General features: G+C 56.7%; 48 protein-coding genes and 1 pseudogene (1 of these 49 running past the window's edge). 22 read left to right on the top strand and 27 right to left on the bottom strand.

Features of this window, described 5'->3' with window-relative positions; translation table 11 throughout:
- The 3 genes from O9X91_RS19240 to O9X91_RS19230 all read left to right on the top strand — a co-directional run.
- Window positions 1-3169 carry the 3' portion of a two-partner secretion domain-containing protein gene (locus O9X91_RS19240; protein WP_269833904.1) on the top strand. It extends 4847 nt beyond the left edge of the window, so the window shows 3169 of its 8016 coding nt (coding positions 4848-8016); its start codon lies beyond the left edge, outside the window; it ends in the stop codon at window positions 3167-3169.
- Between the two features lie 22 nt (window positions 3170-3191).
- Window positions 3192-3530, top strand: coding sequence for a hypothetical protein (locus O9X91_RS19235; protein WP_142913880.1), 339 nt, complete (start codon window positions 3192-3194; stop codon window positions 3528-3530).
- A gap of 102 nt (window positions 3531-3632) precedes the next feature.
- Complete coding sequence (locus O9X91_RS19230) at window positions 3633-4088, top strand: hypothetical protein (protein ID WP_161596386.1); 456 nt, start codon at window positions 3633-3635, stop codon at window positions 4086-4088.
- A 240-nt stretch (window positions 4089-4328) separates the two neighbouring features.
- Here the strand turns inward: O9X91_RS19230 and O9X91_RS19225 are convergent, their stop codons facing one another.
- Window positions 4329-4706, bottom strand: a complete 378-nt coding sequence (locus tag O9X91_RS19225; RefSeq protein ID WP_244614287.1) for a hypothetical protein — start codon at window positions 4704-4706, stop codon at window positions 4329-4331.
- 82 nt (window positions 4707-4788) lie between these two features.
- Window positions 4789-5331 carry an NUDIX hydrolase gene (locus O9X91_RS19220; RefSeq protein WP_142913882.1) on the bottom strand — a complete coding sequence of 181 codons (543 nt, stop codon included), beginning with the start codon at window positions 5329-5331 and terminating at the stop codon, window positions 4789-4791.
- Window positions 5332-5444: 113 nt separating this feature from the next.
- Here O9X91_RS19220 and O9X91_RS19215 point away from each other — a divergent pair, with 113 nt between their 5' ends.
- From O9X91_RS19215 to ku (O9X91_RS19205), 3 genes are all read left to right on the top strand, one after another.
- Window positions 5445-6089 carry a DUF47 domain-containing protein gene (locus O9X91_RS19215; protein ID WP_269826677.1) on the top strand — a complete coding sequence of 215 codons (645 nt, stop codon included), beginning with the start codon at window positions 5445-5447 and terminating at the stop codon, window positions 6087-6089.
- Window positions 6089-7090: an inorganic phosphate transporter gene (locus O9X91_RS19210; RefSeq protein ID WP_269826676.1), complete on the top strand. Its 1002-nt coding sequence runs from the start codon at window positions 6089-6091 to the stop codon at window positions 7088-7090. The genes O9X91_RS19215 and O9X91_RS19210 overlap by 1 nt, the downstream gene beginning before the upstream one ends.
- Window positions 7091-7179: 89 nt before the next feature.
- Window positions 7180-7971, top strand: coding sequence for a non-homologous end joining protein Ku (ku, locus tag O9X91_RS19205; RefSeq protein ID WP_142913884.1), 792 nt, complete (start codon window positions 7180-7182; stop codon window positions 7969-7971).
- A gap of 12 nt (window positions 7972-7983) precedes the next feature.
- Here ku (O9X91_RS19205) and ligD read toward each other — a convergent pair whose 3' ends face one another.
- The 6 genes from ligD to O9X91_RS19175 form a co-directional block, all read right to left on the bottom strand.
- Window positions 7984-10476, bottom strand: a complete 2493-nt coding sequence (gene ligD / locus O9X91_RS19200) for a DNA ligase D (protein WP_142913885.1) — start codon at window positions 10474-10476, stop codon at window positions 7984-7986.
- 3 nt (window positions 10477-10479) lie between these two features.
- Window positions 10480-11313 carry a non-homologous end joining protein Ku gene (ku, locus tag O9X91_RS19195; RefSeq protein WP_142913886.1) on the bottom strand — a complete coding sequence of 278 codons (834 nt, stop codon included), beginning with the start codon at window positions 11311-11313 and terminating at the stop codon, window positions 10480-10482.
- Window positions 11310-11597, bottom strand: coding sequence for a hypothetical protein (locus O9X91_RS19190; protein ID WP_142913887.1), 288 nt, complete (start codon window positions 11595-11597; stop codon window positions 11310-11312). The genes ku (O9X91_RS19195) and O9X91_RS19190 overlap by 4 nt, the downstream gene beginning before the upstream one ends.
- A gap of 42 nt (window positions 11598-11639) precedes the next feature.
- Window positions 11640-12533, bottom strand: coding sequence for an SDR family oxidoreductase (locus tag O9X91_RS19185; protein WP_142913888.1), 894 nt, complete (start codon window positions 12531-12533; stop codon window positions 11640-11642).
- Between the two features lie 185 nt (window positions 12534-12718).
- Window positions 12719-15058, bottom strand: a complete 2340-nt coding sequence (locus O9X91_RS19180) for a bifunctional diguanylate cyclase/phosphodiesterase (protein ID WP_142913889.1) — start codon at window positions 15056-15058, stop codon at window positions 12719-12721.
- A 187-nt stretch (window positions 15059-15245) separates the two neighbouring features.
- Window positions 15246-16349 (bottom strand): hypothetical protein, encoded by a 1104-nt coding sequence (locus O9X91_RS19175; protein WP_142913900.1) that lies wholly within the window; start codon window positions 16347-16349, stop codon window positions 15246-15248.
- 303 nt (window positions 16350-16652) lie between these two features.
- On the opposite strand from O9X91_RS19175, the gene O9X91_RS19170 reads away from it, so the two are divergent.
- Entirely contained in the window at window positions 16653-18023 is a 1371-nt protein-coding gene (locus O9X91_RS19170) for an IS1182 family transposase (RefSeq protein ID WP_269834264.1), read from the top strand.
- Window positions 18024-18185: 162 nt separating this feature from the next.
- Here O9X91_RS19170 and O9X91_RS19165 read toward each other — a convergent pair whose 3' ends face one another.
- From O9X91_RS19165 to O9X91_RS19155, 3 genes are all read right to left on the bottom strand, one after another.
- Window positions 18186-19724 carry an ABC transporter substrate-binding protein gene (locus tag O9X91_RS19165; protein WP_244614254.1) on the bottom strand — a complete coding sequence of 513 codons (1539 nt, stop codon included), beginning with the start codon at window positions 19722-19724 and terminating at the stop codon, window positions 18186-18188.
- A 124-nt stretch (window positions 19725-19848) separates the two neighbouring features.
- Entirely contained in the window at window positions 19849-20829 is a 981-nt protein-coding gene (locus O9X91_RS19160) for a mannonate dehydratase (protein WP_077983449.1), read from the bottom strand.
- A 67-nt stretch (window positions 20830-20896) separates the two neighbouring features.
- On the bottom strand, window positions 20897-21610 hold the full coding sequence (locus O9X91_RS19155; RefSeq protein WP_077983450.1) for a FadR/GntR family transcriptional regulator: 714 nt from the start codon (window positions 21608-21610) through the stop codon (window positions 20897-20899).
- Between the two features lie 206 nt (window positions 21611-21816).
- Between O9X91_RS19155 and O9X91_RS19150 the strand changes: the two genes are divergently transcribed.
- The 4 genes from O9X91_RS19150 to O9X91_RS19135 all read left to right on the top strand — a co-directional run bounded on the left by O9X91_RS19150 (window position 21817) and on the right by O9X91_RS19135 (window position 25307).
- On the top strand, window positions 21817-22845 hold the full coding sequence (locus O9X91_RS19150; RefSeq protein WP_077983451.1) for an ABC transporter permease: 1029 nt from the start codon (window positions 21817-21819) through the stop codon (window positions 22843-22845).
- A 65-nt stretch (window positions 22846-22910) separates the two neighbouring features.
- The gene (locus O9X91_RS19145; RefSeq protein WP_373692761.1) at window positions 22911-23741 is read left to right on the top strand and encodes an ABC transporter permease; all 831 of its coding nucleotides are present in this window, start codon (window positions 22911-22913) and stop codon (window positions 23739-23741) included.
- On the top strand, window positions 23728-24573 hold the full coding sequence (locus tag O9X91_RS19140; protein ID WP_142913034.1) for an ABC transporter ATP-binding protein: 846 nt from the start codon (window positions 23728-23730) through the stop codon (window positions 24571-24573). Before O9X91_RS19145 ends, O9X91_RS19140 begins: the two co-directional genes overlap by 14 nt.
- Window positions 24570-25307, top strand: a complete 738-nt coding sequence (locus O9X91_RS19135; protein ID WP_142913035.1) for an ABC transporter ATP-binding protein — start codon at window positions 24570-24572, stop codon at window positions 25305-25307. The genes O9X91_RS19140 and O9X91_RS19135 overlap by 4 nt, the downstream gene beginning before the upstream one ends.
- Window positions 25308-25403: 96 nt before the next feature.
- Here the strand turns inward: O9X91_RS19135 and O9X91_RS19130 are convergent, their stop codons facing one another.
- The 6 genes from O9X91_RS19130 to O9X91_RS19105 are packed head-to-tail and all read right to left on the bottom strand — an operon-like array spanning window position 25404 to window position 32247.
- Window positions 25404-26456: an ABC transporter ATP-binding protein gene (locus O9X91_RS19130; RefSeq protein ID WP_142913036.1), complete on the bottom strand. Its 1053-nt coding sequence runs from the start codon at window positions 26454-26456 to the stop codon at window positions 25404-25406.
- Window positions 26457-26473: 17 nt separating this feature from the next.
- Complete coding sequence (locus O9X91_RS19125; protein WP_142913037.1) at window positions 26474-27316, bottom strand: carbohydrate ABC transporter permease; 843 nt, start codon at window positions 27314-27316, stop codon at window positions 26474-26476.
- Window positions 27306-28238 carry a carbohydrate ABC transporter permease gene (locus tag O9X91_RS19120; RefSeq protein ID WP_142913038.1) on the bottom strand — a complete coding sequence of 311 codons (933 nt, stop codon included), beginning with the start codon at window positions 28236-28238 and terminating at the stop codon, window positions 27306-27308. Before O9X91_RS19120 ends, O9X91_RS19125 begins: the two co-directional genes overlap by 11 nt.
- Before the next feature lie 10 nt (window positions 28239-28248).
- Window positions 28249-29520, bottom strand: a complete 1272-nt coding sequence (locus O9X91_RS19115; RefSeq protein ID WP_142913039.1) for an ABC transporter substrate-binding protein — start codon at window positions 29518-29520, stop codon at window positions 28249-28251.
- Between the two features lie 49 nt (window positions 29521-29569).
- Window positions 29570-31171, bottom strand: coding sequence for an FAD-dependent oxidoreductase (locus tag O9X91_RS19110; protein ID WP_142913318.1), 1602 nt, complete (start codon window positions 31169-31171; stop codon window positions 29570-29572).
- A gap of 5 nt (window positions 31172-31176) precedes the next feature.
- The gene (locus O9X91_RS19105) at window positions 31177-32247 is read right to left on the bottom strand and encodes a LacI family DNA-binding transcriptional regulator (RefSeq protein WP_142913040.1); all 1071 of its coding nucleotides are present in this window, start codon (window positions 32245-32247) and stop codon (window positions 31177-31179) included.
- 276 nt (window positions 32248-32523) lie between these two features.
- On the opposite strand from O9X91_RS19105, the gene O9X91_RS19100 reads away from it, so the two are divergent.
- The 6 genes from O9X91_RS19100 to O9X91_RS19075 all read left to right on the top strand — a co-directional run bounded on the left by O9X91_RS19100 (window position 32524) and on the right by O9X91_RS19075 (window position 39241).
- Window positions 32524-34590: an ATP-dependent helicase gene (locus O9X91_RS19100; RefSeq protein ID WP_142913041.1), complete on the top strand. Its 2067-nt coding sequence runs from the start codon at window positions 32524-32526 to the stop codon at window positions 34588-34590.
- A 295-nt stretch (window positions 34591-34885) separates the two neighbouring features.
- Window positions 34886-35455 (top strand): dTDP-4-dehydrorhamnose 3,5-epimerase, encoded by a 570-nt coding sequence (gene rfbC, locus O9X91_RS19095; RefSeq protein ID WP_269834364.1) that lies wholly within the window; start codon window positions 34886-34888, stop codon window positions 35453-35455.
- 2 nt (window positions 35456-35457) lie between these two features.
- Window positions 35458-36513: a dTDP-glucose 4,6-dehydratase gene (gene rfbB, locus O9X91_RS19090; RefSeq protein WP_142913043.1), complete on the top strand. Its 1056-nt coding sequence runs from the start codon at window positions 35458-35460 to the stop codon at window positions 36511-36513.
- Between the two features lie 4 nt (window positions 36514-36517).
- On the top strand, window positions 36518-37411 hold the full coding sequence (gene rfbD / locus O9X91_RS19085) for a dTDP-4-dehydrorhamnose reductase (RefSeq protein ID WP_142913044.1): 894 nt from the start codon (window positions 36518-36520) through the stop codon (window positions 37409-37411).
- Window positions 37408-38274: a glucose-1-phosphate thymidylyltransferase RfbA gene (gene rfbA / locus O9X91_RS19080; RefSeq protein ID WP_077983464.1), complete on the top strand. Its 867-nt coding sequence runs from the start codon at window positions 37408-37410 to the stop codon at window positions 38272-38274. Before rfbD ends, rfbA begins: the two co-directional genes overlap by 4 nt.
- A 121-nt stretch (window positions 38275-38395) precedes the next feature.
- Window positions 38396-39241, top strand: a complete 846-nt coding sequence (locus tag O9X91_RS19075) for a glycosyltransferase family 2 protein (RefSeq protein WP_142913045.1) — start codon at window positions 38396-38398, stop codon at window positions 39239-39241.
- Between the two features lie 26 nt (window positions 39242-39267).
- On the opposite strand, the gene O9X91_RS19070 is transcribed toward O9X91_RS19075, so the two are convergent.
- The 6 genes from O9X91_RS19070 to O9X91_RS19045 all read right to left on the bottom strand — a co-directional run bounded on the left by O9X91_RS19070 (window position 39268) and on the right by O9X91_RS19045 (window position 46451).
- A complete protein-coding gene (locus O9X91_RS19070; RefSeq protein WP_142913046.1) occupies window positions 39268-40182 on the bottom strand; it encodes an NAD-dependent epimerase/dehydratase family protein in 915 nt (304 codons plus the stop codon).
- A gap of 30 nt (window positions 40183-40212) precedes the next feature.
- The gene (locus O9X91_RS19065) at window positions 40213-43263 is read right to left on the bottom strand and encodes a glycosyltransferase (protein WP_142913047.1); all 3051 of its coding nucleotides are present in this window, start codon (window positions 43261-43263) and stop codon (window positions 40213-40215) included.
- Between the two features lie 210 nt (window positions 43264-43473).
- Window positions 43474-44223 (bottom strand): methyltransferase domain-containing protein, encoded by a 750-nt coding sequence (locus O9X91_RS19060; protein WP_142913048.1) that lies wholly within the window; start codon window positions 44221-44223, stop codon window positions 43474-43476.
- Window positions 44224-44373: 150 nt separating this feature from the next.
- Window positions 44374-44730, bottom strand: coding sequence for a GtrA family protein (locus tag O9X91_RS19055; protein ID WP_204814842.1), 357 nt, complete (start codon window positions 44728-44730; stop codon window positions 44374-44376).
- A complete protein-coding gene (locus O9X91_RS19050; RefSeq protein WP_142913049.1) occupies window positions 44727-46010 on the bottom strand; it encodes an NAD(P)/FAD-dependent oxidoreductase in 1284 nt (427 codons plus the stop codon). Before O9X91_RS19050 ends, O9X91_RS19055 begins: the two co-directional genes overlap by 4 nt.
- 12 nt (window positions 46011-46022) lie before the next feature.
- Window positions 46023-46451, bottom strand: coding sequence for a Rossmann-fold NAD(P)-binding domain-containing protein (locus O9X91_RS19045; RefSeq protein ID WP_193559321.1), 429 nt, complete (start codon window positions 46449-46451; stop codon window positions 46023-46025).
- A gap of 152 nt (window positions 46452-46603) precedes the next feature.
- Between O9X91_RS19045 and O9X91_RS19040 the strand changes: the two genes are divergently transcribed.
- Window positions 46604-47119: a hypothetical protein gene (locus tag O9X91_RS19040; RefSeq protein ID WP_269833827.1), complete on the top strand. Its 516-nt coding sequence runs from the start codon at window positions 46604-46606 to the stop codon at window positions 47117-47119.
- Window positions 47120-47300: 181 nt separating this feature from the next.
- Here the strand turns inward: O9X91_RS19040 and O9X91_RS19035 are convergent, their stop codons facing one another.
- On the bottom strand, window positions 47301-49214 hold the full coding sequence (locus O9X91_RS19035) for an HAD family hydrolase (RefSeq protein ID WP_269833826.1): 1914 nt from the start codon (window positions 49212-49214) through the stop codon (window positions 47301-47303).
- 16 nt (window positions 49215-49230) lie between these two features.
- A complete protein-coding gene (locus O9X91_RS19030) occupies window positions 49231-50979 on the bottom strand; it encodes a glycosyltransferase (protein ID WP_269833825.1) in 1749 nt (582 codons plus the stop codon).
- A gap of 556 nt (window positions 50980-51535) precedes the next feature.
- On the opposite strand from O9X91_RS19030, the gene O9X91_RS19025 reads away from it, so the two are divergent.
- The 3 genes and pseudogenes from O9X91_RS19025 to O9X91_RS19015 all read left to right on the top strand — a co-directional run bounded on the left by O9X91_RS19025 (window position 51536) and on the right by O9X91_RS19015 (window position 54386).
- Window positions 51536-53299: an ABC transporter ATP-binding protein gene (locus tag O9X91_RS19025; RefSeq protein ID WP_080793738.1), complete on the top strand. Its 1764-nt coding sequence runs from the start codon at window positions 51536-51538 to the stop codon at window positions 53297-53299.
- A gap of 45 nt (window positions 53300-53344) precedes the next feature.
- Window positions 53345-53596: pseudogene (locus O9X91_RS19020) on the top strand (fumarylacetoacetate hydrolase family protein); the annotation flags it as partial.
- Between the two features lie 4 nt (window positions 53597-53600).
- Complete coding sequence (locus O9X91_RS19015; protein ID WP_269833824.1) at window positions 53601-54386, top strand: 2-keto-4-pentenoate hydratase; 786 nt, start codon at window positions 53601-53603, stop codon at window positions 54384-54386.
- A gap of 72 nt (window positions 54387-54458) precedes the next feature.
- Here the strand turns inward: O9X91_RS19015 and O9X91_RS19010 are convergent, their stop codons facing one another.
- Window positions 54459-55364: a LysR family transcriptional regulator gene (locus O9X91_RS19010; protein ID WP_269833823.1), complete on the bottom strand. Its 906-nt coding sequence runs from the start codon at window positions 55362-55364 to the stop codon at window positions 54459-54461.
- A 183-nt stretch (window positions 55365-55547) separates the two neighbouring features.
- Between O9X91_RS19010 and O9X91_RS19005 the strand changes: the two genes are divergently transcribed.
- The gene (locus O9X91_RS19005; protein ID WP_142913056.1) at window positions 55548-56591 is read left to right on the top strand and encodes an aldo/keto reductase; all 1044 of its coding nucleotides are present in this window, start codon (window positions 55548-55550) and stop codon (window positions 56589-56591) included.
- Window positions 56592-56642: 51 nt separating this feature from the next.
- On the opposite strand, the gene O9X91_RS19000 is transcribed toward O9X91_RS19005, so the two are convergent.
- On the bottom strand, window positions 56643-57593 hold the full coding sequence (locus O9X91_RS19000) for a bile acid:sodium symporter family protein (protein ID WP_142913057.1): 951 nt from the start codon (window positions 57591-57593) through the stop codon (window positions 56643-56645).
- Window positions 57594-57671 lie beyond the last annotated feature (78 nt).

Genomic DNA, 57671 nt, shown 5'->3' with positions numbered 1-57671 from the left:
CAACGAAACAGAGCGTTATACCCGTACCGTCGATTCACAGGATGGTTGTGTCGGCAAGGCCTGCGGCACCCTGCGTACCGACTACAATGTTGCATCCATCACGGCCGGACGGGATCTGACCGTCATCGCCGACCTGGATATCGTCAATAGCGGCGGTACACTCGGCTCCGTCACCGACATGCTGCTCGCAGCCGGTCGCGATGTGACCTTCGAGACGCTGAAGGACAGTTTCGTCGCTGAAGATTACAAGAAGCGCGGCTTCCTGTCGGGTGTCACGGTGCTGCGCAACGAGATCACCACCGCCGAGGCCAGCGCCCAGTCGCTGGTTGGCGATGTCTCGATCCTTGCGGGCTACGGCGTATGCGACGGTGGCAGCCTGTGCGCGAAGGGAACCGCTCCTGGCGATGTTCTTCTGAACGGTGCGCTGGTCAGCGCCTTCGACAAGCTCTCGATCGACGCCACCGGCAAAATCGACATGGGTGTCGTCAGTGAGGAAGTCCATAACCGCTACAAGGAATGGGGTTTCAAGGGTCTGGGATGGGGCTCGGTCAAGCAGAGCTGGAACGATGTCGATACGACCGTCACCCGGCTTTCGGGCAATGACGTCTCGCTCAATGCCAAGGGTCCGATTACCGGAACGGGCGTGAAGATCGCCGCCGTCAACGATCTTCTGATGAAGACCGATGACACGATCCGGCTGGAAGCGGCGCAGGATGCGCTTTATTTCACGGAGAAGGGTTTTTACGTCGGGCTGAGTTTCCCGGGATCGGCCGGCATAGATGCTGCGCTGAAGGGCGGCTCCGGCGGCCAGATCCTGTCCGGCCTTGCCGGCATCAATCCGCTGACCGCCAAACTCGCGACGCTTGCCAATGCCGACAATGGACTTGCGGCGGGGCTGGCCGCCGTCAATCTGGCGACTACCGGAGCTTCCGTTTTCGGCGGTGCTGTGGATTCCACCCTCGGACCCAACAAGGGCGGTGTGGTTGGTTCCGCACTCGATCCCCTCAAATCTTTCAGAGATCCTGGAACAGGACAAATTACGGCAGGGTCGATAGCGAAGACTGTCGGCATTAACCTGTCCGTCTGGAAGAGCGAGCAGCGCTGGAGCGAGAGCCAGATTTCCGAGCTGACGGCTGGCGGCGATATCGTCATGAAGGCCGGGCTGGACGTCATTCTGGATCGGGGCACGAAGATGGTCTCCGGCGGCGATGTCTCCATCGATGCCGGCCGCGATATCCTCATGGCGGCGCTTGTCGATTACGCAAAGGACAAATCATCGTCCTTCGGCCTGCAGCTCTCCCTGTCCTCGATCGGCTTCGATATCGGCAAGTCGAAGGGCTATGACGAGACACTGACGAATGCCTCGATCACCGCCGCCGGCAATGTCTCGCTGACATCCGGCCGCGATACGTCGCTTCTGGGTGGCAACATCATCGGCAGGACGGTCGATCTGGATGTCGGGCGCGATCTCACCATCCTCTCGCCGCAGGCGCAGGGCTGGCGGGACGGCTTCTCCTTCGGCCTGACGGTTGGCGTCAACCCCGCCGACTGGAGTGTTCGCGGCTCGAAGGAGGACGGCTTCAAGGCATGGTCCTCCGGCTCGGGCATTGTCGCGGCACAGGGCATCGATATCAAGGTTGCCGAAGACACGACGCTGATCGGCGCACTGCTTCAGGCGACCGATGGCGATGTCAGCATCGATACCGGAACGCTCACTGTCGCCGACCTGAAGGACACCGACCAATACAAGAACGTTGGCGGGTCTATCGGCCTCAGTGGCGGTGGGCTGAACTCCGTCGGCTTCTCCTATGAAAAGAAGGACAAGCGGGGCGAAACCCGCACGACGCTTGCTGCGTCCGGTGATCTGAACGTCACCATTCGCGATGCCGACAAGGATGGTGTTGCCGGAACGGAAGCGGACAAGGCGGCCGCCGAGCAGCTTCTCGTTTCCATCAACAAGGATGCCTCGAAGTATCAGGAGATCACGAAGGACGACTACACCAAGCTGTCGGGTGAGCTTGATGTGCAGAACCTGATCGAGTTTGGCGATAATCTGAAGAAGATTCAGAACTATCAGCGGGCGCAGAACGCGGCAATTCCCGAAACTGTCGCGGCGCAAGGGCCGGAAGCCGTCGATCTTTATCGTGACGCTATCGTCCGCGGACTGACTGGAGCAGAGCTGCAGAACTATACCTCGTCAGAGGCTTTTGCGGCGCAGGTCGCCAACCGCACTGTTTATCGACAGTTGGAAGAACAAGGTGCCAATCCCGAAATCGTGGCGATGGCTCTTTTCCTGACCACGCAGGGCGAGCGTGTCTGGTTCGATGAAAGCTCAAAGACCTTTCAGGCAAATCTTGGTAATTGCGGGACGCAAGGTTTTGCCTCGCCCTGCGGTACAAATCTTGAGACGCTTGCCGAGCATGCCCGGAACAATCCTCAGCTCTTTGCGCAGGAAGTCCATCACATCATCGGCGATGCCGTCGCCGATGTTCTGGCTCGCTATGAGCCGACACTTGACGGCCATGCGATGTCTACTGGACAGAGTCGCGAATTCCAGGAAAGTCTGGCAACGGCGTATGCCTGTGCGATCGCGTGGAGTTCGCTCACTGGCGATCCGTCCTTTATCCGCAACCTGAACACCAGTCTGTCATCCATCGACAATCAGTCCGGCATCAATGCCTATCGCGGTATGGCGGGCATCGTACTTGAGAAGATTGGCCCAGCAGACCCTGCGACTGGCAAAGGTACACCAGTGGATCTCGCGTATGTCGATGACTGGATGGGGCAAGGAATCTCAAATGAAGGGGAGTTGGCAAACCGAGCGGATCGCAGAACAGCAGCCGGTATCGTGTTGAGCGGTGTTGTTGCCACGCCCACGAAAACATATCTTGACTATTCCCGGATTACGACCGCGAACCTCGCTAAAGGTCAATCGCCCGTTCCAAGAAGCCTTGAGGAGCAAATCGCATGGAAAGAAGTGTTGGCAAATCCGGCAGGTGGCACCTTATTGGATCTGAATAGTGATGTGCGTTTTCTCAAAATCAATGGATGGCAAAAAATGGAATACAGTACCAACACTTCGAGAGGGGCAATATCAATTCACTACCAATATAACACTATAACTGGAAAACCATACGATATCAAAGTCGTATCTAAGCCTCTTAAATAGATATATATGGAGTATCTCTAAGGTGATCATTAAAGAAACAGACCGTTTTCTAAAAACTGAAGAAGAACACGAGGTATACGCAATATACTGGGTAGACGGTGTACGTCACTACTATATCATTCCGAAAGGATTTGATGGGTTCTCTGCTAGGCGGGATCGGGATAATATCTCTGTCGTGGACAACAGGATTTCAAAAGGATTCCGGTTGATAAGAAGTAGTTCGGGGAATGATATGCTTTTACATGAGGCGCTTTTAGAAGGAGATTTGCTTGATCGTCTGCTGGAACCACAGGACCCCGAGGCCGTACAAGAATTTAAAAAGAAACTTGAGCTTAATGATGAAAAACCCGCACTATTTTAGAATGGCGACTGGTGCAGCGTTGGGCCACTGAATAAAATGGTGAACTTGCGTCTACTGAATGCAGAGAGCGACGCGTTAGCAGGAAAGGCAAATGCATACTGCATGTTGGACAGAAATTTTGTTGACGTCGAGGTAAAGGTGTTATTGGGCGACGCAACGGAGTTGGTTTCGAAACTGGAGGAGCTGTTTGTTCTGGTTAATTCAGTGTCCAGGACGTCTCCATCACTCGAAGTTTGGAACGCTGTCTTACCAAAATGGTTCATCGAGGCTTGTGCGCCGGAAGCAACTCAAGACCAACTTGAGGAAGAGATGTCTTTAAAGAGATCAATGATCTTTGAAGAGTGGGTTAACATGATGAATTTAAAACCATGGTCAGTTAGCAGTTGGGTGTACTGGTTTGAACCAGCTCGACGAAATTGGTTTTGGAACAAAGGAAAAGAGATAACTCCAAAGAATATTTCCCTGAATATTTTTACTATTGATTACCCCCTTACTACAGATTCATTGAGGTGGGCCGTAAAAGCTGCAGGCGGCGAAGTTAAGAGCATTGATTGTTGAACATGGTTTTTAGTCGGCAACATTCTCGATGAGACGCGCCGGTAGTATGCGACAATATCAAACCCACTTTGTGAGAATTTGACGTGGCACGAATCATCTTGGCCGCCGGCCGCCGTTTCGGTAGATTTGCCGTATTCCTGCTTGTCCCGCCGGCAGCGATCATCATAGCCCTTTGGCTCTCGCTCCTCGATGACCACCCTGGATGGTTTCTCGGCCTTGCGTTCATTTTTCTGCCGTTTGTTACGATTGTGACCTGCCACTGATCGGCCGTCCTTTTCGCAACGCGCCGAACAACAGGCTTGGTGTATATCGGCAGAGACGGCTGGCCGCCTCGCTCGCGATATCGATCTGCCATACATTTTTTGCGGCCGAAATCAGGTGGTTCGGGTTGAGGTGTCCGACGTCAACGATGCGGTCCAAGGCGACTGCGATATCAGGCGGAAGATTGGCTCCTTTCTCGATCAGGACGACAACGGCCGATTTTTGCGCCAGGACTTTCCCAGCGTCCTCGCAATATGTCTCCCCCCGCCTGCCCAATTCAATTGTCGCAACTGCGTAGCGGATCAAAATGCTGGTCTCTCGCAGAACCAATTTCGCCGCCTCCCGATAGCCTTCCATGTTGGCCTCGGGTGTCTCGCCGCCATCATGATCTGGATGCGATGAATGTCGATTCCTCCTACATGCCGTAATGGGCCGGCACCTAGAGCTTTACGCCGCTCTGACGCTTCTTTTTGCCCTTCGGGCGAAAATCGACCAGCAGCGATTTCAGCTCGATATCGCGAACGCGCCTTGCCGCCTCGTCCGGGCGCACCCATTCCAGCAGGCGTTCACCGCGTTCCTTGAAACTGGTTTCCGCATCCGTCACCTCTATCTGGAACACATCGACCATGCAGGGAACGACATCGCCATTGTCGAGCATCTTGAGATAGGTGTAGCGGCCGACGGCATTCTTTTTCACCCGGCCGCGCACGCCCGCCTCCTCCCACGCCTCTATTGCCGCCGCCTCGTGCGGCTTCTTTCGTTTCATCGGCCAGCCGCGCGGAATGATCCAGCGCCCGCTGGTACGGGACGTGACAAGGAGGATTTCGACCCCCTCGCCATTGTCGGCATGACGGAAGCAGAGCGCGGCATATTGCTGCCGGAAAGCGCCGGTGAAGAGCTTTTCCGGAACCGCAGCAAGCTGCTGTAACAATGTCAGTGCACGAGCCGGGCGGGTTTTCCGGCTTTTCTTGGTGGGTTTCATATCCGTTGATAGTGCTGATTTTCCGGGTTGCATCAATGCCCCGCGTACATTTATGACAGTTTTATGACAATCACCCCCCACAACTAATATAGCGCCATTGAGGGCCAATTCGCATGATGAGTATTTTTCGCAAGCTGATGCCGCGCGAGGACCGTTTCTTCGAGATGTTCAGCAAACATTCCGAAACCGTTATCAAAGCGGCCGAGGCCCTTGACCAACTTTTGAGCGGCATCGACGTCGAGAAGAACTGCGACCTCATCATCGCGCTGGAACACCAGGCGGATGACATCACCCGCGATGTGCTGCTTGCGGTCAGACGCAGCTTCATCACGCCATTCGATCGTGGCGACATCAAGGATCTCATCCAGTCGATGGATGACGCCATCGACATGATGCACAAGACCGTCAAGACCATTCGTCTTTTCGAGCAAACGGAATTCGATCCGCTGATGAAGGAAATGGGTCATGAGATCGTGCGCGCAGCCGGCCTGATCGCAGAAGCCATTCCGCTTCTCAACAAGGTCGGCACGAATGCGCATCGCCTGTCATCCATCGCCGAAGAGGTGACCCGCGTTGAAGGCCGCTCCGACGAACTTCACGATCTGGGTCTCAAGGACCTCTTCCGCCGCCACGGCGCAAGCGGCAATGCCATGGCCTATATGATCGGCAGCGAGATCTACGGCGAACTCGAAAAGGTCGTCGACCGCTTCGAGGATGTGGCCAACGAGATCAGCGGCATCGTGATCGAGAACGTCTGATGGATGTCGCACTTGCCCTGCCGCTGCTTGTCGGCCTCATCGCCATTGCGCTATTCTTCGATTTCCTGAACGGTCTGCACGACGCCGCCAATTCCATCGCCACCATCGTTTCCACCCGCGTACTGCGCCCGCAATATGCGGTCGCCTGGGCGGCCTTCTTCAACTTTATCGCCTTCCTGTTTTTTGGCCTGCATGTGGCCGAAACGCTCGGCACCGGCATCATCGATCCAGCCATCGTGTCGCCGCAGATGATCTTCGCGGCGCTGATCGGCGCCATCGTCTGGAACATCGTCACCTGGATTTTCGGCATTCCCTCCAGCTCGTCGCATGCGCTGATCGGCGGGCTCGTCGGTGCGGGATTTGCCAAGGTGGGTTTCAATTCCATCGTCTGGTCGGGCCTGCTGAAGACCGTGGGGGCGATCTTCATGTCGCCTGCCATCGGCTTCTTCCTCGCGCTGCTTCTGGTGCTGACTGTCTCCTGGCTGTTCGTGCGGCAGACGCCCTTTGCCGTGGATCGTACCTTCCGCGTCATGCAGTTCATCTCCGCCTCGCTTTATTCGCTGGGACACGGCGGCAACGACGCGCAGAAGACCATGGGCATCATTGCCGTGCTGCTCTTCAGCCAGGGCCATCTCGGCGAAAGCTTCTACGTGCCCTTCTGGGTGGTGATTTCCTGCCAGTCAGCCATGGCGCTTGGCACGCTGTTCGGCGGCTGGCGCATCGTTCATACGATGGGATCGAAAATCACCCGGCTGAACCCAATGCAGGGTTTCTGCGCCGAAACCGGCGGCGCGCTGACGCTGTTCGGTGCGACATGGCTCGGCATTCCGGTCTCCACCACCCACACGATCACCGGCGCCATCGTCGGCGTCGGCGCGGCCCGCCGTGTCTCGGCGGTGCGCTGGGGCCTTGCCGGCAATATCGTCATCGCCTGGATCGTGACCATGCCGGCGGCTGCGCTGATCTCCGCTGCGGTTTACGGGCTGACCTCGCTGTTCTGATAGCTGCATTACTGCCGCTACGGGCCGCTTCTCCCGGAACAAACGCCGCCCTTGGCTGTTGTTCCGGGAGATCAACGTGGATCGCGGACATGGCACGGCAGGTTTTTTGGAAGGGTTATTTGAAGCTCTCGCTGGTGACGGCCTCCGTCTCGCTGACACCCGCGACGACGGAAGGCAACAAATACAGTTTCCACATACTCAATCGCAAAACCGGCAACCGGGTCGAAAGCCGGTATGTCGACAGCGTCACCCATAGGCCGGTCGCCGCCAAAAACCAGGTGAAAGGTTTTCCGCGCGCCGAGGACGATTACGTTCTGCTGGAGGATGACGAAATCGATGCGGTGGCGCTGGAAAGCACCCGCACCATCGATATCAAGACCTTCGTGCCGAAAGGATCGATCGACTGGATCTGGTACGACCGTCCGCATTTCCTGCGCCCGGAAGACAAGATCGGCACCGAAGCCTTCAGCGTCATCCGCGAAGCCATGAAGGTGAACGATGTTTTCGGCATTGCGCGTCTGGTGATCTATCGCCGCGAAAGGGCTGTGCTCCTCGAACCTTCAGGCAAGGGCATCATTCTCTGGACGCTGCATTACGGTGAGGAAGTGCGCGAAAGCATCGACGCCTTGGAGCCGAAGATGAAAATCGACCGGCCGCTGCTGGACGCCATGGAAAAACGCATCGGCAAACAGGTGACGGGTTGGAAGCCGGCTTTGGTGCAGGACCCCATTCAGAAAAAGATCAAGTCCCTTCTGAAGACCAAGGGCGAGGAGGTTTCCTCCTCGAAAAAGAAAACCGGCACGAAGGCACGCAGCGGCGGCAATGTCATCAACATCATGGATGCCCTTAAGAAAAGCCTTGCTTCCGAAAAGAGAAGCTGAGGCTCGATGCCTTCAGCGGGCCTTTTTCAAAAGCGGCTCGGCAGCAGCAAAAAAGCCGTCCCACGGGTCTTTCTTCAAAGCGGAAAGGCGTGCGCCGATATTGCTGACGGTGAAATGGGCAGGACCGATCTCGGCCGTCAGCTCCGACCATTCGAGCGGCGCTGAAATGGCCGCCCCCGGCCGGGCGCGCGTCGAATAGGCCGCAACCGCCGTATTGCCCCGGCCATTGCGCAGATAATCGATGAAGATACGGCCCTGCCGTTTCGCCTTGGTGGCGACGGAGAGATATTTCTCCGGTTCGGCCTTCGACATATCCGTCGCCATGGCTTTCGCGAAGGCCTTGACCGGCGCCCAGCCCGCCTGCGGCTTTAACGGTGCGACGACATGCAACCCCTTGCCGCCGGACGTCTTGACGAAAGCAGCAAGCCCCGCCTCTTCGAAACGTCGCTTCAGTTCGTGCGCCGCCTCGATCACCGCGTCCCAGGCCACATCCTCGCCAGGGTCGATATCCATGGTGATCATATCAGGCTTTTCCCAGTTGGCGGTGGTTGCCCCCCAAGGGTGGATTTCAAGCGCAGCGGACTGCACGAGCGCCATCAGGCCATCGAAATCGGCGATGCGGATCAGCGGCTCGCCGCCCCGGTCCTTCGGATCCTTGATTTGCTCGATTGCCTTGTTGATGCCGCGCCAGGCGTGTTTCTGGAAAAAACGCTGGCCCTCTATGCCCTCCGGGCAACGCAGCAGCGCGAGCGGCCGGTTGACCACGAAGGGCGCCATGTGCCGCCAGACCTGCGCATAATAGTCGGCCAGTCCCTCCTTCGTCACACCATCGTCCGGCCAGTAGAGCCGGTCGGGGTGAGTGAACTTGATCTTCGACTGCGGCGCCTTGCTATTCGACACGGCCTTCTCCTCGCGTTCGATCTCCCCAGCCGGCTTGTCTTCCCGTAGACCCCGGAAGGAGGCGTGACGAAGATTGCCATCTCCCGACCATGCGCGGAACTCCACTTCCGCCACCAGTTCCGGCTCCACGAAATGGAGATTGCGGCGGGCAAGCGCGGTGAGCTTGTCACCGAAGGGGCTGCCCTTGCGTTCCAGCGGCTTCAGCCGGCCAAGCAGCATTTCCGCCACGTCGCCCGTATAACCCGTCCCGACACGGCCGACATGGCGCAGCTTGCCTTTTTCATAAACGCCGAGTGCAAGCGAACCGATGGCTTGGTCCGATGTCGAGGAGACGGTATAACCGCCGATGACGAATTCCTGTCGCATCGAACATTTGGATTTTACCCATTCGCCCTTGCGGCCGGAAACATATTTGCTGTTCATGACCTTGGAAATGACGCCTTCGAGGCTCAGCCGGCAGGCATGATCCAGAACAATCGCGCCACTTTCTTCGAAATGCTGACTGTAGCGGAGATGGGGATCGCCTGCCGGCAACAGCTTTTCCAGCAGTGCCTTTCGCTCGCTCAATGCCGCACCGCGCAGATCGCTGCCATCGAGATAAAGAAGGTCGAAGGCGTAGAATACGAAGCGGTCGCTGCGCCCTTCGCTCAGATCCTTCTGCAAGGCGGAGAAATCGGATGCGCCGTTATCGCCTTCAACGACGATTTCGCCATCGATCAACGCCGTTTCTGCCGGTAGCGCCGTCAGCGCGGATGCTACGGCATCACCGAATTTTTCCGTCCAGTCGAGCCCGCTGCGGGTCAGCAGCTGAAGTTTGCCCTGATCGACACGCGCCTGCAGACGGTAACCGTCGAATTTGATTTCATGCAGCCAGCGATCTCCGCTCGGCGGTTTAGGCTTGAGGGTGGCGAGCGCCGGAGGCACGAAAGATGGCATAGCCAGTTTGCGCGCGCCTTTGGGCAGAGCATGCGCCTGTTTCCTGCCGGCGGCCGAAGCGAGGGCCTTTTTCGATACCGGCTTGGAATTCCAGGTATCCTTCGGTTTGGCTGCGACTTCCTCGACGCTGCGCCCGGTTTTTACGGATTCCGGCCGTTCTTCGAGAATATCCGCGCCACCCTTATGCCTCGCCTCCTCGTCATCGCCCTTGATCAGCAGCCAGTTCTCCCGGTTTTCTCCGGGCTTTCCATGCATGCGCACCAGATGCCAGCGGCCTCTCAGCTTTTCGCCGTCCAGTTCGAACTCCAGATGGCCTTTGCGATAACCCTTGCGCGCATCACCGATCGGCTGCCAGGTACCGCGATCCCAGACGATCACCGTGCCGCCGCCATATTGTCCTTTCGGGATGACGCCCTCGAAATCGCCATAGCTGAGCGGATGGTCTTCCACATGCACGGCAAGGCGCTTGTCCTCGGGATTAAGGCTAGGGCCGCGCGTCACCGCCCAGCTTTTCAGCACGCCGTCCATTTCTAGCCGAAAATCATAGTGCAGTCGGCGGGCATCGTGCTTCTGGATAACGAAGCTCGACCCTTGCTTTTCGGCCTTCGTGCCTTTGGGCTCCGGTGTCTTGTCGAAACTGCGCTTGGCGTTGTAGGTCTGCAATCCCATAGATCAGCTCGCTTTCCGCGGCGCCTTGCGGCCTTTTGCCGTCGCTCTTTTCTTGCTGTCCTTTTCGGCCCCTGCACTGCGACGCAGGGCCTCCTTGAGATCGATGATATTGTCTTCCTTGCGTGGCGGCTGTTTCTCGATTTCCCGGCCCTCGATCTTGGCTTTCACAAGTTCTGCCAGCGCATCGTTGTAACGGTCGCTATAGTCGGCGGGATCGAAGGTGCCTGCGCGCTTTTCGATGATGTGCCCGGCGAGCTCGAGCATTTCTTCATCGAACTCGATGTCAGGGATCGACTTGAAGACGGATGTCTGCGAACGGACCTCGTAGCTGAAATTCAGCGTCGTCGCGACGAGAGCCTTACCGCTCGGACGGATCAGCAGGACACGGTTGCGGCGGAAAAGCACCGCTTCGCCGAGAGCTGCGACATTCTCGTCGTTCATGGCTTTCGCCAGAAGCGTCAACGCCTCTTCACCACCCTCACCGCTTGGCGCGAGATAATAAGACTTGTCGAAATAAAGCTTGTCGATCTCGTCACAGGGCAGAAAGTGACTGATGCGGATAACCTTGTCGCTTTCCGGCATCAGCTTTGCGATCTCGTCTCCCTCAATGACGATATGGTCGCCATTGTCGAGTTCGTATCCCTTGACCTGATCTTCGCGAAGAACCGCCTCGCCGGTATCGCTATCGACATATTGCCGCTCGACACGGTGGCCGGTCTTGCGGTTGACGATATTGAAGGAGATTTTCTCCGCCGAGGTCAGTGCGGAATAAAGACCAACTTCGCAGTTGAAATCGGTGAAGGTCAGCTTGCCTCTCCAGCTCGCTCTCCGGTTCATGCTCGTCGTCCCTCGTCATCGCTGTGAGAGGACGTTTCTCCGTGTCGAACGTTGGCCAGAATGCGCTCGATGGCGGGCACGTCCGCCTCTGCCAGAACCGGTACCGGGTCGGACGCCATGGCTTCAAGCACCTCCGGCGACAGCCCGCCATTGCGGATGACCCATTCCATCGCCTCGCGGGTTTGCCGCTCGGCTTTCAACTGTGCATAAAGCGCCAGTATCAGCCGGTCGCGGACATCCAAGCTCTTCAAATTCCTTTCTGAATGGTCTGCCTGCCGTTTCATTTGGAAATCCTCATGGGCTCGTCCGGCATGGCGGGCATCGCCTCAGGCAATGCCCCTGCCGCCAGTCACACCATAAACCTCGCCATTGATGAAGCTCGCATCCTGCGACGCCAGCAGCACATAAACGGGCGCCAGTTCCACCGGTTGTCCCGGACGGCCGAAATCGCTGTCCTTGCCGAAATTCTTCACCTTCTCGTCCGGCTGGCCGCCGCTTGGCTGAAGCACCGTCCAGAACGGGCCGGGAGCAACGGAATTGGCGCGCACACCTTTTTCGATGAGCTGTTTGGCCAGCGCTTTTGTGTGGGCGACGATACCGGCTTTGGTGGTTGCGTAATCCAGCAGGATTGCGGAGGGCTCATATGCCTGGATCGAGGCGGTCGTGATCACCGACGACCCCGGCTTGAGATAGGGAACAGCCGCCTGGGCAATCCAGTGAAGCGCATAAAGATTGGTCTTCATGGTTTGGTCGAAGTCGGCTGTCGACAATTCCTCTATGTCGTCACGATACTGCTGTCTTGCGGCATTGATGACCAGAATATCCAGTCCGTCGAGATCGCCTGCTGCTTTCTCAACCAGTTCACGGCACCACGCCTCATCGGTAATATCGCCGGGCAGCGCCACGGCTGTTCGACCTTCCGCCTCAATCAGCGCCACAACTTCCTCGGCGTCGGGTTCTTCTTCCGGCAGGTAGGAGATCGCCACATCCGCGCCCTCCCGCGCAAAGGCGATAGCGACCGCGCGGCCGATGCCTGAATCGCCTCCGGTGATAAGCGCCTTGCGCCCAGCAAGCTTGCCGGCGCCGCGATAGGTCTTCTCACCATGGTCCGGGAAAGGCGTCATATTCGTCACCAGACCAGGCATTTCCTGGGTCGGGGTGGAAAACGGCGGGCGCGGATACTGGCTGCGCGGGTCTTGCGGCTCGAGGCGGTCTGTCATCGCGGTCTCTCCCATAGATAGGTTTATCCATCCGTGGCGCGTTCGCTGACAGGCAGGCATACCGCCCGGTCGGGCTGACAGCGGCATGGACGCGCCACACGCTAACCTAACGATCTGCCTTGGCTGTCGTTCCATCGGGCACGGGAAAGGAGGGCGGCGGCACCATTGTGCCGTCGCATGTTTTATCAAACGGGGTGTCTCTTCCGTCTGGCAGGGTTTGCCGCCGGCGCGGGCGCGACATCCGGTTTTCCGAAAAGATAGCCCTGCGCTTGCGCGCAACCCTCATCGACCACCATGCGGTATTGCGCATCCGTTTCAATCCCCTCTGCCGTCACCGGCAGATCGAGGCTGCGGCCAAGCCCGATTACCGCGCGCACGATGGCGCGGGCATTGTCATCGTCGCTCATGGCGGCGATGAAGCTTCGGTCGATCTTGATCTTGTCGAAGGGGAAGCTCTGCAGGTTGCTGAGCGAGGAGTAACCGGTGCCGAAATCGTCCATGACGATGGCGACGCCGAGCGCCTTCAACTGGTTGAGGATGATCAGCGTCGCCTTGCGGTCTTTCAAAAGCGCTGCCTCGGTGATTTCCAACTCCAGCCGGTTCGGCGAAAGCCCGGTCTGCATCAGTGCGGTGCAGACGACATGGCCGAGGTTGGCCAACGAGAATTGCAACGGCGAGACATTCACCGCGATCTTCAGATGTGGCGCCCAAGTGCTTGCCTGGCGGCAGGCCTCGCGCAGCACCCATTCGCCGAGCGAGATGATGATGCCGCTCTCCTCGGCAATCGGAATGAAGACATCCGGCGGCACGACGCCGCGCGTTGGGTGCTGCCAGCGCACCAGCGCCTCGTAACCGACCACCTGGCCGCATTCGACCGAAAGGACCGGCTGATAATTCAGCAGCAGTTCGTTGCGATTAATAGCGAGCCGCAAATCCGTCTCGAGCTGGCGGCGTTCGCGCGCTTCCTGGTCCATCAGGGGGTCATAGAAGGCCAATATGCCGCGCCCGCCCATCTTGGCGCGGTAAAGCGCCAGATCGGCGGCATGCATGATGCTTTCATGGTCCTTCCCGTCCCGCGGGAAGACGGCGATGCCGATGCTGACGCCAACGGAAGTCGGATCGTTGGCGACATTCATCTTCAGCGCGAACATGCCAAGTATCGTCTCTGCCAGCAAACGGGCCTCTTCCGCCCTGGTTTGCCGTGCGGTCAGAATGACGAATTCATCGCCGCCGAGGCGGGCGACCACATCGCCTGCCCTTGCACATTCATCGAGAATAGCGGCGACCTTTTTCAAAACACGGTCCCCTTCGGCATGGCCGAATATGTCGTTGACCGCCTTAAAGCGGTCGAGATCGAGCGCCAGAAGCGCGAATTGGTCCTCCTCGTCGCAGAGCTCGATCTGCTGGTGAAGACGGGTCTGGAACATGGTGCGGTTGGAAAGGCCTGTCAGGACGTCGTGGCGGGCGAGATATTCGATTTCCCGCTGCGCTTCGCGCTTTTCCGTCAGGTCGCGAATGGCCATCACCTCGCAAGGATGGCCGCGAAATTCGATCGTGCGCACACTAAGCTCGAATATTTGCGCCTGGCCGGCGCGCTCACGAACCGCCTCCACAGGTGCGTGGCGCGGCAGATAGGCGGGCTGTCCGTCGATGGCCTTGAAAAGATCGTCGGGATTTTGTCCGAGCAGCGACGCTTCCTCCCGGCCCAGAAGGCCGGCAAAGCGGGTGTTAAGCTCCACAATCCGCCCATCGCGCACGACGGCGAGACCATCGAGCGTCGCATCCACAAGCCCCTTGAGATCGACAAGGTAACGATCCACAAGAGCAGCAGCGGCAGTGGTGGACAGGATCAGGAAGGTGACGCCGGAAATGGCGCAGATCATGATCAGCCGGGCGACATTGTCGGGATCAGGCCCGGATACGGATGGATCCGGCGAAAGCACCGTGGCCGACATGGCCGTGAAATGCAGTGCGCAGATCGCGAAGATCGCCGATCCGGCCGGCGCGGCGATGCGCTGCCAGGAGCCGAGGCGACGGAAAAGGAAAAACGCCAGAAGAAACGACACCAAGGCGACCGCAAAACCACCCAGCACCGCGCTCCACCGGTAGCTGATCGTGGCGGCGACATCCATTCCGGCCATTCCGACGAAATGCATGACGGCGACCGACAAGGTGATGAGCGTGCCGACGATCACCGGGCTGTGAGCGGCCTGCGAGCGTGTAATGAGCGCAAACCAGAAACCGAAAACGGCCAGAACCGCAGAAAGAGCCGTGAAGGCGAAATCATAACCGATCGGGACCGCACCCTTGTAGGCCAGCATGGCGACGAAATGCGTCGCCCAGACGCTCAGTCCCCCGGCAAAGGCCGCAACCAGCACCCAGTAGGGTTTACGGCCAGCCGGACTTTCTTCCGCGCGCAATAAAAGATGAAAAAAAGCAAACATGCCAAGAAGGCAGATAACAGCCGCGAGAAGCACGACCGCGTGGTCGTGCTGTATGGCAACGCATTCCAGAACCGTGAACATGACGCACTCTCCCAGCCTCTGAAGAACCGCTCAGGATGGCACTATGGGAATGGTTTATTTATAAATCTCTAATGCAACCATTGATAATTGTTTCAATATTTTTTCGCGCACGAAAAAGAAAGCGGGCCGGCGCGCCAGGCTGTCACGCTTATGGCAAACCGACCCGGGAAAATCATCGACCGAAACTTTATTTCCAGCTTCGGTAATCTGCCGCGGCACATCCGAAAGGCGCCGCGCCATCGGCGAAACGCTCCTGCAACCGGGCGCAACCCCATTCGTTAAGCGCCGCCGGCAGCATGTTGTTGATGTCCATTCCGGGCGAGTTGAACTGCGAGGGAGCGCTTGTGACATACCACAGCCAGTAACCGAACACCGCGACGACGATGACGGCGACGATCGCAGCGAAAATGCCCAGTCTGCGCAGCAGGCCCGGTCCCTTCTTCATCGCCGCGGCCTGGGCCGTTGCAGCCTCCTGCGCCTCACTGGCGAGCATCGGGGCAATTGATGCAAGGGCTTCCGCCCTTTCCTGCTCGGTCAGGTCGATCCGCTCCAGCCGGTCGTCGAGCAGAACCGGCAAGGCGCTGTCGCCATGCAGGACCGCCAGCGCCACATCGTGTTTTCCGGTGTGACCAATGACAACGGGAATGCGGCCCCGCTCCAGATGCGCAAAAGATTGCCGCTTGGTTTTATCGTCCCTCACCGTATCGGCATAGGTGACGAAGAGACGGCTGCGTTTTTCGGCAACCGCCGTCAGCGCCACCGGAATGACGGACAAAGGCTCAGGTTTGCGTAGTTGCAGACGAACCCGCAGGATCCGCAGAAGCGTGAACAGCATCGCCAGACTGCCGAAACCGAGCAGGACAACGAACACGCCGAGCGTGATGATGCGGTTCCAGAGCATGTCGAGACCCAGCGAAATCGTTGCGAGTTCCGGGTTCTTCGCGGAGATGACCAGTCCGGTTTCATAATCGCCGGAATGGAAATCGACGAACATGACCTCGACATCTTTCTTGTAGCTTACGCCCGCATGGTCATAGGAAAGATCGGCCTTGCAGGTCGTGAAGATCGCCTTGCGCGTCTTGCAGCTGCCGCTGATATCGCCGTTTTCAATCTCCAGCGGATCTTTGCTGATCTGATAGTCGCGCAATATGCCCGGGCCTTCGGCGACAAGCATGACGACCGTGATGGCCAGAAGCACCGGAATGGAAAAATAATAGGCCGCAGGCGCCGAAATGACGCCGCGTTTGAGGCTCAGCGGCCGCGACGGAAGTTTTATCTGTGCAAGGTTCATTGTCGTCAACGCATTCTTCGGGAGGTGGGTGAGCGGAGTTCGCGACTCTCGCCCGACGGAAGGAACAGTTGCGGGACGGTCTAAACCGATGAAGTCCTTGAGAAAACCCCCTGAAATTGTGGGATGACGGCGGCAATCGCCTGTTGCCGCGTTGCTTCGTGAGCGCAAAGCGCCGGATGAACCTTGCGGCGGAAGCCTTCCGGGGCAATGGGCCCAAAACCTCATAAAAACGGGCGGTAAAACCGCCCGTCAGACTGCTGACAAACCCCTGGCGTGAGCTGGGGGTTTATGATTCATTGGGATATGTTGAAGAAACCTGCTCCTGAACAGACCGCTCTCGAGATGGTGACGCTCGATAGTCTGGTCCCGAAAGATCACCTGCTTCGCAAGATCGACGCGGTGATCGACTTCTCATTTATCCATGATCGTGTTGCCGGTCTTTACTGTGCCGACAACGGCCGTCCGCCGCTCGATCCCACACGCATGTTCAAGGCGCTGTTCATCGGCTACCTGTTCGGTGTTCGCTCGGAGCGGCAGTTGATGCGCGAGATCGAGGTGAACGTCGCCTATCGCTGGTTTCTGCGCCTGAAGCTGACCGATCCTGTCTTCGATGCCTCGACGCTGTCGCAGAACCGCCGCCGTCGCTTCAACGGGACGGAGGTTGCCCAGGATATCTTCGATGCCATCGTGGAGCAGGCGATCCGGCATGGTCTGGTGGATGGGACCGTGCTCTATACGGATTCGACCCATCTGAAGGCCAATGCCAACAAGGGCAAATACGATCTGGCCATGCTCCAGAAGTCGCGGGCCGATTATTGGGCCGATCTGGATCGAGCGATCGAGGCGGAGCGCATATCCCATGGGCAGAAGCCGTTGAGGGAGAAACAGCGCGAGCCGGAGGTGAAGGAGACGAAGGTCAGCCGTACCGATCCCGATAGCGGTTATATGGTGCGCGACGGCAAGCCCAAGGGCTTCTTCTATCTCGATCACCGCACTGTTGACGGCCGCCATGCGATCATCACCGATACGCATGTAACGCCGGCCAATGTGCATGACAGTATCGTCTACCTGGAGCGGCTCGACCGGCAGCGCCAACGCTTCGACTTTCATGTCGGGGCGGTCGGGCTGGACGCAGGCTATGCCACGGCAGGCATTGCCAAGGGTCTGGAGGACAGAGATATCCTCGGCGTGACCGGCTATCGCAACCCGACCCCGCCCAAAGACGGGATGATGCGCAAGTCGAAGTTCGTCTACGAACCAGAGACCGATGGCTACCACTGCCCTGAAGGACAACTGTTGACCTATGCGACGACCGACCGCAGCGGTTACAGGCACTATCGCTCAGACCCCTCCATCTGCCGTGACTGCCCGCTTCTTGCCTCCTGCACGTCCAATGCCGGCTCGATACGAACCATCACCCGGCATGTCTGGCAAGATGCACGCGAACGCACGGATGTTCATCGAAAGACGGCGTGGGGCAAGGCGATCTACAAGCGGCGCAAGGAAACGGTGGAGCGCTCCTTCGCCGATGCCAAGCAGCTCCACGGGCACCGCTATGCCCGCTTCCGCGGCTTGATCAAGGTTAGATGGCAGTGCCTGCTCGCCGCGAGCGCCCAGAACATCAAGAAAATAGCGATGGCGCTCACGAAAGCACCCAAACCCGCCTGGGGATGAGGAAACGAGGCTCATCTTATCTCCCGTTCACCCGCAAAAGACGACAACAAAACGTCATCATCCCGAAAAAGAAAAAACCCGCCGAAAATATCGACGGGTTTGTCAGCGGTCTGACGGGCGGTAAAACCGCCCGTCACTTGTTGCAAAGGCTGTCGTTTGTCCTCAGTCCTTCGTTACGTTTTCAAGCCGCGTCGTCTGGCTGGGATGCCCCACATAATCCTTCACGCGCGCATTCAGCACGATCGGCTCGAACCTCTCAAACATCGGCAGCACCGCCGGTTTCTGGGCGACGAACATCTCCTGCATCTGCGTGTAGATTTCCCCGCGCTTCTTGGCATCGGGTTCCAGCGACGCCTTTGCCGTGAGCGCCGTCAGTTCCGGAATGTCCCAGGCCGAGCGCCAGACAAAATTACCGGCATTGTTGGCGGCCAGCGAATTATCGGGGTTGGACGAAAACTGCTCCATCGAGCCCAGCACATTCGGCATATAGGCGCCGGTCTGCGGAATGAGCAGATCGAAATCCCGCGCGCGGTGGGCGGCAATAACCTCCGAACCATTCCCCTGCTGGATGTTGACCTTGATGCCGATCTGGCTGAGCGAAGCCTGGATGGCGGTGGCGAGATCGATGCGCGGCGTCTGCGCAATCGTTTTCAGAGTGAGCGTGAAGCCGTTCTCATAACCGGCCTCCTTGAGGAGAGCCTTCGCCTTCTCCACATCGAGCTTCCAGTCAGGGCTCGCAATGGCGTATTCGAAGTTTTGCGGCACCGGCACCGTGCGCGCCTTGCCATAAGGACCCATGATGGTCTTTTCCATGCCCTTGTAGTCAATGCCATAGGCAATCGCTTCGCGGACCTTGGGGTTGGACAAAGGCTCCTTGCCGGCATTCATGGACAGGACGTAAAAGCCGCCCGTCGGCACGCGCTGGATCTGGAAACCCTCCTTGTTGTTGAAGGTTGCAAGGTCGGCAGCCGTCAGCGCACTGGCGATGTCGATATCGCCGCGCTCCAGCATCAGGCGCTCAACCTGGCTTTCCGGCACATGCCGCACGATGACGCGGCGCATTTTCGGGCTACCGGCCACGTAGTTCTTGTTGGCCTCGAGAATGATGATCTCATTGGGCGACCAGCGATTGAGCGTAAAGGGACCGGAACCGGCGGAATTGGTTCTCAGCCAGCCATTGCCCCAGTCGCCATTGCTTTCATGCGACTTGAGTTCCTTGCTGTCGACGACGCTGGCGATGACCATGGCCAGACGATAGAGGAGCAGTTCGGAGGTCGTCTCGCCGGAAAGATCGAGGCGAACCGTCTTTTCATCGGGTGCGCTGACCAGCTTGTCGATATTATCGGCGTTATAACCCACCCGCTTCAAATTGGCGGCCGCGGCCTGGTTCATTTTCAGTAGGCGAGTGAGCGAATAGACGACGTCGGCCGAGGTTACGGGATTGCCCGAAGCGAAATTGGCCTCGCGCAGATGAAAGGTGATGCCCTTGTCATCCGTCTCCCAGCGCTCGGCAAGCTGGGGGGAAACCTTGCCCGAACCATCGACGGAAATCAGGCGGTCATAGAGATTGGCCATGATTTCATTGGCCTTTGCCTCCGTCGCCTGGTGCGGATCAAGAGACAGGACCTGCGCCAGCGACGTTCCAATGACCAGCTGGTCGTTGGGGGTTTTGGCCGCAACGGGCGATCCCTGCACGAGCATTGCGCCCAGAACGGTGGTGAATGCGAGACGGATTAGTGTTCTTTTCATACCTGCTCCTCCTACAGATCGGTAATTCATGTTCAGGAAAAAGCCGCGACGCCGGATGCGCCGCGAGCCAGAACGCTCAAAGATGTTTGTTATCAAGCGCTTCGATCAGGGCCGCGATGTAGCCGTAACAGAAGGCGAAAGCCACGCCGACGGGATCGCGCCCGGCAATCGTCGGTACATGGTCCGGCATGATCATGTAGCGATAACCGAGCTCATGATAGAGTTTCAGCGACCGCACCATGTCCATGTCGCCCTCATCGGGGAATGTCTCCATGAAGGAGAGCTTGCCGCCGCTGATGTTGCGGAAATGGACGTTGAAAATTTTGTCGCGACTACCGAACCAGCGAATGATGTCGTCGATCTCCTCGCGCGGATTATCGAGCATCTCGCCGATCGACCCCTGGCAGAAATTCAGACCATGATAGGGGCTCTCGCGCATCTGCACGAATTTCTTCAGCCCCTCGACCGTGCCGAGAACGCGTGTCACCCCCTTGTAACCCGGCGGGGTATAAGGATCGTGCGGATGGCAGGCGAGACGCACCTTGTTGCTTTCAGCCACCGGCACCACGCGCTCGAGGAAATAGTCGATGCGTTCCCAGTTCTCATCTTCGGAAAGAACGCCGGCGAGGCCCGGCGCGGCATCGTGGTCCGCCTTGTCCCAACGCCAGGCTTCATTGAGCGAACCGCCACGTCCGCGCTCCATTTCCGTGCGCGGAATGCCGATGAGGTTGAGATTGTATTTCGCGGCAGGGATTCCTGCCCTGGCGATATTTTCGATCATCGCGCAGACGGCATCGATCTGCCGGTCGCGATCCGGCCCGGCAAGCAGGATATCGGGATAGGACGCCTCTTCGATGGGCCGCGATGGCAGGGGCAATTGCACCATGTCGAGAACGAGGCCAAAGCTTTCGACCTTGTCACGGTGGCGCTCGAAGTCCTCGAAAGTCCAGCTCGCGGGCTTTCCGGGCGGATCCGCGTTGATATTTTTGACGCCAAGCTGCGCCCAAACCTTGAAATCCTCGTCATCGCGCGCAGCAACCTGGGTGCCGACATACATCGATTCTCTCCTCTCTCCATGCAAGTCATCATATGACATCGCATGAAATAAGATGAGTGTCGAGATGCTATTGCGCTTCCGACAGCAACCTGTATCGACGCTGGCTGGCAAGCATATGTTCGCGCATGGCTTTTCGCGCCGCATCCGGGTCCTGTTCGACGATGGCGCGCAGGATTGCCTCGTGCTCGGCCTGCACTTTGCGAAGATAATTCGCATCACCAGTTTCCGGCAGCGTCGGGAATTGCCCACGCGGTATCGAGCGCGAGCCGAACTGACGCAGAGCCTCCAGATAAAAGCGGTTGTTGGTGGCGATCGCGATGGCCGTATGGAACTCATAATCGGCATCGACGGTGGTTTCACCCGCATCGATGGCGCGGGCCATTTTCCGGTGCGCCGCAGAGATTGCGGCCTCCTGCTGGGCGGTGCGGCGATAGGCGGCGATTGCGGCCGCCTCCCCTTCGGTCGCAAGCCTGAACTCCAGCATTTCCAGCGTTTCCGCGATGGTGCCGACTTCGGTTTGCGTCAGCTTCACGCCGGCCCACTCACTGGCGTTGCTGACAAAAACCCCCTTGCCCTGGATGGGAACGACATAGCCGGCGGAACGCAAATCCGCGATCGCCTCGCGAACCACGGTGCGGCTCACGCCATAGCTGCGCTCAAGCTCCGGTTCGGTGGGAAGCTGATCCCCATTCTTCAGTTTTCCACTGCGAATTTCTGCGCTGAGATTATCGATGATCTGTTGCGCCCGCCTCTCCCGCGGCCTCGCCTTGTCGCCCATCATGCCACTCTTCCCTCTTGCAGAATACGAATCCCTTCGTTACTCATATGATGACATGACCGCACATCATATGTTTTCATGTTAACTCAGGGAGGAGTTGGGATGAAGTACCATCGAGAGTTTTTGCAAAGGAGAATTGCGCGTCTGCGGCGAGCGGCGTGCAATACCCTGGCCGCTGACGGCTTTCTTACAGGGAAGTGCGGCCAGCAATGACGGAGATCTCACTGCGCGGGCTTGGACATCGTTTCCTGCAACTGATCGTCAGCCTCTTCATTCTTCTGTGCATCACCTTCATCATCGGCCGGGTCATGCCGACCGATCCGGTCGGTGCCATCGTCGGCGAACTTGCCGACCCCAAGGCCTACGAGGCCATGCGGGCGCGGCTGGGGCTCGACCTGCCGCTTTACCAGCAATTTTTCATCTACCTGCGCGGACTGCTGCATGGCGATTTCGGCATTGCTATCCTCACCGGCAACCCGGTTACCCGCGATCTGGCGCAGGCCTTTCCGGCCACCTTTGAACTTGCCACGCTAGCGATCATCATCTCGACGGTCATCGGCGTCCCACTCGGTCTTGCCGCCGCGCTCTTCCGCGACACCTTCATCGACAAGTTCGCGCGCGTTTTTGCGCTTGTGGGGCATTCGATACCGGTCTTCTGGTTCGGCATCGTCGGGCTGGTGATCTTTTATGCGAACCTCAACCTTGTCGCGGGGCCCGGCCGGGTCGACGTCTTCTACGAAGGCATTGTCGAGCCGAAGACGGGGTTAATGCTCGTCGACAGCCTGCTTGCGGGCGAGACGGAAATCTTCTGGAACGCGCTTGGGCATATCATCCTGCCGGCCATCATCCTCGCCTATATGGCCATGGCCTACATCACCCGCATGACGAGGGCATTCACCCTTGAACAGCTCAGCCAGGACTATGTCATCGCAGCACGAGCGAAGGGCGTCAGCCCGGCACGCACCATAACCCGGCATGTACTGCCCAACATCGCCGTGCAGCTCATCACCGTTCTGGCTATCTCCTACGGCAACCTGCTGGAAGGCGCCGTGGTGACCGAGATCGTTTTTTCCTGGCCCGGCATCGGCCAGTACATGACGAATGCGCTGCTCATCGGCGATATGAATGCAATCCTCGCCGCCACAATCGTCATCGGCTTCATATTCATGTTGCTCAACTTCCTTGCCGATCTGGCCTACACCACGCTTGATCCCCGTACACGGGAGGCTGCACGATGACTGATATCGCGCATAACAATACCGTTGATCGCCCCGGCGCCCTGTCGCGCCTCTCGACCACCACCATGCGGACGCTTCGTAAGCTCGCAGACGAGCCGCTTGGCATGTTCGGCTTCGCCATTCTGGCCATTCTGGTCGTGGTTGCCATTTTCGCGCCACTCATTGCACCCTACGATCCTGCGCGCCAGGCGCTCGAAAACGCGCTCCAGCCTCCCAGTTGGGTGCATCTGGCCGGAACCGACGAATTCGGTCGCGACATTTTCAGCCGGCTCGTCTACGGCACCCGCATCACCATCCAGACGGTGCTGTCGGTCTCGGTCATCGTCGGTCCGATCGGCCTTGCCATCGGCGTCATGGCCGGCTTCTTTGGCGGGCGCATCGACGCGATCTTGATGCGAGCCACGGATATTGTCCTGTCCTTCCCATCCCTCGTACTGGCACTTGCTTTTGCGGCCGCCATGGGCGCTGGTCTCGGCACGGCGATCATTGCGATCTCGCTCACCGCATGGCCGCCGATTGCGCGTCTTGCCCGCGCGGAAGCGCTTGTCGTGCGCAATACCGACTATGTCGCCGCCGCCCGTCTCTATGGCGCCTCGCCGATGCGCATCCTGTTTTTGTACATTGCGCCGATGTGCATTCCCTCGGTCATCGTTCGCCTGACATTGAATATGGCGGGCATAATCCTGACCGCCGCTTCACTCGGCTTCCTTGGCCTGGGAGCCCAGCCGCCGCTTCCGGAATGGGGCGCGATGATCTCCAGCGGCCGCAAATTCATGCTCGATTACTGGTGGGTCGCCGTCATGCCCGGCATCGCCATCCTGCTGACGAGCCTTGCCTTCAACATCGCCGGCGATACGCTGCGCGACCTTCTGGATCCGCGTCATGCCCGTTCCTGATAGCTCCCCCATCCTTTCGGTCCGCGACCTCAATGTCCGTTTTGGCCGCAACACCATTCCTGCCGTGTCCAACGTCAATTTCGATGTCGGGCGAGAAAGGGTCGGTATCGTCGGTGAATCCGGCTCCGGCAAATCCACCACCGGCCGGGCCGCCATGCGGCTTTTGCCGAAAAGCGCAACGGTGACGGCAGAGAGAATGGATTTTCTCGGCGAACCGCTGCTTTCAAAATCCGAGCGGCAAATGGGCGCGATCCGCGGCAGCGAGATGGCGCTGATCATGCAGGACCCGCGTTATTCGCTCAACCCGGTGCTGCCCATCGGCAAACAGGTGGCGGAAGCCGCCGAACTGCATCTGGCGCTGACCGGAAAGGCGGCGAGAGATGCAGCGCGCGACATGTTGCTGCGTGTGCGCATCAACGATCCTGATCGTGTCATGGCGCTTTATCCGCACCAGATATCGGGCGGCATGGGCCAGCGTGTGATGATCGCCATGATGCTGCTCGCCAAGCCGAAACTCGTCATCGCCGATGAGCCGACCTCGGCCCTCGATGTCAGTGTGCGCAAGGATGTGCTCTTGCTGCTGGACGAGATGGTGCGCGAGAATAATTCCGGACTTATTCTTATCAGCCATGACATCCGCATGGTCGCGGCCTTCTGCGAACGAGTACTGGTCATGTATGGCGGGCGCGTCGTGGAGACGCTGACGAAGCTGGAAGATGCGCAACATCCCTATACGCGGGGCCTGATCGCGGCCATGCCCGATCCCCGCAATCCGGTGCGGCGTCTCAAGGTGCTGGATCGTCAGGCAATCGATGCGGAGGTGATGGGATGATCACGGTAGACAAGCTCGACGTCGTCTACGGCGTAAAGGAAAAGAGCAATCACGTCGTGCGCGGCGTCAGCCTCACGGTCAACAAGGGGGAAACCCTTGGCATCGTCGGCGAAAGCGGCTGCGGCAAGTCCACCTTGTTGCGCTCGCTGGCTGGGCTGGAGGCCGGCTGGACCGGCTCCATCAGCTTTAATGGCAAACCGGTCGGGAAGACCCGCAGTCGCGACGAACTGAAACTGGCCCAGATGGTGTTTCAGGACCCCTACGGTTCGCTGCACCCGCGCCACCGCATCGGCCGGGCTCTCGCCGAACCGATCCGCGCCATGGGGCTTGGCGACGGCTGGTCGAAGGTTCCGGCCGCGCTGCAGCAGGTGGGTTTGCCCGCACATTTCGCCGAGCGTTTCCCGCATGAACTTTCCGGCGGCCAGCGCCAGCGCGTGGCGATCGCCCGCGCGCTGATCCTCGAACCGCCGATCCTGCTGCTCGACGAGCCGACATCCGCGCTCGACGTCTCCATTCAGGCGGAAATCCTGAACCTGCTTGCCGACCAGCGCGAAGAACGCGACCTGACCTTTGTCCTCGTCAGCCACGACCTCGCTGTGATCGCCCATATGTGCGACCGCGTTCTGGTGATGCAGAACGGCGTGTTTGTCGATGAGTTGACCAAGGCCGACCTTGAAGCGGGTATTACCCATTCGGCCTATTCAGGCGAGCTGTTCGAAAGCAGCTTTCTTTGAAATGACCGATCGCGATGACGGCAACGCCCGAAGCGCGGTCGGGCTTGCCCGGACATGTCCGGCGTCTGCGGCTCCTAACCGCCGCAGACGCCAAAGTCAGTTCAGCCGATTGCCGTTCTCGTCCGAGAACAGATGAATTCCGTCCAGAGCCGGTGAAATTCTTATCTCCTCGCCGACCGCCTGTCCTATGCGTTCACGAAAGACGCCGAGCACCCGCGAACCACCAAGCGTCATGGTGACCTGCGTTTCCGATCCCAGCGGTTCGACGAGCAGGATTTCGGCCGGCACGCCGGAAGGGTCAAGCGCGAAGTGCTCCGGGCGGATGCCATAAGTGGCCCCTCTTCCCGCAAGAGCTGCGGCAGCGGCCGGCAGCGGCAAGACCACACCGCCGGTTTCAAAACCATCTGCCGATATTGTCCCGGACAGAAAATTCATCGATGGCGATCCGATGAAGCCGGCAACGAACTGGTTTGCCGGACGGTCGTAAAGTTCAAGCGGCGTGCCGACCTGCTCGACCCGGCCGCCATTCAGGACCACGACCCTGTCCGCCATCGTCATTGCCTCCACCTGGTCATGCGTCACATAGATCGTGGTGGTCTTCAGCTTCTGGTGCAGCGCCTTGATCTCGCCGCGCATGATGACGCGCAGTTTCGCGTCGAGATTGGACAGGGGTTCGTCGAACAGGAACACCTGCGGATTGCGAACAATGGCACGGCCCATGGCGACACGCTGGCGCTGGCCGCCTGAAAGCTGGCGCGGATAACGGTCGAGCAGCTGTGTGAGGCCGAGAATATCCGCTGCCCAATTTACCTTTTCGGCGATTTCCTGCTTGCTCGATCCCCGATGCTCCAGCGAAAAACCCATATTGCTGGCGACCGTCATATGCGGATAAAGAGCATATGATTGGAACACCATGGCGATATCGCGGTCCTTCGGGTCGAGATCGTTGACGATCCGCTCACCGATCCTGAGTTCACCACCCGTGATCGTTTCAAGACCGGCGACCATCCGCAGCAGGGTCGACTTGCCGCAGCCGGAGGGGCCGACAAGAACGACGAATTCTCCATCCTCGATATCGAGATCGACGCCGTGAATGGTTTTTACCGCGCCATAGCTTTTGCGGATGTCGGACAGGGAAACATTAGCCATCGATTAAATCCGGTTCTTCAGCCCTTGAGGCCGGTATGGGCGAGGCCTTCGACGAACTGCTTCTGGGCAATCACGAAGACGATGAGCACGGGCAGCGCCGTCAGCGTCGCTGCGGCAAGCTGGATATTCCACATCGGTCCGCCATAGGCGTCGGTATATTGGGTCAGCGCCTGCGGCAGCGTGAACATTTCCGCGCTGGAAAGAAAAACGATAGGCTCGAGGAACAGGTTCCAGGAGTGCAGGAAGGTGAAGATCGCGACCGAGGCCAGCGCCGGTTTGGCGAGCGGCAGTGCGATCTTGCGGAAAATCTTGAAGCGCCCGAGACCATCGACGCGCGCCGCCTCTTCCAACTCGCCCGGAAGCGTCACGAAAAACTGCCGCATGACGAAGGTGGCAAAGACACTGGGCGCGCCGAAGATCGGCACCAGGATGAGCGGCCAGTGTGTGTTGACCATACCCGCCTTCAGAAACATCTGAAAAAGCGGCACGATCGTCACCTCCGACGGAATGAGCAGGCCAAGCAGCACGATCATGAAGATGGCGTTGGAACCCGGAAACCGGATCCGCGCAAAAGCATATCCCGCCATCGAGGAAATGATCATGGTTCCCACTGTCACTACAGCGGAAATGTAGGCGGAATTCCAGTATTGCCGCACGAAAGGCTGCAGCTCGAAGACCTTCGAATAGGTCGTCCAGTCATAGCTCTGCGGGATGAGCTGCGGCGGGAAGGCGAAGATGTCGCTGATGGGCTTGATGGACGAGGTCACCATCCACCAGGTCGGAAAGACGAAGGGGATCAACAACACACATAGCAACCCGTAAAGTGCCACCTGCATACGGGGGGAAAGGTCAGCTTTCATAAAAGACGATCCTCTTGCGCATCTGCCATTGGGCGAAGGTCAATACCGCGACGATCAGGAACAGCAGGATGGAAAGCGTGGAGCCATAACCGAAGAAATGGAACTGGAAGGCCTGCTGGTAGAGGTAATAGACCAGCACCGTGGTCGAGAGACCCGGACCGCCTTGGGTCAGGACAGCGATCTGCGCAAAGACCTGCAGCGAGCCGACGATGGTGATGATCGAGGTCAACAGGATCGTCGGGCTGATCAGTGGCAGGGTAATGCGACGAAACTGCTTGAAGACGGGCGCACCATCGATGCGGGCCGCCTCATAGAGTTCCTTCGGCACGCCCTGAAGTGCCGCCAGAAACAGGATCATGTTAAGCCCGACATTCTTGAAGACCTGCACGACGATGACGGAAATCATCGCGGTCGTTTCCTCACGCAGCCAATTGGGGCCTTCGATGCCGATCATCAGCAACATGCCGTTGATGCCACCGTTCTTCTGCAGCAGAAAACCCCAGACGATCGTCCAGGCAACCAGCGACACGACGACCGGCGAGAAGAACAGGGTCCTGAAGATGGCGATGCCGGCCAGTTTCTGGTTCAGCAACACGGCCAGAAGCAGCGCCAGCGAGAGGTTGAACACAACAAGCCCGGCGGAGAAGATCGCGGTCGCGACCAGCACCTCACGAAGATTGCCGTCTTCGACCAACATCCGGTAGTTCTGGGCGCCCGTATAGGTGAAGGTGTTGGCCAGCACATTCCATTCATGCAGCGAATACCAGAACACCAGCCCGAGCGGGATCAGCACGAAAATGATAATCCCGATCAGTTGCGGGGCGATGAACAGAAAGCCTGCAAGGCTGTCGCGCCGCGCGATGGTCCAGAACCCCTGGGCCGGACGTTCCTGACTACGGGCAATATCCTGCGCGACAGCCATCGTTTTCTCCTCAGCGCTTCAAGAGCGGCCCGATCTGGCCGCAGATTTTTTGAAGCGCCCCGGCGACATCGGCCTGCGGCCGCCAGACCGCGTCGAGGTTTGAGCGCACCATCTGCTGGATCTGGGCAAAACCGGTGTGGCCGGGCATGACCTTGCCGGTCGCGATGCCCGATATGACGACCTTTTCAATCTGCTCCTCGCTGAGCAGCGGATTGGTCTTTTTCAGCACCTGCGCATTCAGCAAAGACTTGCGCGCCGAAGGGAAGAACTGGCTGAGCTTGGCGGAATTTTCCGGATTGGTCATGTAAGCCACGAACTCCGCCGCGGTCTGCGCATTCTTGCCGGACTGCATGACGCCGATGCCCGCCTGGCCGATCAGCGCATAATCTCCAGCTGGGCCTTTCGGAAGAGGCACGAGGTCCCAACCGAACGGCTTGTCCTTCGGCAGAAGCGAGGCGCGGCTGATCTGTGTAATCGTCATTGCCGCATTGCCTGCAAAGAAATCGACCGTCTCGCCGGGACCAGGAATGGCCTTCTTGTCGAAGATGGCGTCGTGGATGAACGAAATGGCGTCCGCCATCGGCTTTTCCGCCATGGTGCAGGTTGCGCCGTCAGCGCTCCAGGGGGAAGCACCCCAACCATTCCAGACCGAGGTGAGATATTGCCAGCTCTGGTAATTGAAATCGCGGACGACAAGCCCGCCCTTGCCGGTCTTGGCGACAGCCGAGGCCGTGGCGATGGCGTTTTCCCAGGTCCATTCGCCGGCAGCGATCATGTCGGCAGGGGTTTTGGCGCCGGCGGATTTGATGAGATCGTTGTTGACGAAGACGGCAAAGGGTGACGTCGAGAACGGATAGGCGTAAAGCGTACCGTCCTGCGACCAGCGTTCCGTGGCCCCGGCGCTGACTTCCTCAAGATTATAGCCTGGCGCGGCCTTCAGCGTGTCGGTGAGCGGGTAGAGCGCGCCGGACTTGACGAAGTCATAGGCCGACGTCTCGAAAATCCAGGCCATGTCAGGCGGGTTGCCGCCCGCGATCTGGGTGGTGAGCGCCGTCGTGTAGGTATCGAAAGGCAGGGACTCATAGGTCACGCTGACATTTGGATGATCCTTTTTAAAACCCGCTGCGATATCGTTGAAGAGCTTCAGATGCGCCTCATTGGCGCTCCAGATCGTCATGCGCAGATTGACTGCATCCTGCGCCTTGGCAGCACCGCCAAGCGTAAACGAGCCGATAAGCGCAAGCGCACAGGCCGTGGATTTCAGTTTAAAATGATTGTTCATTCCCGGTCCTCCTCCAAAGATGGGTTCGATCAGACGGCAAACTGCCGTCCTAGTATGCTGCGATATCCGGCCAGCGAATCTCGATGCCCTCGCGGGTCAGTTGCGCCTGGAAGGCGTGCAGGTGCTCATCGTCTTCCTGCACCTGATGCGGCGTGAGGCCCTTCTCCAGGCAATGCGCCGCGAGCATTCCGGCCACTTCGCCAATGTTCCATTCGACCGGATGCAGGCGGTAGCAACCGTTGGTGATATGGGTCGTGCCGATGTTCTTGCCGGCCGGAATGAGGTTTTTTACCCGCTCAGGGATCAGCGCGCCGAGCGGAATCTCAAAGGGGCAGGACGGCACGTCGATATAATTGTCGCCGCCGGTGGATGGATGCAGATCGATGCGATACATGCCGATGCCGATGCTGTCGCGATAGCGGACAGCGCCTCTTTCACCGCGAACCGTGTAGGACAGGTCCTGCTCGACAATGCGCGTTACCGGCTTGATGCGGCGGCTTTCGCGAATATAGGGCGCCATGGCGAGCCCATGGTCGGTGCCGGTGATATCGCCGCGCAGCCGCAGCCCGCGGAACCCCTGCCCGCCATCGAAACGCGGCGCTTCCGTCTGCAGCCAGTAGAACACCGAATAGGAAAGATCTGCCGCCGCCTTCAGATGTCGCGCCTTTTCCTCTTCCGACACGTCGATAATCGTGCCGTCCATGTAATCGATCATCGGCCAGTTCACGAGGCAGATATCGGACTGGTAGAAGCCGGGCGTAAAGTTTTTCCGCGCCGCGATACGCCGGAAAATCCACAGGTTCTCATCGCCGCCGCCCTTGCGCTGGTCGGCGTCGACCAGAAGCGGATCGTCATCGGGATTTGGCGTGAAGGAGCGGGTGGTGTGCTCGAGCGTGCGTGGGTTTGGCGCGGTAAAACCAAGGAGCGGCCCGCCCCAGAAATGCGGCTGGTAAGAGCGCCAGTAATCGTAATTCTCGGGTTTGTCGATTGTCTGGTCGCCATCAACATGGTCAATGGCAAAGCAGATCGAGACGGCCTGCACATTGTCGGCTTGGGCTTCAGCCGGCGCGCTGGGTTCGCCTGTATCCGATTGCGCCTCAAAACCCTTGGCATACTCCGTGCTAGTCATCGGCAGCAGATCGCCGAGTTCGGTGGCGTCGAGAACGTAATCGGCGGAAATGGAGATTTCAGCACCACTGTCACGATGGCGAACAGTCACCGAGCGAACCCTGTCGCCGTCCACGTCAGCCGCGACGGGACGCCAGGGTTTGAGGACCGTCAGGCGACCTGCGCCGATATAGGGCATCAGCATGCTTTCCAGGACCGCAAGGCTGACACGCGGCTCGGCGCAGATGCGGCTAACCCATCCGCCGCCCGGATTAAGATCGCTCCACGCCCGCGCACCTTCCGTCAGTGGATAGTGGTCGCGATAAAATTGCCGCACACCGTTGCGCAGCGCCCGGTAAGACCGGGTGATGCCGAACTGTTCGACCCAAGTATGCTCGTCCGAAGGGACGGCCTGACTGGTCAATTGGCCGCCGATCCAGTCATATTCCTCGGTCATGATCACGCGTTTTCCGGCCTTTGCAGCCGCCAGTGCCGCCGCCACGCCGCCAAGGCCGCCACCGACCACGAGAATATCTGCTTTCATGTCTTTCACGACGTCACATCCGTTTTCTTGACTGAGGACTTGTTTGCCGAACCGGTCGGGGCCGGCCCCAGCGTTTCTCCCTTGACGGGTTCACATTTGAGAAGGATCTGCCCACCGGCGCTGCCGGTCTCGATGCGATTGACCAGCATCGCGGTCGCCTGCCGCCCCATCTCCTCGCGGGGAATTTCATAAGAGGTGAAGCGCACCGGGCTGCGGGCGGCCCTGATATGGCTGCCGAGTACGATCATTGAAAAAGCGTCCGGCACCACGAGCCCCCTCGCCCGCGCCAGTGCCTCGACGCGCACGGCATCGGCCAATTCTATGAAGAAGGCCACTGTGGCCCCGCTCTCAAGGATCGCATCGAGTATTTTCTCAGCCGAGCGGTTGACCGCCTTGATATGCAGGGCAAGCGTGGCCGCATCACCGAGCGCCGCGCTGAAACCTTGCCAGCGATCGGCAATCGATTCTGCCGGACCATGCGGGCCGATATAGGCAAGCTTGGTGTGTCCCAGCGCGATGGCATCTTCGACGAGCTGACGCGTGCCCGCGGCGTAGTCGCCGCCGACATAGGGAACCGGTCCACCGGCATCTTCACGCCGGCCGATCGCGACGAAGGGATAGTCTTCCGAAACCAGCCGGGCGAGTTCCTTGCGATCGAATTCGCGCCCCAGAACCAGACAGCCGTCCGCAATCCGAAGCCTGTTGCCTTCCGAAAATATCTTGCGGTTATCGCCGACACCGGCGCTCGTCAGCAGCAGAAGATCGTAAGCCTGCTGCTGCGCCTCTTCTTCGATACCGAGCAGGAAGGGCGTGAAGAAGTCAGCCTGCGCGCTTGGGAATGCCGGCTCATAGGTGAACACGCCGAGGATACGGTTCAGCCCCTTGGCCATGCGCCGCGCAATCGGGTCGGCGACATAACCTGTCTTGCGAATGACGGCCTGCACCCTTTCCCGGGTCTCCTCCGGGATGCGGGCGATCGCTGCCGGCGCGCCGTTCAGAACAAGCGACACGGTTGCCTGGCTGACGCCTGCGAGCTTGGCGATATCGTTTTGGGTGAGACGTCTGTGAGTAGTCAACCGATGCCCTCCCCGACATCCGATATTTGCTAATACGTATTAGCTGCTAATGCGCATTAGCATTATTTTCGGACGCCGAGTCAAGAGATAAACTGTAGCTGACAACCCCCTCACACCACGGAACGGCGCGTTCAGCATTTGTTCTGGATTGCTGTTTGAGTCTTTGCTAATCATTGCAACAACGAGCAGACATTGGCCGGAGCTTCGCGACGACTGCCATCTCTGAATAGGGTTCTCATCCGTGGGGACAGGCAGGTTATCTAAAGGATTGCTGGCATGGCGGTTGCCTATCTGGAAAAACTCAACGAACAGCAACGCAGGGCGGTCGAGCATGGCGTTGGGCTCGCTGACGGGCATACGGCCGGGCCTTTGCTGATCATCGCTGGCGCGGGTTCGGGCAAGACAAACACGCTCGCACACCGTGTCGCCCATCTGATCGTAAACGGCGCCGATCCCCGCCGCATCCTGCTGATGACGTTCTCCAGACGCGCCGCCACGGAAATGTCGCGGCGGGTCGAGCGTATCTGCAAACACGTTATCGGGGCGAATTCGGCAATCATGACCGATGCGCTCGCCTGGTCCGGCACGTTTCACGGCATTGGTGCACGGCTGTTGCGCATCTATGCCGAACAGATCGGCCTCAACATCGATTTCACCATCCACGACCGCGAAGATAGTGCCGACCTGATGAACCTTTGCCGGCACGAGCTGGGTTTTTCCAAAACGGAAAGCCGTTTTCCGACAAAGGGTACGTGTCTCGCGATCTATTCGCGTGTGGTGAATTCCCAGACGCCGCTCAAGGAGATATTGCGCCAGCATTATCCCTGGGTCGCCAACTGGGAGAGCGAACTCAAGGAACTGTTTGCAGCCTACGTGGAGGCCAAGCAGGTCCAGAACGTGCTCGATTACGACGATCTCCTGCTTTACTGGGCGCAGATGGTGAGCGATCCCGTTCTGGCTGATGATATCGGCAACCGCTTCGACCATGTGATGGTCGACGAATATCAGGACACCAACCGCCTGCAGGCCTCGGTGCTGATGGCGCTCAAACCCGGCGGCCGCGGGTTGACCGTGGTGGGTGACGATGCGCAGTCGATCTATTCCTTCCGGGCGGCGACGGTGCGAAACATCCTCGATTTTCCGGCTTCCTTCAGCCCGGCGGCCGACATCATCACGCTGGACCGCAACTATCGCTCGACCCAGCCGATCCTTGCGGCCGCCAACGGCGTCATCGATCTGGCGCGCGAGCGGTTCACCAAGAACCTCTGGACCGAGCGGCAGTCGCTGGAGCGCCCGAAACTCGTGACAGTGAAGGACGAAACCGAGCAGGCGAATTTCATCATCGACCAGATTCTCGCCAACCGCGAAACCGGCATGACGCTGAAACAGCAGGCCGTGCTGTTCCGCACCTCCAGCCATAGCGGCCCGATCGAGGTGGAACTGACCCGCCGAAACATTCCCTTCGTCAAATTTGGCGGCCTTAAATTTCTCGACAGCGCCCATGTGAAGGACATGCTGGCCGTGCTGCGCTTCGCACAGAACCCGCGCGACCGTGTCGCCGGTTTCCGGCTGCTGCAGATGTTGCCAGGCATCGGGCCGAAGAAGGCCGGCAATATTCTCGATACGATTGCGACAGACCCCGAGCCGCTGCTTGCCCTTGCCGAAATTCCGCCGCCGCCGAAGACCGGCGACGACTGGACAGCCTTCACGCAAATGCTGGCGGGCCTGCGACAGGCGCCGAATGACTGGCCAGGCCAGATCGGGCAGGCACGGCTGTGGTACGAACCCCATCTCGAACGCCTCCATGAGGACGCCGACACCCGCAAGGCCGATCTGCTACAACTCGAGCAAATCGCTGGCGGCTATCCCTCACGCGAACGTTTTCTGACCGAGCTGACCCTCGATCCACCCGACGCCACCAGCGATCAGGCCGGCGTGCCACTGCTCGACGAGGACTATCTCAGCCTGTCTACCATCCATTCGGCAAAAGGCCAGGAGTGGCGTTCCGTCTTCATCCTGAACGTGGTCGATGGCTGCATCCCCTCCGATCTCGGCGTCGGCACCACCCAGGAACTGGAGGAAGAACGCCGGCTGCTTTATGTCGCCATGACGCGCGCCAAGGACAGCCTGTCGCTGATCACGCCGCAACGCTTCTTCACCGGCGGCCAGAGCCAGCAGGGAGACAGGCATGTTTACGCTGCAAGAACCCGCTTCATCCCGGCGACCTTGCTGCAATTTTTCGAGACGGCAACCTGGCCACTGGTGTCGGCTGCCGCTTCCGAGCGCAGCGCGCAGCAGATCCGCATCGATGTGGGAGCGAGGATGCGGGCAATGTGGAAGTAAGGATGCCGGTAATCACAACTTTCAAACCGCGCGACCGAACGAAACCGAAGGCCTGATCAATACTCGATCTCTCCCTCGTTTCGGCCCGCCGGACAATATCGGCAGGCTCGGCGTTAGGGCGTATCCCTGCCGTCGATCATCAAAGTATGAAAACTGGCATTGGCACAGGCCTTTCGCCTGCTGCTCGACCGAGATTCGATCTCTCTTGTGTGGGCGGTCAATAAAGCGTTATTGACTGTCCCTGCCGATAAAGTCATATCACCTCAGAGTAGGCAGACCAGACAGGATCCGCATAGTGCAAGTAGAAGCATTCTCGATACCAGGCTTGAAAAAGATAACTCCAGCTCGTTTCGGGGACAGCCGGGGTTACTTCAGCGAGGTTTTCAAGAAGGACTGGTTTCGCGAAAATGTATCGGATGTGGAGTTCGTACAGGACAATGAATCCCTGTCTGCACAAGCGGGTACTGTACGTGGGCTTCATTTCCAGACAGAGCCGTTTGCACAGGGCAAGCTCGTTCGCTGCATTCGTGGGCGGCTGCTGGACGTCGCTGTCGACATCAGAACAGGATCGCCCACTTTCGGGCAATGGGCCGCTGTCGAGCTATCACCCGAAAACGGCCAACAGCTATGGGTTCCGGCGGGGTTTGCCCACGGCTTCATGACGCTCGCGGACGATACGGTCATCGCATACAAGGTGACGGCCCCTTACAGCGCAGCCAGTGACCGCGGCGTTAAATGGGATGACCCTGCCATAGGCATCAACTGGCCGAAGCGGGAAGGCTGCATCCTTTCCGACAAGGATACAAAGCAGCCTCTTCTGTCCGAATTGCCTGAATATTTCACCTACCAAAAAACTGGAAACTGATGATGCGCGTTCTAGTTACCGGCGGCGCCGGATTTATCGGCTCAGCCCTCGTACGTTATCTCGTGAGCGAGGTTGGCGCGGATGTTCTCACCGTAGACAAGCTGACATATGCAGGGAACCTGGCTTCCCTCAAGCCCATTGAAAACGCACCCAATCACCGCTTTCTCCAGGCCGACATATGCGACCGGGCCGCGATGAATGAGGCGTTCGCGACATTCCAGCCGGATTACGTGATGCATCTGGCCGCCGAAAGCCATGTCGACCGCTCCATAACCGGCGCTGCTGATTTCATCCAGACCAATATCAACGGCACTTTCACGATGCTGGAGTCCGCGCGGCAATATTGGAGCAGCCTTGCGGACGACGCCAAGGCGAATTTCCGTATGCTGCATGTTTCAACCGATGAGGTTTACGGCTCTCTCGGCGATGACGGTTTGTTTGAAGAAACAACCCCTTACGATCCCTCATCGCCTTACTCCGCTTCGAAAGCCGCAAGCGATCATCTGGCCACGGCCTGGCAGCGCACCTACGGCCTTCCGGTCGTCATTTCCAACTGCTCCAACAATTACGGCCCCTTCCACTTTCCGGAAAAGCTCATTCCGCTGATCATTCTCAACGCGCTGGAAGGCAAACCGCTGCCGGTCTACGGAAACGGCGCGAACATCCGCGACTGGCTTTATGTGGAGGATCATGCCCGCGCCCTGTGGCTCATCGTTCAGAAGGGCCTTGCCGGCGAGAAATACAACGTCGGCGGCAGAAACGAGCAAAAGAATATCGATGTGGTGAACTGCATCTGCTCCATTCTCGACGAACTGCGCCCACAATCCAAACCCTATGCCGAGCTCATCAAATACGTCACGGATCGTCCCGGACACGATGCGCGCTACGCCATTGACGCGACGAAGCTCGAAACCGAACTCGGCTGGAAAGCCCAGGAAAACTTTGCTACCGGCATCCGCAAGACGGTGGAATGGTATCTCGAAAATGCCTGGTGGTGGCAGCCGCTTCGCGAGGGGGTTTACGCCGGAGAACGCCTCGGCGTTCTGACGAAGGGCTGAGCGAATGCGGCTGGCAGTTACAGGCAAAAATGGTCAGGTCGTCAGCGCCCTTCTAGCACTGGCGAGCGCCGAGCTGGAGATCGTGGCTCTCGGTCGGCCGGAACTCGACCTTGCACAGCCTGAAACTGTTCTGAAGGCGCTACGCCAGGTAAAACCCGATGCCGTGGTATCGGCTGCCGCCTATACCGCCGTCGACAAGGCAGAGAGCGAGCCTGACATCGCTTTTGCCGTTAATCGGGATGGAGCAAGGGCTGTCGCGCAAGCGGCAAGTGACCTCGGCATTCCCCTCATTCATCTTTCTACGGATTATGTTTTCGACGGCGCCAAGGACACCGCTTATGTCGAAAGCGATCCGACAGGCCCCACTTCCGTCTACGGCCGCTCGAAGCTAGAAGGCGAACGAGCCGTTTCGGAGGCCACCGACAATTACGTGGTTCTGCGGACCGCATGGGTCTATTCGGAATATGGCAATAACTTCGTGAAGACCATGCTGAGGCTGAGCGAGAACCGCGACGAGATCAATGTGGTTGCTGACCAGTTCGGATGCCCTACCTCGGCCAACGATATCGCTGCCGCGGTGGTAACAATCGCAAGAAAGCTCGTGGAAGATTCCTCGGCCCCTCTTCGTGGGGTGTTTCATCTGTCTGGATCAGGTGAAACGAACTGGGCGAATTTCGCGAAACAAATATTCGCATTCGCTGAAGAAGACGGCGGAAAGTCGATGATCGTCAACGACATCACGACTGCGCAATACCCTACCCCGGCCCGACGCCCGGCAAACTCGCGGCTTGATTGCAGCAAGCTTGAAGAGGTCTACTCTATAAAACTGCAGAGCTGGCAAACATCAACGCGCGCGGTGGTCACCGCTCTTGCGCAGAGCAAAAAGGAAACGCCATGAAGGGCATCATTCTGGCCGGTGGCAGCGGCACGCGCCTGCATCCGATGACATTGGCGGTCTCGAAGCAGATCCTGCCGGTCTACGACAAGCCGATGATCTATTATCCACTGACCACACTGATGCTGGCCGGCATTCGCGAGATTCTGATTATCTCGACCCCCCATGACATGCCGCTCTTCCAGTCCCTTTTGGGTGATGGTTCAAAATGGGGTCTTTCCATTGAATATGCGGTCCAGCCGAGCCCGGATGGTCTGGCGCAGGCCTATATGATCGGCGCGGATTTCGTGGCGGGGTCGCCATCCTGCCTCATCCTGGGTGACAACATCTATTACGGCCACGGATTACCGGAACTTCTGCAGGCTGGTACAAGCGTTAGCGACGGTGCTACGGTCTTCGCCTATCATGTGAACGATCCCGAACGTTATGGTGTGGTCGATTTCGATAGCGAAATGCGCGCCCTCTCCATCGAAGAAAAGCCGGCAAAGCCCAAATCCAACTGGGCGGTCACGGGTCTTTATTTTTACGATGCCGATGTTGTCGACATCGCCGCCAATCTCAAACCATCGCCACGCGGCGAATACGAGATTACGGACGTCAATCGGACCTATCTCGAGCGCGGCAAGCTGAAAGTATCCATCATGGGACGCGGTTACGCCTGGCTTGATACCGGCACACCGGACAGTCTTCTCGAGGCGGGCGAGTTTGTGCGGACGCTTGAAAAGCGGCAGGGCTTCAAGATTGCATGCCCGGAAGAGATTGCTCTGAGCAAAGGCTTCATCACGAGATCCGAATTCTCAGCACTCGCAGAAAATGCCGGCAAAGGTGATTATGGCGTATATCTAAGGAGACTCGCTTCCTCGTAAGTGCGCTGTCATATGCCTCCGCTTCGAGTTGAACAAAACCGCATTAACACCTTCCGCTACAGCAACTCATCAAAGGTTGCCAAGTTGAGGCAGGATCGTGCGCCTGGTCTCTGGAGTCAAAATGCCTAGTTTGTCACTCTCGGACGTAACGGTGATCTCTGTTTGCTACAAGAGTGATGCGCTCATAGCGGAGATGATCGCGACGGTGCCTGAGGAAACACCAATAGTTCTCGTCGACAACGGAAAAACGAATAGTTTTGCGAACCTCCCTGCCGGTAGGAACATCAGGATTGTTCAGTTGGAGGACAATCAGGGCTTCGGCCGCGGCTGCAATGCGGGCGCGGCGGTGGCGCAGACACCTTGGATCCTGTTTTTAAACCCTGACGCCCGATTGACCGCAGGCGCGATTGAAGCCTTGCTGGAGGCCATTGATCGTCACCCGTCGGGTGTTGCATTTAATCCACGAATTTCCAACTCGGACGGAAGTGAATATTTCAAGCGGCGGTCCTGGTTATTGCCACGCCGCCGCTACATGAAAAAGGGCTGGCCCGCAGTCGATACCGTCGTTCCCGTTTTGAGCGGGGCCGCTTTTTTTGTTTCAAGACAAAAATTTGACGCGGTCGATGGCTTTGATCCGGCTATCTTTCTTTATCACGAAGATGATGACCTATCGTTGCGCCTTGCAAAATTAGGGCAACTCGTATTTGCACGCGATGCCCTTGTTTCCCATGCGGCGGGGCACTCGTCGGGCCGTTCTCCCGAAATCGCTCGGCTCAAGGCGTTTCATATGGCGCAATCGAGAATTTATACCGGTATCAAGCACCGGCGGCCGCTTCCAAGACTTTCGACTTTCGTTCAAGCCTTCGCGCTGATCATGTCGCCCAGCGCTCTATTCTCAGCGCGCCGGCGGGCCAAGGCCGCCGGATTTCTCAAGGGCGCAGTCGAATCTATCAAACATCAACCATGAAGCGAACGAGTGCGTAATAGCAATCGCTATTCGTGTTCCTTCAACCATGACCAGACGCCGGCAATCCCCTCTCTCAAACCTATCTTTGGCTCCCAGTCAAAATCCATCTTTGCCCGCTCTATGTCGAGAACGGATACCGGAACGTCGAGGCTTCGATGAGGCTTATAGACTATTGGAATGGGATTACCCGTAATCTCCTGTACGATTTCCGCGATGTGGAGGACGGAAGTCCCAGTTCCGCTACCCCCGTTGTAGACGCCGACCCTGTCACTGAGAAGCGCGGTGACGCATAGGCTGCTAAGGTCTTTGACGTGAATATAGTCGCGAATCGTGGAGCCATCTCCCCATATTTCGATGGGCTGGTGCTTCAGGGCAAGGTTGAGATATGTGCCTATTATGCCTTGGACGCCCAGGTTACCCTGATAGAGACCGTAAGGATTGGAGGCTCGGATCACAACAGGCCGTATACCGGCCTTGATCTCATAGAGTTTAAGATAGGACTCTATCGCAACCTTCACTACGCCATACGAACATATCGGATCGAGTATATGTCCCTCCGGAATTGGGACCTCCTGCGGCTTGCCGTAGACAGTCCCACCCGACGATAGGTAGAGAATGCGGGTTACATTGCATGCTGCCATATCCTCGAGGAGGCTCAGGGTTCCGAGAAGATTAAGCTCAACATCCTTGCCGGGGTCCTTATCGCCCGTGGACGGCACCGTCCCGCTGACAAGATGCGCCACGGCGTCGACATCCACCAGAAGCTCGCGCATCAGCTGGCTATCAGCCAACTCTCCCGAAACATACTGCACACCTGCCGGCAGCGGACGACCAGGAAGACGGCTTCTTCCCAGCACCTTCACCTCGTGTCCCGCGACCACCAAATCTTCGACAAGGTGGTAGCCGATGAACCCACCGCCGCCGAGAACCAATATCTTCATAAAAAGCCTATCACCTTACTGCCGCCAACGTCACTTCCTTGCGAGCACAGAACGATAATGATCGAGATACTCACTAGCGAGCACATCGATATCATATGTCGCTCCAAGGATTTGCGCTTTTTCTCTAAAGCCGTCACGGACATCTTTCTCCAAGATTTTTTCCATGGCGTCGCTCAATTCATTCACAAATCGGTCGTTATCGCTGTCATTGGCGATGATAATTCCAGCTTGTTGGCCATCGATCTGTGACATTGCCTTGATCTCACCGACATCCGTGGACACGCACGGGACCCCCACTTGGAGCGCCTGTATCAAGCACAGGGGATAAGATTCACCTGGAAAGCGTGTCGGTATCAGAGCCACGTCGCTAATACGGTAGAGACCATAGATCTCCTTAATAAAACCAAGGAAGTGAATGGTCTCGTCCGTCGCCGCCAAGAGCTTGGCATCGTCCGTGGCTGGCCCTTCGCCCACCATAAGCATCGCCATCGGGACATCAGGTCGCCGCTCCCGCAATAAGCGATATGCCCTGACGGCCTCTACCCAGCCTTTGCCTTCAGCCCCTCGTGCAACAAGCGAAAATACGACAGCATCCTCTGCCACACCCAGCTGAGCACGTGTTTTGGGGAACGCTACTTCATCAACAGGCATCGCATTTTTAACTTTTACGAATTTTTCTTTACCTATCTGAAGATTATCGAACGGCCCCAGGTTCCGATCGGCAGTATAGGCGAATTTATCAATTTTCTTGCTCCAGCGGTCGATCCTGCTCGTCGAAACATCCATCGCCTCATAGGATCCATGCAGTGTCGAAATAAAGGGCGCTGAGATGCCTTGCCCGTCGAGCAAGAACCCTTCGACATTGGCAACATGCGAATGAACCACCGAGATTCCTGCATTCGTGATGAAACGATCTATCCCCATGTCGCGAACCGCATTGGCCGTATAGACAGGGATACCAGGGTCGAGCATACGCCGCACGTCTTTATGATCGTCCGCGTCGTGCATCTGAAGAATGGAGACCATGATCCCCTTGCGGCGAAGTGCATTCGCGAGGTGAATCGGGAATATTTCTCCACCGCCGAACGAAAAGCCCAAAATGCCGACCAGAACATGAATATGTTCACGCGGGACCGCACTAAGGCTTTGGTAATTCACCAGCTTTTGAAATTCTTCAGCCTGGACTCCAGCACCTTTCGAGACGCTGCGACAGACCTCGATAAAGCGTTTGAGGGTGCCATCTGGAATATCCCATCGTTTCTTCAACGATGTCATCAGTCGCGCATATTCTTTATAATATTCTGGCTTCGATTGGGCGCTGCTACCGGATGTATTGCTATCGTGAATACGGAAATAGCTGACAGAACTGGGCTCGTATGCGATCTGTCCACCCGCTGCGATAGCCGAATAGAGATACCAGTCGCCCATGATTTTGTAACTTCTGGCCTCTTCCCATACCTGATCGGAAATCTCAAAACGCCGCCAGAGGCTTCCTCCGACGTTGGCAATCACATTTTTGACGCCAAAGCCGCCGCGAAACCACTCGGCGGCCGGACGAGTCATGCGTGCTTCCCAGATCCCTGGCTCACTATCCTCGCGGTAATGATCCAGCCCGGCAAAATACTCTCCCTGACTATTCGCAAATTGGATTCGCCCGAACGCCATCATCACGCTTGGGTCACGAAATGCATTGATCATTCTTTCAACGAAAGTCGGCTCGCAAAAATCGTCGCTTTCGCAAATCCAGACCAAATCACCCTTTGCCAGCGAGTGACCCTTCTGCCATTGACGGAACACATTTCCCGAATTTTCAGTATTATAGACAGCTCTGATACGCTCAGGGAAACGCTTGACATATGCGTCGATTACCGAGCGACTGTCGTCACTGGAGCAATCATCCAGAACCAGAATATCGATAAGCGGATAGGTCTGCGCCAGGATGCTGTCCAGACGCTGAGGAAGATACCGCGCGTGATTGAAGTTCGGCACGATCGCAGTCACCCTCACGCCGGTCTGGGCGCTGATACTGGAGCGGCTCGCCGCAATAATCCTGTTGGAAGCAATCCTCTGATAATAGTCGAGGCAGAACTGATCGACCTTACGCGACAGCAACATCGGATCGCGCTTTTCAGCCGATTTCAGAAACCTTTTTCGCCTTCGAGTGCTGAAGACACTGACTTCCGACAAGGCGTACAATAAACGAGTATAAATCAAACGCTTCAGAAACTTTGTCAAAGAAGCTCGGCTCATCCAGTTGTTGCGCTGAAGCGCGTCGACTTTGCCCGAAATCTGATCAATGTCCTTCATCAGAATTTCGGCCCAGTGAGCCTGTTCGAACTCTACGCGCTTGAGGACTGGTTCTGACGCTTGAATATCCTGCGAAAAGACGCCGCTCATGCTCACATCATCAACCGGACGATCCGATGCGACACCGATCATGTACATCGGCGATTCGAGACCCACAGTGGTTGCGCCACTTCCAGAGTCCGTTTCAAAAAAACGCGTAGCTTGGTTTTCAGATGCGATGATTGAGCCAAAACCGATCTTCTGACCATGCATCGATACATAAGTAAAATATTGCCCCAGGAGCTCGTCAAATTCAGACTTCAAAAGCTCCTTGACGTGAAAGGGATTAACCAGCCCTGTCGCGACAGTGTAGGCGTACTTTTCCGGAGTGGAGATGATCAATATTCCATCGGCGCGCAGAACGCGCTTGATCTCCTGCATAAAGCGATCATGGGCCTCAATGTGTTCAAGCGTTTCAAAGGAAATGACGACATCCATCGAAGCCGACGGCAAGGGAATGTCTTCACATGATCCAACCTTGAAGGAAATATTCTCAGCTTTGTACTTCGACTGTGCGTGACGGACCGCTTCGTCTGAAATATCCACGCCGATTACGGACCTGGCAGTTTCCGCAAGAAGTGCGGAGCCGAAACCTTCACCACCTGCGATATCGAGAACATCTTTGCCTCTGACAAAATTTTTCGCCAGATGATACCGGTGCATATGCTCAAGGTAGATATTCCCACCAATTGTGGGTAGATAGCGTTCGCCGGTGAAATCAAGATCGTCGGTCATATTTTTCCTCGGCAAAATGCGTAGCTGATTATATTTTGAGGCGGATACCCTATTCTCAGGCTCAAGTCGAGACAATGATCCAGCCACTAAAAACCAATGGCTTTATATGAGGTGGTAACGCGGACGTTTCAAAGACGCGCTTACTTTCCGACGCCTACCCCAACTGCAAGATACCTCAAGAAATCACTGGTCCTTCGCCATGACGGATATCTAGAAAAAAACTTGCGACTTTTTTCCTCGTGAAACGAGTTTTCCCAACCGAAAATTTCCGGGTGGCTGATCGCTTGGACGTGATGCGCTAATTGCTATCCCCGCAGGATAATCGAAAGTGCTTAGGCAGACTTCATCAAACCCAGCCTCGATGACATGTTTCCACGCATCAGCTCCGTATTCGGTTACGACGAGAAAGTCGGATGCATTGGAGCTTGGAGCACCGTGGTAGCTCTTGGGCAGTCCCGTACGATCGCGGGTCAACCTGCCTACAATTATGGGAACAGTGTAAGCTAGAAGACCGCCCGGTTTCAGAACCCGTCTGCACTCTGATAGCGCTTTTACAGGGTTGTCGACGTGCTCGAGAGTGTCTGAATGAACAACTAAGTCGAAGGTTTCATCCACGTATGGGAGCGAATGCATATCGACCTCTGGATATTCCGCAAGGATACGACCAGGCATCCTCTTCAAGTAGCTAGACAGCTGTGCGCATTCATTTAGTTCGAGAACTTTTTTATCTTTACTTGCAACAACAAAGTCTGCGAACTTTGTACTCGAATGCCAATGACGCATAATAGAGCGTGCAAGCGCCTGGCTGCGAATATTGCAGCCGCAATCCGAACACTGTGTTCCCTGTTGTCGATCGATATATGACCGCTCTAGGTGATCTATACCCCATTCCTCAGCTAGCTCGTCCCAAATGACGTTGTTACTGACGAAGTCTTCGCTGCCGCAAACCACACATTTCATTTTTTCACCACTTCAAAAACACCGAAACTGACGATCCCTTGTATCGCGTTACTTTCGGAAACACCGTGCTTCCTGGTATTTTCGCTCTACAGGTTCAGCTTGATGAAAAGGTAAAGTACTTGTGCAGGAAATAACTCGTTGCAACCGGGCTCAAACACCAATCACATGCGCCACCGCCTCTGGATGAAAACCGAACCCAACGAGTGGGAACAGCCATCTGGCCAATCCGACGCTCACGAGCCAGACCTGGGCCAACGCAACCATGTTCACCAAACCAAAGCGCAGATATTCCGCCTCAGGTCGGCGACCTGACTCCTCGAAAACGAATAGTTTCATGAGGCCATAGGCCGTCGTCATGCCGATGAGGTAGGCTATCACGATTGCAGCAGAATAGCTGGTGATTGTGGATAGCGCTGCCCGCGAAAGAACATTAACGCCGGCAGCTATACCGCCTGACAACACGAAGCGAACGAAAGGTGATGAGATCATTCCGGAAATCGATCTCATTTCGGCACGGCTTCAGCCATCGCTCTGCCGAGCCTCACGCTTTCCGCGATGCCCCGATCCTCAGGATAATAATAGGAAGTGTCGGCAATCTGGAGCCCCGAAATAGGCGTCTGAACAGGCGGCAATTTATCGTAGAAATTTGGCTCGCAAACTGGCTGCGCATAGGCGAGCCGGCCAACTTTCGCTTCGATAACATCGTTGTCGCTTACATCGGGATTTACTTTTTTAATGTATCCCAAAGCCTCATCGATGAACTGCTGGTCGGTCCAGCTCCATTTGCGATTCGTCGTCGGCATGTAATACGGCACATAAACGACAGTGTCGCTCACGGGGCGAAGATTGGAAAACTCAATCAGCCCGGGTATCTCGATGGTGTCATCAACGATATTGATCCAGAAATGGCGGCTGATGGATTTCTTCAATTTGAAGAGAAGGCAAACCACGCCGATATTGCGAATATCATCGTATTTCTTTTTCGACGCTTCGGGGAGATCAGGCACCAAGCGGGATACCAATGGCGTCGGCAGGGTGGAAATGACAGCATCGGCGGGAAAGAACCGCTCCTTCGTCCGTACTCCTGCCACCTTGCCATCCGCGCATTCTATCCGCTCGGCGGCAGCGCCGAGATGCAGGCGCCCGCCTTTTTCCGTATAGGCGTCGACAAGCGCATCGACCAAGACCTGGCTTCCACCGTCAATATAGCCAAGTTCCTCCTGAAATATCGAGCGCCGGGAGTTGCCTATACGACGCACGCGCGTTGCGATCCAGGAGGCGGAAATATCGTCGGCAAGTTCGTAGAACTTCAATTCCATCAAACGCTTCCAAAGTGTGCCATACACTTCTTTGCCGGAACCCTGTTCAAGCCACTGCCGCGCAGTCTTATGTTCAATCTTGGAGAAATCGCGCGCTTTCGTCGTCAGGAACATTTGAAGCCCCGTTCGGAATTTTGCGATCAAGCTCAGATGCGGGAACCGTAACAGGGAGATCGGATCGCCCCAGGGATGAATTTTCCCCTTCATGAAGTAACCCATTGACGTTCCACGCCACTTCATCCGGTCGGCGATGCCGAGTTCCCGCATCAGCGCAAAGGTTGGCTCGTCGGATTTACAGACAAAATGATAAAAACGTTCGATCGACAATCCGCCAAAATCAAAATGGGCGGCCATTCCACCGGCTACCGCGTCGCTTTCGATCAAATCGACCTCGTGCCCCAAATTTACGGCGCGATGTGCTGCGGCAAGCCCCATGGCCCCCGCCCCGATCACCACAATGCGGCTCATTGGTAATGTCTCCTAAAAATCCAACACAATCTTGCTGTATGTCGGGTGCAGATAGGTCTCGGTGATTGCGTTACGCAACGGGGTGGCCTCCACCCCAAAGACCGCCGGCCAATCAATGACAGGAAATGTTTCGGGTATCACGAGCGCCTCAAGTTGGCTCGTTGTGAAAGGTGGCTTGGAACTCAACTTTCCGTAAACGAAAAGAAGCCACCAAAACACCGTGTAAGGGATATGGATAATCCGGGCCTTCGGCTTCACCGTGGTATGGATCAGATTAATCAGATCGCCATAATATACCTGCTCCAACCCAGAAATATCGTAGGTACCTGTGGGCATTTTCTCCATGGAAGAGATGATGATCGCCGCAAAATCCCCGACATATAAAGGCTGCCTGATGAACTTGCCGTCACCAGGAATCGGGAAGACCGGCACGCGATCCATGAACCGGCGAAGCCAGCCCAGATAAAAATGCCACCACAGAAGGTGGGCAGTTTATCGCACTGGGTAATGACTGGAGCTCGACATTCTCCTATTTCGCAGAGCGTAAATCTTTTACGATTCCCGACTGGCTCACGCAAACCGATGACGTTTTGATGCATCCTGAAAAATACCTCGATGCAGACCAGCTTGGCGGTTTTGTCTTCTGCGGCAAAGATAATCTGGACCCTGCTCTTTTCACTAATTTTGTCGCGCGGAAACAATGGAATACTGCTATTGTTAACGGCTGTAAAATCGCTTTCCCGGGAACAGCTTTCAAGGCTGACGGCGCTAATTCCATGGAATGCCACGGTGCGATTGATATCAACGAGATCACGGAGGAAAGTGGTGCTCGTGTTGCCAGGCTGGAGGGATGGGTTATCCCGGTTGATGGCGACAAGAAAATTCGCGAACGGGTTTACATTCAACTCCCAGGATCCAATGGACAGCCACTATATGTCGAGGCATTGAGAACCCCTAGAGACGAGATTAATTCGCAATTGAAAATGCCGCCGGAAAATTTGAGCGGGTTTTCAGCCTTGGTTCCGCTTCAGCAAGAGCAGGACACTAAAGATGTTGTGATCATTCGTTCGCGAGGAGACGTCAAAAACATCTGCCGCCTCACTCATTAGAAAAAACTTCCAATATCGGCGACAGACTGACGGACCGAGTTCTCACTGACTGGTGGACGTCCGGCGCTTTTGGCGGTCGTCAAGCACCATCACCGCCAGAGTTGTTGTGGCGCCTCTGTCACGAGGTCGCCACACAATGCCATTCTGCCAATGACGCAAATATTGCATCCGGCAATCATTTTCACTTGTTCAATCGATCAAAAGCGACCTTCCAAAATGCGTTATCTCTCGCTAAACGCATCTGTCGTTTCGACTTTCGAATATTGTCGGGCTGTCGGGCCGCAAGGACAAGTCGCGTCGAGGTAACGCCAGCAGTGTCGGAATGGGAAAGTCCTGCGAGCAAATCCAATTCGTCTTGCTGGGGATTAGTAACAAGCCGCTGGAAAGGAGACGCCCAAGCTAATGAAGAAATCACCTCAGGACTATAGATTTTCAGAAGATATTTATTATCTTCCACAAACTTGATCACTCCTTGCTGTACCCTCATCGCCTTTTCGCGATAGTCACTCTCCTCTGGGAGGATATCTTCGAGTTTAGGGACAATCTCGCCTTCAGCGCTTATTTCATAGCCTAGGGTTGTGCCGTGGTCCGCAGTCAAAGCGAATTCCAAAAGTTCAACGCCGCCTGTTAATAGGTAATCTTGAATCTGAGGATGACTGCCATATTGGGATAGCCAACCATGCATAATAAATCCTAGGTTTTTATTCGTGACGGCCGACGAATGGAGCCCTAGATAAAGTCCAATTACGTTTTCTTTAGAGTAGGTATGATCCAAAACGCCGAAAAGATACCTCTGAGTATTACCGTTCCACCCTATGTCGACCAGCCCAGTCTTTACCTCCGGAGAAAAGTGTTTTTCAAAGTAATGGCGAAATTTTTTTCGCCGCTCACTGGAAGTCTTTAGTCCAAGATCAAAGGTCGTCGCCACCATCGCGCGACTGTCGTTGATTTTCTCCGGAGGAACCGGCTGCCCCAGAACCAGTCCAAACTGCTCTAAAAGGTGAGGGATTTTTCGTGCGTCGTAACCTACGGTATCGAGATACTGCTCTATTGGTCTGGATACTTTACCCCCAAAAGGCACCCACGTTTTGTCGAGATCCCATTCCTTCAATCCAATTTGATGACCGACACTCCTGGAAAAATGAAGATAGGAACTGCTGACGTTTCCCAATTCCGCATCCTGCTTTACAATTTCAAATAGCTTATGCGGAAGCCACCCGTCACGTGCGACAAAAGCGACGTGCTCAACTTTGGTCTCTTTTATTTTCCACAGAAGCCATATCGTAAAACCAAAAATAAGAGGACCGAAAATCCGGTAACCTATACTCGCATAAGCTTCTTGGGGCACAAACTGTCGCGATTGGGGCGTAGCGAGGAAATCAACAACGCTGTTTACGAGATATTCGTTTCGCGTACACTTCGACCACAACGGCCGATTGTCAACTTTGGCCCAATCCGCCAGATGAGTAGCTAGCGAGTATTTTTTTGCTTGCTCTATGTCGGCCCACACATTGTCCCCGACATGTAACCAAGAACCTGAAAAGCTGACATTTAAGCTTCTGCTCACTTCTTGATAAAGCGCGCCACTGTGTTTACTTTTCCTAAATTCCCCAGAAACGAAAATCTTTACATCGGAAAGCCCTTGAAATCCTTTTTCCTGCAATACGGTCTTAAGCCAGGACGATGGCAAATACATGTCTGAAACGAGGGCAATTCGTTTCGCCTTCGCCCTCAACTCGTCGTATGTCCGCAGGCCTGCTTCACTGGCGAAGAGAAATTCTTGCTCCAATTCCAGTTCCTTCGCCTGAAGCAACTGTCTCAATTCGCCGCCGCATCCGGTTAAAGCTTCATAACGATCGTAGATTTCCGTAAAGGTTATCTCACCCTCTTCTCCGGCCAGTTCAGCACGAATTTCACGCGCTTCTTTTTCGGCCTGGATACGGTGGTGGGAGAAAGTGACGAGCAGATCATGGTGTAGGAGCGCAATATTCTCCTGCATAACTGCGGCTCGAACAGCTTCAAACACATCTACCGGTGCTCGCAGCTTTCGATGCAAAAGTGTATCAAAGATATCAAATGTTACTAATTCATACATCAATATGCCCTTAAGTCTAACGTCTCAGCAGGCGGTTTCGCCAACGCCTGAACCAAACTGAAAGTTCATGCCGCCACTTTGGGCGTACAGGGCGGAGACCGTGTATCGCAGCTTCCATCTGTCCCAGCCGCCACAGGATGTGATACACCTCATTTTGAGTGAACTCCTGAATTTCAGCCGGAATGGTGATTGCGATTCGACGCTCTCCGCTTTCTCCTGCCGCTTGACGCACAAGGTCGTTACGCATTTTTTGGTGATAGAGGCGATGTTGAGTTATGCCGGCATGGATGGTGTTTCCAAGCTCGCCCGTGGCTGAAACACGTTGGTGATAAAAACTTAGATACTCAGGCAGAATCCAAACATCGTGCTTCATTAAGAACCGCGAATGAAAATCCCAATCACCAGCGACGGGCAGGCTTTCATTGAAGAGACCCAATTCGCGCGCAGTGGCGAGGTCGAACATGAACGCTATTGGAGGAAACTGATTGCGAACCAACATCTTTTGAACGGAGAGTAGACCCTCATCGAGAGGGTCGGAATGCAAAGCTCGAAACGGTTCGACGCGTTCTATTGTGATTTCATTACCGACAACAGTTTCAAATACACTGTTGATGCGGCATACAATTCCTTTGATTGACGGAAATGTTTTCTGACGACGGGCGATGGTTGAGGTCATCGAAGCCAGAAACTCGGGCGCCCAGCTATCATCGTCATCGTGGATGACGGCGTATTCCGTATTCAACTTTGCGAGTCCGGCATTTGATGCCGCCTCCATTCCCTTGGACACCTCATGATGAAGAACGCTCACTCTCGCGTCTCCCTCGAAGATCTGCCCAACGAGCCAATCAACGGACTCAGCCTGCCCGCCATCATTTACGACAACCAGTCTCCAATCTTCATATGTCTGGTTCTTTACGCTTTCCAGCGCCCTTCGAAGCAGTACGGCGCGATCCTTTGTCCGAGTGACAATCCCCACAACAGTAGGGCCAGAGACGCTTTCCGCGCCCGCTCCGTCTCCGTCAACTTGAGATGCGCTATTTTTCGTGGCTAGGCTGCTATCCATGAATATAAGATTGACCGCTGTCTTCGCTACGAGCACATAACCCTTGCTTTCCAGCAACTGAGAGATCAGTTCAGCATTGTTTTCAATAAAATGTTCAGAGGGCTCCGCTTGGACAACGGCAGGGCGCCAGCGGTCCCAATCGACGTCCTTAAGCAAGTCAAGGTCCAAACCTTCAGTGTCGATGGACAGATACAAGGGTGCGCGCTCTGAAAAAAACTCCTCAAGCACATCGTTCATACGAGATGCCTGAACCGTGATGACATCTTTCAATCCGACGGCGCCATCTTGCCAATCTTCGACAAATCGCCTCGATAAAGACGAGAGTTCATTTTGATTTGATACGAAAAGCTCTGCGGTATCTGAATCACCGACAATAATCGCCTTGTTCAAAACAAGGTCTTGTTTTCGAACCTTTTCCAGATCGGCGATAAGCGCCGGATTTGCCTCAACGAGGACCCCGCTCATTCCCAATTCGAGAGAAAGAAGATACGTCGCACTTGTGGCAATAGGATGATTAGCGCCAACCTCAAGATATCGCTCTGCCGAAAGATCAAAATGCCTACGCGCGGAAAGCGCTTTCAGTATACTGACAACAATAAGATCTTCTGCGCATTGCGCATAATATCTCTGCGCCAAAACCTCAATATCAGGCGACCTCAATCCAAATTTCTCAATTTCATTATAAACGAAACTATTTCTCAAGGAGCACCCTAAAAATCATTAACATGCAGAAACACAAAACCTAAAAAAATTCAATTAACTAATACTCATAATAATTTTTATAGTCTATAGAAATTTCGTAGAAATAATAAGATTAGACAAAACTTAATTAATTACATTTTTGATTAATAATATTAAACCAAACAAATACTTATAAATACAGACACCATGATGAAATTCACATCCAGTGAACATTATGATTCTGTGTAGCCAAACACGGGAGGCATGATCGCGCACGACACGCGCACGAAGCCAAAGCGCTGATATTGACAGACAGAATGAGGAGGACTATTTGCTAGCCACTAATTTGGGCCGCACATGGCTTGGAAATGGGGGTTTTCGCCCTCGTAAACGCAAGTCGTTGCCGAACTATCTTGATCCGAGTTCCGTAAATCTCCGTGCAGCGCGGATGGATGATGCAACAAGGTGAATACGAGTGACATGCTGACTAGGTGACACTACAATTACCTTTGCCATGGGGTGGTGAGCAGGTCTTGCTTCGGAACGATATTTATCTTGAATTCGCAAGGATATTGCAGTGATCGGATCATTTTTGTCGCCAGACGACAAAAAGCTGTTAACGCGGCTATTTAAGGAAAACTTCAAAAAACACGTCGGCTGGTATTCTGCGGCAATCGCGGCGATGCTCGTTGTCGCTGGCATGACATCTCTTAGCGCTTGGATAATGCGTGATATTGTCAACAGCGTCTACCTGAAGCAAGGTTTCGATGTCGTCCTCGAGATTGCATTTGCAGTTGCAGCCATCTTCATAGTGAAGGGGCTTGCTACCTTTGTTCAGAGCTACTACCTCAGCAAGGCGGGAAATAGCATCGTCGCCGAGCAGCAGCGCAAAATCTACGATAGGCTCCTCAAGCAAGGCGTCTCTTTTTTCCAAAATTTGCCATCTTCAGAACTTCTGGTCCGCGTGACCTACAACGCCCAAGCTGCCCGCAGCGTCATCGACACAATCGTCACATCCTTCGTTCGCGACCTCTTCTCCCTCCTCGGCTTGATCATCGTGATGTTCGCCCAGAATTTCCTTCTGAGCGCGATTTCCATGATTATCGGTCCTTTGGCAATCTTCAGCGTTCGTCTCGTTCTGCGGCGCGTCCGAAAGATCATGGAGGCGGAACTTGCTTCGTTGGGCGAAATCGTCAACGTCGTCCAGGAAACCAGCATCGGCGTGCGAGTCATCAAGGCTTTTTCCTTAGAGAAGCTGATGGCGCAACGCATGAACAAAGCGGTTTCCGATGTCGAGCAGCGAGCCAATGGCATAGCCAGACTGGAAGCCGCGACCAGCCCGATCATGGAAACCCTGTCTGGTCTTGCCATTGCAGTGGTAATTGCCGTCTCTGGCTACACTGTGCTCGAAAAAGGCGGTTCCCCCGGCGATCTGATGGCCTTTATCACGGCTCTTCTCCTTGCCTACGAGCCTGCCAAGCGGCTTGCTCGGATGCGCGTGCAGATCGAGGGCGGGATGATAGGCGTGCGCATGATGTTTCAGGTGCTGGACGCGCCGCTAACGCTGACCGAAAAGAAGGACGCAGTCCCGCTTCCCAAGGCAAGCGGCGATGTCGAGCTTAAGAACGTCAGCTTCGAGTACGTGCCCGGCCAGCCGGTTCTTAACGACGTTAGCGTCCTCTTCGAAGGCGGCAAGATGACGGCACTGGTCGGCCCCTCCGGCAGTGGCAAGTCGACGATCATCAACCTCATGATGCGTCTTTACGATCCACAGAACGGCTCCGTTGAAATCAACGGCATGGATCTGCGCGATGTTTCCTTTGCCAGCCTGCGCGAACACGTTTCTTATGTCGGTCAGGAAACATTCCTGTTCTCCGGAACGATCAAGCACAACATCTCCGTCGGCCGCGACAATGCGACAGAGGAAGAGATCATAGCGGCAGCAAAGGCTGCGAATGCGCATGATTTCATCATGAAGATGCAGAACGGATACGACACCAGGCTGGGCGAAAACGGCTCCGGCCTGTCTGGCGGCCAGCGACAGCGTGTGGCGATTGCACGCGCGATGCTTCGGGACGCGGATATCCTGATCCTGGACGAAGCGACAAGTGCACTGGATTCCGAGTCCGAGGCTCTCGTGCGGGATGCGCTAGAGCGCCTGACGCTCAACAAGACATCCATCGTGATCGCCCATCGCCTTTCCACAATCAACCGCGCCGACAAAATCGTCGTGATGGATAATGGTGAAGTGGCCGAACAGGGAAGCCGGCGTGAATTGCTAGCGAATGACGGTCTGTATAAACGACTTCACAGCATCCAGTTCGACGCAGACGTCGCGTGACACCAAAATAAAACGGGCGGCCATTGCCGCTCGAATTTTATTTCAGAGCGAAAAGGAGCCGTCTCGACATCCAAGATGAGTTTTCCGATCGTAATGCTTGTTTCTTACATCAGCCGCTTCATGCGCCTCATGCCGGGCGACGTTGTCACCACGGGGACGCCGCCCGGGGTCGGTCTTGGAATGAACCCGCCCGTGTTCCTAAAAGCCGGCGATATGGTCGAACTCGGCATTGAGGGCCTTGGCACACCACGTCAAATCGTGACGGCATTCAGCGCGCGAGATCATCAGGAGACATGAGGGAATGACTGCAATCGAGAAGCTGGCTGGACGCTTTACCACCGCGAGCCGAGGCGGGGCGAAAATATCTCTGGCGGCGGTGCAGGCGGAGGGTCTCATCCCCGGTGCGCTTGCAGAGGCTATGGCGGTCCAGCGGGCTTTTGCTGAGAACTGGGCAGAGCCGGTTTCCGGCTGGAAACTGGCGATTCGCCCCGACGGCGAGGCCGTCGGGGCGCCCATGTTCGATTGCGTGCGGGTCGATGAAGCCAATGCCGCTTCTTTTCCCCATGGCGGCACCGAAGGCATCGAGGTCGAGATCTGCTTTACGCTTTCGGCGGATATTCCTGCGGCGGCGGCGGGGCCGCTGGCGAGGGCCGACCTGATGGCATTTATCGACAAGGTCCATCTCGGCGCTGAACTTCTCCGCTACAGGCTGGCGGAGAAAAACCAGGTGCCGTTTCCGCTTTTTCTCGCGGATCGCCTCGCCAACCACGGCTTCGTCATCGGACCGGACGTCGATAAAGGCATCGTGGATGTCTTTGCCGGAAATGGCGAAAACCTGCCGCAGCTCACCGTCACCGAGGGGCAGGTGTCGCTGTTTGATGCCAGGGTAAGACATCCGAATAGTGATCCGCTTGCGCCGCTGGTCGCCTTTGCCAATGCGGCACTCAACAAGGGCGACATGCTCAAGGCTGGCAATGTCGTGACGACGGGCAGTCTTTGCGGTGCGATACCAAGCACACTTACCGGCGAGACGCAGATAACGTTGAAATCGGTTGGCGCCTTCGCATTGTCCAGTCCGAAACCATAGGCGGCCGGTGCAGACGCCTCATTTACCAGACCCACCCCGTCGTATGCGGGTCACACATTCTAACGTCCTGGATTATCTCACCCGGCCATACTCGCCCAGAAAATCAAGCAGGGCTCGAATACGTGCCGGAAGCGGACCGCGTTGGCCGACATAAACGGCATGAAACATCTCCGTCTCACCTGTGTCGAGATGATCGAGCACGGAGATCAACCGACCGGCGGCGATATCCTCTCGCACGGTGAAAGCGGCAAGGCGGACCAGACCGACACCGGCAAGGGCAAGACGGCGAAGGCCCTCGCCGTCGCTTACCTGCACGCGCCCCGTCGCCGGAATGACAACAGTCTTTCCGGCATCCCGCAACGGCCACCCGTCGACTGACCTCGAGTACCCGAATCCGAGGCGATTGTGATCTTCCAGATCGGCGATTGTTTGCGGCACGCCATAACGCTCCAGATAATCCGGAGCGGCAGCAATGATCATCCTTGTCTCACCGAGCTTGCGGGCGACAAGCGTTGAGCTTTTCAGTGGTCCCGCGCGCACCGCCACATCCATGCGCTCCGCGAGCAGGTCAACCACCATATCCGTCTGGACGATATCGAGCGTGATGCCTGGATGAAGCGCCAGAAACCGTGGCAGGATGGGCGCAAGAATATGCGTTGCATAAGAAGCGCTGGTGTTGATCCGAACGCGCCCGACAGGCTGTTCGCCCTCACCGGCGGCGCGTTCGGCCTCTTCAAGATCCGCGAGGATACGAGTTGCACGTTCATAGAAGGCGCAGCCCTCTGGGGTGATCTGAAGCTGACGGGTGGAACGGTTGAGCAGGCGCGCACCAAGGCGGCTTTCCAGCCGAGCGATCAGTTTGCTCACGGCGGAAGGCGTCATTTTTGCGGCAGCAGCCGCGCGGGAAAAACCGCCGAGCTCGACGACCCGCACGAAAATTTCCATCTCCCCTGCCCGGTTGATTTCCAGTCGCGCCATGATGATTTGATCTCACAAGTGATAGTATTTTCGGCATTCTATTTCATTGAAGAGCGAGCGTCTATCTTCAGGCGGCGATTGAACGCATCGCAATCTTCATCCGCCAGATCACGACGGGATGGACAGAGCGCGGCGCTCCCAGAGCCCCGCCACGACCATTTCGAAGCAAAAAAGGAACGCCCCATGGAATATCGCTATCTCGGCAAATCAGGCCTGAAAGTGCCGGTCTTGAGCTTTGGTACCGGAACTTTCGGCGGCTCCGGCCCGCTTTTCAGCAACTGGGGCAATTCAGACGCCACGGAAGCCCGGCGTCTGATCGATATTTGTCTGGAAGCCGGCGTCAACCTGTTCGATACCGCCGACGTCTATTCCAATGGCGCATCGGAGGACGTGCTCGGCGAGGCCATCAAGGGAAAGCGCGACAGCGTTTTGATCTCGACCAAGACCAGCCTGCCGATGGGCGACGGGCCGAACGAGGCGGGCTCGTCCCGCTTCCGATTGCTGCGGGCTTTGGATGACGCCCTGCGCCGTCTCCAGACCGACTATATCGACATCCTTCAGCTTCATGCCTTCGACGCCTTCACGCCGGTTGAGGAAGTGCTCTCGACGCTCGATGCGCTCGTCCGGTCGGGCAAGGTGCGATATACCGGTGTCTCGAATTTTTCCGGCTGGCAGATCATGAAATCGCTCGCCGTCGCGGATCGATACGGTTGGCCGCGTTATGTGGTCAACCAGGTCTATTACTCCCTGATCGGCCGGGATTACGAGTGGGATCTGATGCCGCTCGGCGCGGATCAGGGTCTGGGCGCAATGGTCTGGAGCCCGCTTGGCTGGGGGCGGTTGACAGGAAAAATCCGCCGCGGCACGCCGCTGCCCGAAGGTAGCCGCCTGCACGAGACCGCCAGCTTTGGCCCGCCGGTGGATGATGAAGATCTCTACCGCGTGATCGATGCGCTTGATGCTGTTGCAGAAGAGACCGGCAGGACGGTACCGCAGGTCGCCCTCAACTGGCTGCTCAGACGCCCCACAGTTTCAACAGTGATCATCGGTGCGCGCAATGAGGAACAGCTTCGCCAGAACCTCGATGCCGTGGGATGGGAACTGACGCCCACGCAAGTGGCGCAGCTGGACGAGGCCAGCGCGAGGGCCGCTCCCTATCCGCATTTCCCTTATCAGCGGCAAGCGGGCTTTGCCCGGCTTAATCCACCGGCCGTCACTATGCCGTAACAGGGTTAATCGGGCCGCCTGAACCGCAGGCGGCCCGACAGATGTGGAGCTTCAGGCGGCTTTGTTTTCGGAGCCAGCTTCCACACGGCCCGAGAACCAGTTCGCGAGGATTGCGCCGGAAATATTGTGCCAGACGCTGAAGATCGCGCTCGGCACCGCAGCGACAGGTGAGAAGTAAGCCGTGGCAAGCGCCGCGCCAAGGCCTGAATTCTGCATGCCCACCTCGATCGCGATGGCCTTGCGCTTGGCAAGCGACAGGCCCGTTGCCTTTGCCGCGAGATAACCGATGAGATAACCAAGACCGTTATGCAGGATTACGACGGCAAGAATCATCAGCCCGGACTGGGCGATAGCCGCCTTGGATCCTCCCACCACCGCCGAGACGATCAAGACGATGCCGATGACGCTCACGAGCGGCAATGCCGGAACGGCGGCCTTGACGAGACCGGGCAGCAGCTTCTGCAGAGCGGCGCCGAGAGCGAGCGGAACCAGAACGACCTTGACGATGCTGAGGAACATGGCCCAGCCGTCAACCGGCAGGTACTGGCTCGCAAACAACCAGACGAGGAACGGGGTCACCAGCGGCGCGGCAAGCGTGGTGACCGAGGTGCAGGCGACCGACAGCGCGACATCGCCCTTGGAGAGATACGTCATGACGTTAGAAGATGTGCCGCCCGGGCAGCAGCCGACCAGAATGACGCCAGCGGCCACTTCCGGCGGCATGGGAATAATCCGGGTGAGCAGCACCGCCAGAAGCGGCATGACCAGAAACTGGCCAAGGACACCGATCGTCACATCGAACGGCCTTTTGACGACCTCCCTGAAGTCATCGACCGACAGTGTGAGCCCCATGCCGAACATGATGATCGACAGAAGCGTGACGATCCACGGCGCTATCTGTTTGAACGTATCTGGAAAAAAGAAGCCGAGCACGGCAAACAGGATGACCCAGACGGCAAAGGTCTTGCCCACGAAAGCCGAAACGGCTGCCAGCGTTTTCATGTCTATACTCCCAATATAATCATGGGACCCCGTCTAGACTGCAAGGGTGTCGTGTCAAGGTCATAGTGAGGGGAAAAG

It is taken from the genome of Agrobacterium salinitolerans, from assembly GCF_027498475.1.
Classification (GTDB): domain Bacteria; phylum Pseudomonadota; class Alphaproteobacteria; order Rhizobiales; family Rhizobiaceae; genus Agrobacterium; species Agrobacterium salinitolerans.
This window is presented reverse-complemented; position numbering and strand designations above follow the sequence as displayed.

What these genes read in the sequence shown, in the direction of transcription:
- O9X91_RS19230 (WP_161596386.1), top strand. Translation starts at nt 3,633, where the DNA reads ATGTTGGACAGAAATTTTGTTGACGTCGAGGTAAAGGTGTTATTGGGC.
- O9X91_RS19225 (WP_244614287.1), bottom strand. Translation starts at nt 4,706, where the DNA reads ATGGAAGGCTATCGGGAGGCGGCGAAATTGGTTCTGCGAGAGACCAGC.
- O9X91_RS19220 (WP_142913882.1), bottom strand. Translation starts at nt 5,331, where the DNA reads ATGAAACCCACCAAGAAAAGCCGGAAAACCCGCCCGGCTCGTGCACTG.
- O9X91_RS19215 (WP_269826677.1), top strand. Translation starts at nt 5,445, where the DNA reads ATGATGAGTATTTTTCGCAAGCTGATGCCGCGCGAGGACCGTTTCTTC.
- O9X91_RS19210 (WP_269826676.1), top strand. Translation starts at nt 6,089, where the DNA reads ATGGATGTCGCACTTGCCCTGCCGCTGCTTGTCGGCCTCATCGCCATT.
- ku (WP_142913884.1), top strand. Translation starts at nt 7,180, where the DNA reads ATGGCACGGCAGGTTTTTTGGAAGGGTTATTTGAAGCTCTCGCTGGTG.
- ligD (WP_142913885.1), bottom strand. Translation starts at nt 10,476, where the DNA reads ATGGGATTGCAGACCTACAACGCCAAGCGCAGTTTCGACAAGACACCG.
- ku (WP_142913886.1), bottom strand. Translation starts at nt 11,313, where the DNA reads ATGAACCGGAGAGCGAGCTGGAGAGGCAAGCTGACCTTCACCGATTTC.
- O9X91_RS19190 (WP_142913887.1), bottom strand. Translation starts at nt 11,597, where the DNA reads ATGAAACGGCAGGCAGACCATTCAGAAAGGAATTTGAAGAGCTTGGAT.
- O9X91_RS19185 (WP_142913888.1), bottom strand. Translation starts at nt 12,533, where the DNA reads ATGACAGACCGCCTCGAGCCGCAAGACCCGCGCAGCCAGTATCCGCGC.
- O9X91_RS19180 (WP_142913889.1), bottom strand. Translation starts at nt 15,058, where the DNA reads ATGTTCACGGTTCTGGAATGCGTTGCCATACAGCACGACCACGCGGTC.
- O9X91_RS19175 (WP_142913900.1), bottom strand. Translation starts at nt 16,349, where the DNA reads ATGAACCTTGCACAGATAAAACTTCCGTCGCGGCCGCTGAGCCTCAAA.
- O9X91_RS19170 (WP_269834264.1), top strand. Translation starts at nt 16,653, where the DNA reads ATGTTGAAGAAACCTGCTCCTGAACAGACCGCTCTCGAGATGGTGACG.
- O9X91_RS19165 (WP_244614254.1), bottom strand. Translation starts at nt 19,724, where the DNA reads ATGCTCGTGCAGGGATCGCCCGTTGCGGCCAAAACCCCCAACGACCAG.
- O9X91_RS19160 (WP_077983449.1), bottom strand. Translation starts at nt 20,829, where the DNA reads ATGTATGTCGGCACCCAGGTTGCTGCGCGCGATGACGAGGATTTCAAG.
- O9X91_RS19155 (WP_077983450.1), bottom strand. Translation starts at nt 21,610, where the DNA reads ATGATGGGCGACAAGGCGAGGCCGCGGGAGAGGCGGGCGCAACAGATC.
- O9X91_RS19150 (WP_077983451.1), top strand. Translation starts at nt 21,817, where the DNA reads ATGACGGAGATCTCACTGCGCGGGCTTGGACATCGTTTCCTGCAACTG.
- O9X91_RS19145 (WP_373692761.1), top strand. Translation starts at nt 22,911, where the DNA reads ATGCGGACGCTTCGTAAGCTCGCAGACGAGCCGCTTGGCATGTTCGGC.
- O9X91_RS19140 (WP_142913034.1), top strand. Translation starts at nt 23,728, where the DNA reads ATGCCCGTTCCTGATAGCTCCCCCATCCTTTCGGTCCGCGACCTCAAT.
- O9X91_RS19135 (WP_142913035.1), top strand. Translation starts at nt 24,570, where the DNA reads ATGATCACGGTAGACAAGCTCGACGTCGTCTACGGCGTAAAGGAAAAG.
- O9X91_RS19130 (WP_142913036.1), bottom strand. Translation starts at nt 26,456, where the DNA reads ATGGCTAATGTTTCCCTGTCCGACATCCGCAAAAGCTATGGCGCGGTA.
- O9X91_RS19125 (WP_142913037.1), bottom strand. Translation starts at nt 27,316, where the DNA reads ATGAAAGCTGACCTTTCCCCCCGTATGCAGGTGGCACTTTACGGGTTG.
- O9X91_RS19120 (WP_142913038.1), bottom strand. Translation starts at nt 28,238, where the DNA reads ATGGCTGTCGCGCAGGATATTGCCCGTAGTCAGGAACGTCCGGCCCAG.
- O9X91_RS19115 (WP_142913039.1), bottom strand. Translation starts at nt 29,520, where the DNA reads ATGAACAATCATTTTAAACTGAAATCCACGGCCTGTGCGCTTGCGCTT.
- O9X91_RS19110 (WP_142913318.1), bottom strand. Translation starts at nt 31,171, where the DNA reads ATGAAAGCAGATATTCTCGTGGTCGGTGGCGGCCTTGGCGGCGTGGCG.
- O9X91_RS19100 (WP_142913041.1), top strand. Translation starts at nt 32,524, where the DNA reads ATGGCGGTTGCCTATCTGGAAAAACTCAACGAACAGCAACGCAGGGCG.
- rfbB (WP_142913043.1), top strand. Translation starts at nt 35,458, where the DNA reads ATGCGCGTTCTAGTTACCGGCGGCGCCGGATTTATCGGCTCAGCCCTC.
- rfbD (WP_142913044.1), top strand. Translation starts at nt 36,518, where the DNA reads ATGCGGCTGGCAGTTACAGGCAAAAATGGTCAGGTCGTCAGCGCCCTT.
- rfbA (WP_077983464.1), top strand. Translation starts at nt 37,408, where the DNA reads ATGAAGGGCATCATTCTGGCCGGTGGCAGCGGCACGCGCCTGCATCCG.
- O9X91_RS19075 (WP_142913045.1), top strand. Translation starts at nt 38,396, where the DNA reads ATGCCTAGTTTGTCACTCTCGGACGTAACGGTGATCTCTGTTTGCTAC.
- O9X91_RS19070 (WP_142913046.1), bottom strand. Translation starts at nt 40,182, where the DNA reads ATGAAGATATTGGTTCTCGGCGGCGGTGGGTTCATCGGCTACCACCTT.
- O9X91_RS19065 (WP_142913047.1), bottom strand. Translation starts at nt 43,263, where the DNA reads ATGACCGACGATCTTGATTTCACCGGCGAACGCTATCTACCCACAATT.
- O9X91_RS19060 (WP_142913048.1), bottom strand. Translation starts at nt 44,223, where the DNA reads ATGAAATGTGTGGTTTGCGGCAGCGAAGACTTCGTCAGTAACAACGTC.
- O9X91_RS19055 (WP_204814842.1), bottom strand. Translation starts at nt 44,730, where the DNA reads ATGAGATCGATTTCCGGAATGATCTCATCACCTTTCGTTCGCTTCGTG.
- O9X91_RS19050 (WP_142913049.1), bottom strand. Translation starts at nt 46,010, where the DNA reads ATGAGCCGCATTGTGGTGATCGGGGCGGGGGCCATGGGGCTTGCCGCA.
- O9X91_RS19045 (WP_193559321.1), bottom strand. Translation starts at nt 46,451, where the DNA reads ATGGATCGCGTGCCGGTCTTCCCGATTCCTGGTGACGGCAAGTTCATC.
- O9X91_RS19040 (WP_269833827.1), top strand. Translation starts at nt 46,604, where the DNA reads ATGCATCCTGAAAAATACCTCGATGCAGACCAGCTTGGCGGTTTTGTC.
- O9X91_RS19035 (WP_269833826.1), bottom strand. Translation starts at nt 49,214, where the DNA reads ATGTATGAATTAGTAACATTTGATATCTTTGATACACTTTTGCATCGA.
- O9X91_RS19015 (WP_269833824.1), top strand. Translation starts at nt 53,601, where the DNA reads ATGACTGCAATCGAGAAGCTGGCTGGACGCTTTACCACCGCGAGCCGA.
- O9X91_RS19010 (WP_269833823.1), bottom strand. Translation starts at nt 55,364, where the DNA reads ATGGCGCGACTGGAAATCAACCGGGCAGGGGAGATGGAAATTTTCGTG.
- O9X91_RS19005 (WP_142913056.1), top strand. Translation starts at nt 55,548, where the DNA reads ATGGAATATCGCTATCTCGGCAAATCAGGCCTGAAAGTGCCGGTCTTG.
- O9X91_RS19000 (WP_142913057.1), bottom strand. Translation starts at nt 57,593, where the DNA reads ATGAAAACGCTGGCAGCCGTTTCGGCTTTCGTGGGCAAGACCTTTGCC.